The organism is Bradyrhizobium australafricanum (assembly GCF_020329495.1).
In the GTDB taxonomy this organism is placed as follows: domain Bacteria; phylum Pseudomonadota; class Alphaproteobacteria; order Rhizobiales; family Xanthobacteraceae; genus Bradyrhizobium; species Bradyrhizobium australafricanum.
In genome coordinates this window covers 57,201-112,219 of record NZ_JAGKJL010000012.1, presented here as the reverse complement: position 1 = coordinate 112,219, position 55,019 = coordinate 57,201, and the positions used below count along the sequence as shown (strand labels likewise).

The window sequence follows — 55,019 nt, the reverse complement described above, 5'->3', positions numbered from 1 at the left end:
AGACGCGACTGAGGGATAGGCTCGCCGACGCGAAATGCGTCCTACAGTTTATGCCAATGGTGTTGTTGCAATGGCGCCCTTAAAGCCCCCCGTCTGGCTCGATACCAACATTCTTATAGACATACAGAACGGGCAAAGAGCTGCGGCGAGCGCCGCCGAGAAAGCGCTCAGCCGACGCTTTGAGAATGAAATTCTCAATCTGGCCAAGGACGGTCACGAGGTTCTGATCTCACCACGGGTCAAGTTTGAATTTCTAAAGGGAGCGCGCGCTCAGTCCGGCGAAAAATTGCTCACTGATTTGCGGATCGTCGAAGACAAGATGATGACCCAGGTGCCCCGCGCGCAAGTTTGGAAGTGGGGCAATGAGGGTTTGAATCACGGGCTTTCCGCGTTCGATTCCGATGTTGTTGCCCAGGTCAGGGCGGGCGGAGTGGCTCGCGGCATCAAGAATCCGGTGTTGCTGACCAGGGACAGCGGAGGAACGCTCATTGCGATGCGCAGGAGAGGCGTTCAAGCGCTCGACTTCCGGGCACCGGAGGTGAGGCTGAAGGTCCCGCGGAACACACCGACCCCGCCAGAGGTCCCGCCGCCGCCGGCAGGCTCCGTCGCTGGCGAAGGATTTTGGAGCGCGGCCAAGTCCGGCTTCAAGGCGGGTTTAAAGGAGGCTTTCAAGGCAGAGAATATCGCTGCGATGATTCCTGATCTGGTCCTTATGGTGGCCGACAAGGTCGCGGCTCGGGAGGCGCTCAAGAACATTCAAGTCAAGTTCATCAAGGAAGGCTTCGCAAAGGGCGTTGCAGCGGGCGTCATGGGTTGGTCCGAGGAGGAGGTTGCATCAAATCTGATGAACCGCATCACCGCGTTCAGAGTTCAAGGTCTGGAAGACCCGGCTGGCATCCTGACGCGCGCGACCATTCTGCAAGTGGCCGAAGCGTACGAAAACTATGCGGTGGTGATTGGATTTCAGTTCAGCTCTGCCAAGGACCTGAAATGGAAGCGCGAGATGGTCGCCAAGGGCTCCAAGATTCTGCATCAGTATGGATATTATTTCGGAACCGATCCGCAGGCGCTATTTGAGTACGAGTTCATCGACAAGCTTGCGTGGACACTTCAGCCGACCACCAACGCGATAGTCGAGCCCGCAATCCGCCACTGAAACGATCATATTGCTGGTGATTGCTCATGCCGCAATTGAAAGACAAAGTCGGTCGGTTTGCCGCGACGGGTCGCAGCTGCCAGAACTGGAAGCAAGACCAGGAGCTGGTCATCTCGCTGCTCAACAAGATCGCCATTTCCGACGGAGGAGCCGAGACCATGCTCAAACCGCAAATGGTCGTGACGGGTCACGCCAGCGACAGCCTCTACAACTCGATCCTGTATTTCCAGCAGAAGAACTTCCCGGGCACGCCGGACGGCTATATCCGGCCCGGCGGGCCAACCTTCACTCGACTCGTCGACCTCGCGACAAAGGCAGCCGCCAAGCCTCCTCCTCCAAAGGGTCAATGGGACGAGATCGCGACGCCATCCGTCGATGCCGCACTTCGCAAGGGTCTGCTCGACGATTCCAGGCTGGACTACGCGGAAGTCGTTGACATCATCAGGGCGACCGTCGCGGACGGCATGGTCACCGCATTCGAGCTGGACGACCTGACCACCATTGCAAACACCTCCAGAACGCTTTCTCCGACTTCGAAGAAACTCATCACGCTGTTCGTCGGCGACGAAAAGAAGAAGTGGCTTGGGGTTGGACCGTACGACCTCAACTCGGATCAAAAGAAGCTTGCCGCGGAGATTGTCTGCGATTTCCTCAAGAACACGAGGACCACATTCTTTCCGAAGCTCGACCCGCACCGCGTCGGGATAGGTATTCTCCGGCGAATTGCGAAGCCGAGCCTCATAGATCAGGATCAAGCGAGCATGTGCGGTCCGTCCGCGCTGATGTTCAGCTACGCATCCGACAAGCCGGGGCAATATGCGCGGTTCGCCATCGATCTGTATCAGAAGGGGCAGGCAAACCTCGGCCGCCTGCTGATCAAGCCGGGAAAGGACGTGAAAAACTACACGCCGCCCTACTCGCTGGACCACGTCGATTGGCTGACTTGCGCCTCCATTCGCGACTCCGAAAATTGGTTCCTCGATTTTGACGACACCGGCAGAATAAGCGACGTCGCGGGGATCACCTTGCCGAGCGAAATGGAGCAATGGTTCCGCAAGGCCGGATACCAGGACGTGCGCGAGGAGACCAATCTGAAATTCAGCAAAGGCCTCGACAGCGTCAACGAAGCCAACGCCCTGCTCGCCAGTGGATACCGCGTATGCCTGTTCATAAGCGCCAACATGATCGAATATGACGACCAGTCGGATGAAGGCTCCGTGTTGACGCGGCACTGGGTCGTCTTGCGTGACAGGATACAAGTGTCGAATGGAAACGTGACGACAACGATCTTCACGTGGGGCAAGGGAGACTACGCGATCCCGCATCCGGGCAAGGGTGGCGCTCAGAAGCCCCTCTCGATTGGGGACTTCCTTATGAATTACTACGGGTACATTGCCGCCAAAGCGTGAGCGGAGAACAAGCGCTCTCACCACGCGTTGAGGTCGGTGACGAGTTGCTTGTCCAGGGACAAGCTTTCCATGCCGCTGGAAAGCAAAATGCCGCTTCGATTATGGTGCCCACTGCCGGGAATGTTCCGCTTGTGGTGCAGGAAGTGACCGACCTCGTGCGCCATGACGCCAATGAACGCCTCGCCATAGTCGAACACGGGTGGATTGCCCTGATCGACAACCACGAAGACCTGCTCGTCGGGCAGATACTCTCCAGCCGCCTCGTTATCCATTGCGTCATAGTCGCCGACGAGAAAGCACGTGAGATCGGCGCCGCGCACCTTGAACGGGACGATTTCCTTGCGGAAAATGTCCCGCGAGATTTTCGGCCCCAGGGCTTTCTGGACCGTCATCCAAGTCGCCTCTGCTGGGGTGAAGAAGATATTTGCCTGAGCCCCGAACGTCCAGTTTAGCTTGGTGAGGAACCAGGGCACGTCGTCCGGCGTCCATTTCGTGGCGTTGATCAGATTGCCGGATTGATCGAGGTGCCTGAGGAATTTGAACGCGATCGTGAAATCCTTGCGCGGCAGAATGGCGACATCCAACTTGATGCTTGTGCTGCCGCGTACGGCTTTAAGCTCGGGAATGCCTTTATCTTTGGGCGAGACCTTGAGGCCGCGCGCAGGGCCATCCGGCCGTGCGGTGGCATACAGCGCGGTACGCAGACGCAGCAACTGGTCGTCGCGCTCCTGGCCTTTTTGCTCCCTGAAGCGAGTCTTGATGTATTCCTGAGCGACACGTTCGACGTCATCGAGCCGCACATCCTCGACCAGCAGTCGATTGCGATCATACGACAGGCCAACGTCCTTGCTGTCGCGGAGGCAGACCAGGTTGAAGCCTCCCCGAGGAACGATCATGAAATTCTGCGCAGCGTACACACCCGAATTCTGCAGGAATTGAACGAAGCTCGGCATGGCTCCCCCCACCCCTCCTAATCCACGGACGGGATCTCGCCCGGTCCATCGCGCCGGGCATATCCATCCGGGACCGTGTCCGGTTGAGCGCGCAAGATAGCGGAAACTGGCCTTGCGAGGCAGTTGATTTCGCTTGGTGTCGTGGAGCAGCAAGGGCGAATGTCGACTCAAGCCGAGCGCATTTCGAAGAAGACCTTTCCGGCTGGGGGCTTGCGCCCTGAGCTGACCTTCACGTCGTTTGGCCGGCATGGCGGGACCACCGAGGCGAGCACGTCCGGCCCCACAAGAACGCAACTGATGAAGAACGGCCAATGGTCATCGACCAAAGCGATGGCGCACGACCTTCATCATGACGACGAGGCCAAGCAGCACGCACAGATCAAGCGCATCAAGCGGCGCAAGCAGGCGGCCAGAAAGTGAACGTTTGTCGGAATGGATTCGGCGCTTCTGTCGGAACGGAAATCAAATATTCCGATAAGTACCTGAAATTATTGGAGCGGGTGAAGGGAATCGAACCCTCGTATTCAGCTTGGAAGGCTGCTGCTCTACCATTGAGCTACACCCGCATCTCGGGTTCACCTAACACGGCCGGGCGGCGGCCTCAACTGCCCCGGCGTGCGTTCTGTTCTCCGGTAAACGAAACCATTTCGCCGCAATCCGGCCGGTTTCCTGGCGCGGCTGGGCTGGAGGCGGCCTTAACAGCGGCGGATTCGGCACCTATATTCGAAGTCCCATCAACAAAGAAAGGAGGTGATCTAGTGTCTTGTCTCAAGCGCTGTCACCTCGCTGGGATCGCCCGCTAGGCCCTGAGCAATCAGCCTGGCATCGGGGCGCTCTCAGCCCTGGACCAGCGAGACATCAAAATCGGGGGCGCGGCGGAAGCTCATCCGCCGCGCCTTTTTGCTGTTTTGGCCTGCGCGATTCGCCGCTGCCATGCCGGACGGCGGGATACCTTGTCGCAACCCAGAGACCGCCCGATCCGCTACAGATGAAATGTCGGCTCGGATCGCCGCGAGACGTCCTTGGGCCAGTCGCATCAGAAACAAGGAGCACATCAGATGCTTTATGCCATCCTGGCCTATCACGTCGAAGTCGAGGTCAAATCGTGGAACGCCGAGGAGGACGCTGCCGTGATGACGGGTCTGCGCGAGGTCCATCAACGGCTGAAGGGCAAGCTCGGCCCGGCTGCGCGGCTCGGCGATACCCGCAATGCCAGCACGCTGCGTGGGCCCGGCCACGGCATGGTGATCGACGGGCCGTTCTCCGAAACCAAGGAGCAATTGCTCGGCTTCTACGTGATCGATTGCGCCGATGAGGCGGAGGCGATCGCCGCGGCGCGCGACCTGCGCAGTGTCAACCCGTCGGCGGTCTACGAGATCCGCGCGCTGAAGCTCTACATCCCCGGCGCGCCGTTTCCGGAGACCGCGGGCCCGCGCGACGCGTAGCGCGTGATCCCCGCGCAAACGGCTTTGGCGTTTGTCGCGAGGGAAACCGCTTCGCACTTTTCCGGATCATGCCTTAGCGGCTGGAGCGTTTCGGCAGCTTCGGAAGCTTGCTGGGGTCGAACTTCGGCAGCGGCAGATCCGGCGGCGGCTCGGGTGCCACCTCCTGGCTCGGAATCAGCGTCACCTCGAAGGCGAGATCGGGCACGGCATCCGCCCTGCCCGTGCAGGTCGCGATCGCGCCGGTCCAGATGCCCTCGAGCCGCACCACGAGGTCGTCGGTGCCGAACACGGTCGTGCCATCTCTCGAGTGCCGCTGCGTGGTGAGCACGGCGGAGAAGCGCTCGCCGTCGACCTCATAGGTGCCGCTGTAGAGCATGACCGCGTCGCTGCCCCACAGCCTGCCATCGGCGACGTGCACGATGCCGGTGCCGTCCGCAAGCGACGTTCGAAACCACGCCGCGTAGGTGCCGTTCTTGAGCATGGAGCCGGTCTCCATCTGCTCCGTTTCACAGCGCACGATCTGGGCACCGTTGCGTTAACAGGCGATGAAGGAACTCGCGCCTGCGCTCATTGGCCGTCGATCTGTCGTCCCATGATGGCGATCGCCTTCTGGTAGACGCCTGCCGCGTTCCACGCCTCGATCGCGGCGAAGTTGGGTTCCCCGGGCTGATAGCCGGCACCGGCGCGCCAGCCATGGGCGCGCAGGAAGTTCGCCGTCGAGCTCAGCGCGTTGGCCGCGACGTCGAGATTGCCGGTGCCGTAGGCGAGGACGTTCTTCGGCATGAACTGGGTCTGGCCGATCTCGCCATGCATCGAGCCGCGCGTGCTCCCGGACAACGTGCCGCGGTCGACGAGCTTCAGCGCCGCATAGAGCTGGTCGGTGAAGAACTCCGGACGGCGGCAGTCATAGGCGAGCGTTGCGATCGAGGACAGCATGTTCTGGTTGCCGCGCTGGCTGCCAAAGCCGCTCTCCATGCCCCAGATCGCGATCAACGGTCCCGGCGGCACGCCATAGCGCTGCTGGATCGAGGCGAACAGCGCTGCTTGCGACTGCTTCAGCGATCGGCCGCGCGCCACGATGGTCGCAGATCCCCGCTTGGCCATGAACTGCTCGAGCGACAGGCCGAAGCTGCGCTGGCCGCGATCCGCTGCAATCGTCGCACTGGCGTAATGGGTCTGCATCAGCGCGGCGATCGCGGTGGCGCCGATCCCCTTGGCGCTCGCCTCGCCCGAGAACTGCTGCTTCCAGGCTTCGAACCCGCCGGGCCCGTTGCCGCACTGCGCCGCGTTCGCTTCAGCCCCCAGCGTTGCAACCATCACGACGATGGCGAGCGCCGACGTCGCAACTTGCCAGCCCCTGATCATCCGAAACTCCTCCGCAAATATGCCGCCGCCCTCGCGGGCGCGGCGCTGACGATGGCCGGATGGACATGACCCGGCGATGAACGGTCCGCCTCAGATTCGGCCTCGGACCGTCACGATATGTCGCCGGCAGCGGATTGGCCATCCCGCCCGCCTCAGGCAGGCCGGGACATTTGGCCCCTGCGCCCGGAAGGCGTCACGCGCCGGGCATAACGACGAACACGGCGTGCGTGACGATGCAGATCGCGCGTGAGACCCGCGAAATCCGGTGGTGAACGGCGTGCGATGTAGTAGGTTCTCCGCGGGGACGGCGGCCCCGCTGTCCTCCAACTTGGGAGGCGATGGCTATGATGAAGACCCTGTCACTTCTAGCGGTCCTGCCCTTTATCGGCGTCCTGTCGATGTCGACGGGCCACGCCGCATCCACATGCTCGACCAGCAATTTCGGCATCTCTGCAGTACCGTGCGGGAAGCGGTATGCGGTCAGCTACGAAGCCTGCCGGAAATACGTGATCGAGCATGGCGCATCGCCCGCCGAATCCTGGTGGTACTGCAGCAGTCAAGGCTACACGAAATAGTCGGCACTTCCTGAGAAAGGCTTTTCGCCGCCGCGGACAGCGCGTCGAGCTGCCGCGACGTCGAACACGCGTGCCTGCCGGTCAGCATGTTAAGGCACGTCGCCTCTTCTCACTGGACCGACGGTCTGCGGCCGGTTGAGGAAGAACTCGCGATTGCCGAGCGCGGCCTCGGCATACTGGTCGATCGCCACGATGATCGCCTGCACGTGGTGAAAGCACCAGCCTTCCCGCGTCGCCATGTGCCGGACCTCGGCCAGCGCCTTGATCCAGGGCGCGTGGTCATCGCTGTCATGGAAATACCGAAGCGGCTCTCTCATCTTTTCCTCCGGCACATCACGTCTTGCAGTTCGGCGCACAGCCGCCGCATCCCGGGCGCGACGTCATGCGCGCGCTTCGCCGGCGGCCAGTTCTCGCCTCGCCGGGCGAATGAAGGCTGGCGTCGCGGCGCGACGGCGCGGTGCAACGCTCGCATGCACGATGATCGGATCGCGGTCGCCCAGGACCTCCCGCTCCTCGACCAGGCGGCTCATGACCAGCCGCATCTTCAAGAGGTCCCCGGCGACGAAGGCGCAGTCCTCATCGCGGTTGATCTGCTGGCGCATGATAGCTTCGGCCTCGAGCATGCTGACGCGCAGCGCCCTGATCTGCCTGCGAATTTCGCTGATGCGGTTGTCCATGGCGTCCTCCAATTCCCGGTGGAGGGCAATTAGAACAAAACAAGAACATTGAGTCAAGCAGTGAAAGCTGCCCGCCATGGGTATCGTTATCACGACGCAACCGGGTGAGTTGCAGTCACCGGCCGTAACAGCTTTCACGAATTCAACGTGAGGTACCGGACATCAAGCGAGATCAAGGAAGCCACGGCCGATCGCGCGCAGCGAAGATCGCAGCCGTCAAAGACAAACAGCCGACATACGACTGTGGAACAATGTGGCATCGAACTTGTCTACACAAATAGACAAGTTAAAATGGGTCGATTCTATTTCGATCATTGCGCAGCAAATGCCCAAGTACTCCAATGCCCAAGTCCTCCAAGCTGGTAGCCGCGAAGCGCGGCAAGGTTCTTCTGGTTAGACGCCGATCTGACGGGCTGTGGATGTTCCCAGGCGGGCGCAGGCGCGCGCGCGAGACCGGGAAGGATTGCCTCAAGCGCGAAATCAAGGAGGAGCTGCCGAAGCTCAAGCTCGGCAGGCTTAGCCTGTGGAAGGAAGTGACGGCCAGGAACAAGCGTTCTGGCCGCAGGATGAGCGACGCGATCTTCATCGCCAAGAACGCCAAGGGCCGACTGGCGATCGGCGACAAGAAGGAGATCGACCGCGCCGCCTGGCAGAAGCCGCGGGGCCTTCGCCTGACACCGACCTCGCGCTACATCCGCGACCGGCTGTTTCCGAGAAAGCAGCGCCGCCGGAGATAGCGGCGGGGTCATCGCTGCTTGAAAGCGCCGCGCTTCCACCCCAAAGAAACGGCCCCAGCGAGGGGGTACAAGCTGGGGCCGCGAGTTTACCTTGATCGTCCAGGCGCTGCCGGCAGGGACAGCACCGAACCTGTGACAATCATGCTCCGCCGCGTCCGTTCCTCACCGGAGGGCCCTGGCTTTTTAGCTGGGCGACAACGCACGTTATTTATCTGCGCTCGCTGACCTGCAATTTGACGCGACGTAAGTTTGTTTAATCGTTGCGTGGAGTCATGGAACCGAAAACCGAGATTTGCCCGAAATGCGGGCGCAAACTGGAATTCGCATTGCCTCCGGGCGGCAAGGGCAACCAGCTCTATCGGTGCTTCAATTGCGGAGGCCCGGACCCTCTGAAGGATCACACGGCGGACGGCTATCTGCGCGGTCTGAAGTCCCCCGAAAATAACACAGGTTAGTCAGCAACCAATCCCCTCGGCGGTGCTTGTTGCGTATGCAGGCCGCCCTTGAGGTTCATTTGGTACGCGTGACCACCGATGACGGCGAGGTCTCTGGCTTGCCGCAACCTCGCGAGATCAAGCCCTCGATCTGGTGCTGGACGCGATCCCGGAAGGATGGGCCGTGAGCCTCATGCAGCGGCAGCTCACGGCCGAGCACATCTCGATGCTCGACATGATGCTTGGCGAAGCGCGGCGACATGAGATGTCCTGATTCCCCGCGGCGAATGTCCTGATGGGGGCGGCACCTTCTCCGGTGCGCCATCATTGATCGTCGGATACACATCCGCAGACCAAGAGTTCCACCGCAGGAACACCGTACTGATCCGGATTTCCGGAGAGATAGGACGGTCGTAATACCAACCCTGCCGGCGTTGCCGTTCTTTGCAAAGCATTTTTTCACGACTGAGTTTTTTGCAGACCTATTATGACCGGCAGAAAAGGGCCGCCGATGCGACGGCCCTTTTCGATTCAGTGCCCCATGTCATTCGCGCGGCAATGATCCCGGTAACGTACCCAACCGGTACCAGGCAAAGAATGAGGCCGCCAACCGGCGGCCTCCATGTTGAGTGGCCCCAGCAACCTATGGGGGCCTGGGAGGGCAGGCGCTGGGGCCGTCTACCGGCCCGGTTGGCGCGGTCGGGCCAGGTGAGCTACCATCAAATGAACAGAGCAACGGCAACCATTGCGATTGGGCAAAGTCCCAATACGACGATGCCCGCTCGAACAATCACTTCGGACATGACATGCGCCCTTCAATGGGGCAGTCAAAATACGCCGCGGCGGAAGCCGCGCAAAGTGCAGTTTGTGCCAGATTTTCCGCGTCCCTCAATCATGCGTCACGGCGGGAAAGTACGCGCCGTTGAGACACCAAAACTCACGCGCGAGCCTCCCGGAGATCGCCGAAGGGTGAGGCCCCGGCCGGTATCGCGAATTTCGGCCCTGGAGTTTGGCGGCTGCGCCGGCACACCGTGCTGATTTCTTCAGCTTCGCATACCGCCGACGCGTGCTAGGAATGACGTGATCCGCTGCGTATCGGACCACGACATGAGCCAGAACTCGTCAGAATGACCTTCCCCTCCAACCGCCAGAGGCGGCTGTTCAGACTGGTCTCCGCGCGTTGGCAGCGCCGCGCCCTGTTCTTGCTGGGCGGCATTGCGGTCGGCGCGGCGGCCGTCGCGCTGGCACAGCTCGCGGATCTGGCGCAGATCGCGTTTGGCGCGGTGGTATCCCGTTTCCATTATGCCTCGCTGGTGCTGACGCCAGCCGGGTTCGCGCTGTCGGTGTTTCTGACCAACCGCTTCTTTCAGAACGCGCAAGGCAGCGGAATCCCGCAGGCGATCGCCGCACGCCATCTGACCGATCAGACCGCGCGCGAAAGCCTGGTTTCGCTGCGCGTTGCTGCCGGCAAGATCCTGCTGACGCTGTTCGGCCTGTTGTGTGGCGCGTCGGTCGGGCGCGAGGGACCGACGGTGCAGATCGGCGCCTCGATCATGTTCGCGCTCGGCCGCTTCTCGCCGCGGCGCCAACCCGGCCTGATCCTTGCCGGCGCGGCCGCAGGTGTCGCGGCCGCCTTCAACACCCCGCTGGCCGGGATCGTGTTCGGCATCGAGGAAATGAGCCGTGCCTTCGAGACGAGAACCAGCAGCCTGATTATCGGCGCGGTGATCGCCGCCGGCCTGACCTCGCTCGCGCTGATGGGCAACTATACGTATTTCGGCACCAGCGCGACGGCCCTGCGCAACGGCACCGACTGGCTCGCGGTCCCGCTCTGCGGCGTTGCCGGAGGTCTTGCGGGCGGCCTGTTCAGTCGCATCCTGATCACAATGGCACGCGGGTTTGCCAATCCGGTCGGAAGCGCGATCAAGCGTTATCCAGTCGGTTTTGCCGCAATCTGCGGATTAGCGGCTGCGATTTGCGGGATTGCGTCCGACGGCGCGATCTATGGCACGGGATATCAGCAGGTCAAATCCGCGCTCGAAGCCGGCGCACAATTGCCGGCGAGCTTCAGCGTCTGGAAATTCCTCGCGACCACGTTCGCCTCGATCAGCGGCATGCCTGGCGGCATCTTTGCGCCCTCGCTCGCGGTCGGTGCCGGGCTCGGCTCCAACATCGCGCCGCTGTTTCACGGCGCGCCGCTGTCGGCCATCATGCTGCTCGGCATGGTCTCCTATTTCGCCGGCGTGGTTCAGGCACCGATCACTGCCTTCGTGATCGTCACCGAGATGACCGACAATCACGCGATGGTCGTGCCCTTGATGGCCGCGGCCCTGATTGCGCACGCGAGTTCGCGCCTGATCTGCAAGGAAGGCGTCTATCACGCCCTCGCCAAGGGCTTCGTCGAGCGCGCTGCGCCGGCGCAGAAGATCACCTCGACCTGAATTCCCGGCACCAAGGGAAAACGGCCCCGGCATCTCGCGTTGCCGGGGCCGTCCTATTCCCATGCTCATGCCGAACCGCCGGTGCCGATAATCAGGCGGACCCTCTGGGCCTTGAAGAATTTCCTTAATGAAAAAGCCTGCCCAGTGCCCGAATGATTCGCGCGATCCGGCTTTCCGGAAAATAACGCGTGTGAATCCGGCTTGAATAGATTTCATCTGGAACAAACGGAATGTTTCAGTGACTCTTCATGCGTGAACGGAGTTCCGGAGTTCCTCGGGGAGCGGACTTGTCGCGGCGACGTTGGTCTATGGGCAATCCCTGAGGAAGGGGGAAGCACCATGGTCGAGAACGTCATGACCAACGCCGGCTATTGGCGGGATCGAGCCGCCAAGACACGTGCCAAGGCGGAGTTGTTCAGATACCAAAACTCACGTGCGAATCTTCTGAAGATCGCCGAAGAGTACGATCGTCTGGCCAACTATGCCGAGCAGCAATTGTTGCGCGCGCCGACAGCAAACCTGTCCGGCCAATCTCCTTAACGGCAGGAGCCTTTGGACATTGGACCGTCTCAGTCGGTGCGTGCGCCGCACGTCACGCTGGCCAATCGAGCCTCAGCCCCGATAGGCAAACAGCTCGATCGGCTCGCTGAAACCGCGCACCGAATGCTCGCCGACATGCTCGAGCGCGAAATCGTGCGAGACCAGATCGGCGAAGGCGCGCGACAGCAGCACGTTTCGTCCCAACTGCTTGGTCAGAGCCTCGAGCCGCGAGGCCATGTTCACCGCGGGGCCGATCACCGTGAAGTCGAGCCGGCTGCGCGATCCGATATTGCCGTACATGACGTCGCCGACATGGACGCCGATGCCGTAGTTCATCGGCGCCCGGCCCATCATGCTGTTCTTTTCGCTGAGCGCCGCCATCGCCTGCCGCGCCTCGGACACCGCGTGTAGCAGGTTGGCGCAGGCCCTGGGATCGCTGAGCGGGAAAATCGCAAGCAGACCATCGCCGATGAATTTCAGGATTTCCCCGCCGTGCCGCGCAATCGGCTCCGACATCGCGTCGAAATAGTCGTTGAGGAGATCGATGACGTCGTCGCGCGGCCAGGAGTCCGAGATCCGGGTGAAGTCCCGGAGATCGCAGATCATGATCGCGGCGCGGACCGTGGTCCCGCTGCCCCGCCTCGTCGGACCCGCCAGGATCATCTCGCCGGCATGGGTGCCGACATAGGTCTCGAGCAGCGTCCGCGCCAGGCGGTTCTTCATCCGGATTTCGCTGACCAGCGCCAGCACCGGCAGCACCTTGCGCAGCTCGGCGATATCAGCGTCATCGAAACCGCCGGACCGGTCGGTCGCGAACGTCACGACATGCCGCTTGCCGAGCGTATGCAGCAGCGGCCACGCCACATAATCGGTCAGGCCCTGCGCCCGCATCTCGTCAAAGAGCGCATGCGTGCGGCCCGGCGCCCGTTCGAGCCGCTCGCGCACTTCGCCAGCGCCCTGGTGGATTTCGTAGACCGGGCTGCCGATATATTCCGAGCGCTCCCTGACCTCGTAGTCGACCCGCGTGATCTCGGCCTCGCGCTTGCCGTCGCCCCAGATGATCCGGGCGCCGAGCCATTGCGGGTGCTGGATCAGGAGATTCATCGTCGCCCGCTTGAGCGGGATGCCGGTTTGCTGCAGCCGGATGCAGAGCTCGGCGAAGATGTTGTCGATGAAGCGCTCGTCGCGGGTCTCGTTGGTCAGCCAGTCCACAACGTCGCCGCCAGACTGCGGCGTGACGGATTCGATGTTGGGGGCGTTCATGGCGTGCTCCGGAGCGGCGGGTGGGATCGGCACGCGATATGTCGTGCTTCTGCCCGGCAACGTCAACGCTGCCAGCGGTAACGTGATCGGGCGTGCCGGTGGTCAGGGGCTCTGAATGCCCGCCCTGCCCGGCAACCTTCACATCCGCTTCCGCACGCTATTGCGCCCGGCACGGACTCAACTGGTTAGCGATCGATTAATTGCAGCGCGCGGACGTTGCATCGCGGGCACACTGCTTCCTGTTTCGCTTGGGGAACACCAAGCTTCATTTGTTTGCTCACAGTGAGTCACATAGCGTGCTGCCCATCCGCTGCCGGCGAAGGTTTGTCGGAATGCAACCTGCCGGGCGGCGGCAAGAAAAAGGGCTGAGCGCCATGCGCCAATGCATCGGGGCTGCGACGATTGCACGACACGTTGGCGACAATCCACTCAATCCACGCCTGACCGCATCGCCGTCCCGCACGCGTGCGCAGTTCCACCGCCTGCTGCTGCTGACCGCCTCGGTGGCCGCGCTCTCGGCGCTGATGCCGGGCTCGGCGGCGGCGCAGACCTGGACCGGCGCCACCAGCAACGACTGGACGGTGGGCTCGAACTGGAACACCGGCACGGCCCCGGCCGGCGGTGCGGTCAATATTGTGCCCGGCTCAAACGTCGTCCTCGGCGTGAGCCCAGGGGCGACCGGCACGACCAGCACGCTGAATGTTCGCGATCTGGCCGGAGGCACGACCAATCTCACGATTCAAAACGGCAGCACGCTGACGAGCACCACTGCTTCGATCGGCGATGTCGCAGGTGGCACCGCCACGGTCACCGTGACAGGGGCCGGCTCCCGGTGGAACGCCAGCACGATCAACCTGTTCGCCGGCGCCACAAGCGTGCTCAACGTTACGGACGGCGCGACTGTCTCTGTCACGAGCAGGCTCATTGTCGGCAGCCCGGCCGGCACCAACACAGCCACCCTCAACATCAGCAACGCCACGCTGGAGAATCACGGCTTCGGCATCAGCATCAGCAACGCGGGCGGGCGGGTCAATTTTGACAACGCCGTTTTCCGCGCGCTCATCAATACCCCCACCGTCTCCGGCGGAACGGCCGCCCAGAATAACATCGCCGCGGGCGGACTGACCATCGATAGCAACGGGTTCACGGTCCTCCAAACGAACGGATTCAGCGGCGTTGGTGGATTGACCAAGGTTGGCGACGGATTGTTCCGGTTCGGTGGCGTCGGCAACAGCTACACCGGCGAAACGGTCATCCAGCAAGGCACCTTCCAACTCGGCCCCGTCAATGGCACCACGAATACCCTCGCCAGTTCAAGCCGGGTGGTTAATAACGCGATATTCGACATATCGATCATTCCCGACCCAAACGCGCACATCCAAAGCCTCGCCGGCAGCAGTGCCGGCAGCGTCACGCTGGGCACCAAGGACCTGATCATCACCAATGCGCACGATACGTTTGCAGGCGCGATCAGCGGCACCGGCGGAGTGCAACTCACCGGCGGCACGCAGGTGCTATCAGGCGTGCAGGCCTATAGCGGCGCGACCACGATTACCGGCGGCACCCTGGCGTTGACCGGCGGTGGCGACATTTCCGCCTCCAGCCAGGTGATCGCCGACGGCACGTTCAGCATCGCCGGGCTTTCCGGCGCAGGCACCAGCATCCAGCGGCTGTCGGGCTCAGGTGCCGTCGATCTCGGTGCCAAGACGCTGACGCTGACCGCCGCGAACGATACGTTCGCCGGCGTGGTCGGCGGCAGCGGCGGGTTGACGTTCGCCGGCGGCACGCAGGCGCTGTCCGGGGCCAATACCTATAGCGGCATCACCACGATCTCAGGCGGCACGCTGGCGCTGACGGGCACCGGGGCGATCAGCAATTCCAGCCATGTGGTGGCGAATTCGGCGTTCGACATCTCCGGCCTCACGGGTGCGGGCACCAGCATCCAGAGTCTCGCCGGCAGCGGCAATGTCGCGCTCGGCGCCAAGACGCTGACCATCACCAATGCCAGCGACAATTTCGCGGGCACGATCAGCGGCACCGGCGGGCTCGCGCTCACGGGCGGCACACAGACGCTATCCGGCACCAACAGCTACCGCGGCGCGACGACGGTGACCGGCGGCACGCTGCAAGCGGGCGCGGTCAATGCTTTCAGCGCCGCCTCCGCCATCACCGCCGGCGCCGGCGCCACGATCGACCTCAACGGTCTCAACCAGACCATCGGCGGATTCAGCAATGCCGGCACGGTGCGGTTCGGCGCGGCGCCCGGAACGACGCTGACGGTCGCCGGCAATTATGCCGGCAATGGCGGCACGCTGCTGTTCAACACCGTGCTCGGCGGCGACGGCTCGGCGACCGACCGTCTCGTCGCGGGCAGCACGTCGGGCACCTCGACCGTGCGGATCAACAATGCCGGCGGCGGCGGCGCGCAGACCGCCGACGGCATCAAGCTGATCGACGTCAGCGGCGCCTCCAACGGCGGCTTCACGCTGGCGGGCAATTATTCGCTGCTGGGGCAGCAGGCGATCGTCGCCGGCGCCTATGCCTACACCTTGCAGAAAAATGGCATCTCGACGCCGGCGGACGGCGACTGGTATCTGCGCTCCAGCCTGGTGCCGTCGAGCGACCCGGCCGCGCCCGCGGGACCGCTGTACCAGCCCGGCGTGCCGCTGTACGAGAACTACGCCCAGGTGCTGCTCGGCATGAACGCGCTGCCTTCGCTGCAGGAGCGCGTCGGCAACCGCTACTGGGCCGGCAGCGGCGGCCCGAGCGAGGCGATGGCGCGGATGGGCGTCTCGCCGGCGGCGACGGCCGACAGCTCATGGACGCAGTCGGCGTTCTGGGGCCGCGTCGAGGGCGGGCAAACCAGCCTGCGGCCGTCCAACACCACCGGCTCGACCTTGAATAGCGATGACTTCAAGGTGCAGGCCGGGCTCGACGGCCTCGCGCTCGAGAACAATTACGGCCGCGTGATCGTCGGGCTCACGCTCCAGTACGGCCTGACCACGGCTTACGTGAATTCGTTCTTCGGCAACGGCCGCATCCGCGCCGAGGGCACCGGCGTCGGCGCCACCGCGACCTGGTATGGCGACAACGGCGTCTACATCGACGGCCAGATGCAGACCATGTTCTATCGCGGCGACCTCACCTCCGACCTCGTCAGCAGCATGAGCCATGGCAATGAAGGCCTCGGTTACGCGTTCAGCGTCGAAGGCGGCAAGCGGTTCAATGTCGGCAACGGTTTCTCGCTGACGCCGCAGGCGCAGCTCGCCTATTCGAAAGTCGACTTCGACGGCTTCACCGACCGCTTCGGCGCGCTGGTCTCGCTCGGCAATGCCGACAGCCTGCTCGGCCGCGTCGGGTTGTCGCTCAATCACCGGAAGAGCTGGAGCGACGGCGCCCGCTCCGACCTCTACGCGATCGGCAATCTGCACTACGAATTCCTCGACGGCACCAACGTCGACGTCGCGGGCACCGGCTTCGCCAGCACCAACGACCGGCTCTGGGGCTCGATCGGCGGCGGCGGCAGCTACAGCTGGGCGGGCGGACGTTACACCGTGTTCGGCGAAGCCACCTACCGCGCCAGCCTGCAGGATGCCGGCGACAACCACAGCTTCAAGGGCACCGCGGGTCTGCGCGTAGTGTGGTGAGGACGCTTCACCTCGCCCCGCGCGCAGGGTCGAGACGAGCGAAGCCGCATGATTTCTGTATAATGGAATAATGCCGCTGATTTGCCCGACGAGTCAAGCTGGCGTGTTCGCCGGCAGGCGCCGGCTACTTTGCATGGGGTTGTTTTCGATATTTTGGCCGTGCGCCCCTGCGGCGGCAGGCCAGCATACCCTACCCGCCCAGCCGATCGACCTCGGCCTTGCCGGCCTTCATCACCAACGGAATGTGCTCGCCCTGGCCGAACAGGCACGCCACGTCGCGCAGCGGATTACCCTCGACCACCAGCAGGTCGGCGAACGCCTCCGGCGCGATGCGGCCGAGCTTGCCTTCCATGCCGAGCACCTCGGCGCCAATGATGGTCGCGCTGGCGATCACCGCCTGGGGGCCGAGCAGTTCGGCGCGGATCCGGAACTCGTCGCTCTGCAGCCGCTGCGACGGTCCGAGCAGATCGGTGCCAAATCCCATCTTGACCCCGGCCTCGCGGTAGATCGCGAGCGAGCGCAGGCCGGCGTCGCGCACATCGGCGATCTTGGCAACGCTCGCCGCAGGCAGGCCGTATTTCGCGCCCTCATTGGCGAGCGCCTCGTAGGTGACCAGGGTCGGCACCACATAGGCGCCCTGCTCGGCCATCAGCCGCGCGGTCGGCAGATCGACCAGATTTCCGTGCTCGATGGTGCGCACGCCGCAGCGTATTGCCCGCTCGATCGCCTCCGCCGTGTAGGCGTGGGCCAGCACATAGGTGTGCCGCGCCCTCGCCTCCGCGACGATGGCGCGGATCTCGTCCTCGGAGTAGCCATAGGCGCCGATCGGATCGGTCGGCGACGCGACGCCGCCGGACGCCATGATCTTGATCTGGTCGGCGCCCATCTGCAGCTCCTCGCGCACCGCCTTGCGCACCGCGTCGACGCCGTCGACGACGCGCGCGATGGCGCCGACCCGCACGCAGCAGGAGCAGGTCGGGTCGGCCAGATAGTCCGAACGCGCCCGCCCGTCGCCGTGACCGCCGGTCTGGCTCAGCGCGCGGCCGGAGACGAACAGCCGCGGGCCGTCGGTGAGACCGGTGTCGATCGCCTGCTTCAGCGCATAGCCGGCGCCGCCGGCATCGCGCACCGTGGTGAAGCCGCGCTTCAGCATCCCGCGCAACAGCATGGTCGACCGCAGCGTCACCAGCACGTTGGCCATCCGCGCCTGCTGCGACAAATCGAGCTCGACCGCGACCGCATGGACATGCAGGTCGATCAGGCCGGGCATCAGCGTCTTGCCCTTGAGGTCGATGACCCGATCAGCGGAAGCCTCGATCGGCCGGTCCGACACCTCCTTGATCAGGCGGTCCTCCACCAACACGTGGTGGCCTTCGAGCAGATCGGACCGCAGCGGATCGAGCAGCGCGGCATTCTTGAAGAGGATGGTGGACATGAAGGGTCTCCTGTCAGCGCGTAGCTCGTATGATCACGCGGCTTCGCTTGCGATGTCTTCCAGCGAGCGGCCGCGCGTCGGCACGCCCATCAGCACGACGGTCAGCGCGCCAATCAGGAGGACGGACGTGGTGACGCCGAACACGCCGGCAAAGCCGAAATTCGGATAGAGGTAGCCGACCAGGATCGGCGCTGCGATCGCGCCGATGCGGCCGATCGCGGATGCGAGCCCGGCCCCCGTGGTCCGGATCGATGTCGGAAACACTTCGGCCGTGTAGGCATAGACGCCGGCATAGGTGCCGTTCATGAAGAACGACAGCAGCAGGCCGGCCGTCATGATCTCCGCATCGCTCTTGGCAAAGGCGAGCCCGAGCGCGCTGACGCCGCCGAGCAGCATATAGGTCGCAATCGTCGCCTGCCGTCCGATCCGCTCATTGAAAAAGGCGGCGGTGAAATAGCCCGGCACCTGCGCGCAATACATCGCGAGCGAATAGCCGAAACTCTTGGTGATGCTCATGCCGTTCTGCACCAAGAGGCCGGGAATCCAGACGAAGAAGGAATAGTAGCTGAAGGTGATCGACAGCCACATGATCCAGGTCATGGTGGTGATGCGCGCCTGCCGGCCGGCGAGCAGCGCGGCAAAATTGCTCAACAGCGTTCCCGACGAGGCGACTGGCGCGGCCGGCTCGGCGACCGCAGGCGGCAGCGCGCGGCCCTCGCGCGCGAAGCTCGCCTCGATCCGGTCGAGCACCGCTTCGGCCTCCTTCGCCCTGCCCCGGCTTTCCAACCAGCGCGGCGATTCCGGCAGCGATCTCCGCCACCACAGCAGCATCACGACAGGCACGGCCGTGATGACCAGCACGATGCGCCAGCCGTTCTCGTAGGCGGGCACGATGAAATAGCCGAGCAAGGCGGCGGCGACGAAGCCGAACGAGAAGAAGCCCGCCAGCGCGCCGGTGAAGGCGCCGCGGTAACGCCGCGCCACGAACTCCGCGAGGTACGGCGCGATGATCGCGCTCTCCGCGCCGGTGCCCATGCCGGCGACGACGCGCGCGGCAAAGAACGCCGGCCAGCTATCCACCGCCGCGCTGACCAGCGAGGCCGCGCTGTAGAGCGCCAGCGCCGACATCATCACCGCGCGGCGGCCGATCAGGTCACCCAGCGTCCCCGCGAGCAGCGCGCCGAACAAATAACCGACGAAGGTGCTGCTGCCGAGCACGCCGGTCTCGACATTGGTCAGCCCCCAGGCGGTGCGCAGCACCGGCAGGATGAACGCCAGCACCGCGGCATCCATCGCGTCAAAGAGATAGCCGAGGCCGCCCATCAGCAGCAGGTACACGTGGAACCGCGCGAACGGCAGGCGCTCGATGCGCGCCGAGATCATCGACATGAAAGTCCCCCCTCGCCCCGCGGCGGCACGCGCCACAGGGTCAGCCGGGGAATGATAGACAAACCAATATTATCCGAATAATTTATAATCGTTATCTGGCACATCACCCCCGTGAATATTGCTCGTGTCCTTCCGCACGCTCGACCTCAACCTCCTGAAAGTCTTCGAGGCGCTGATGACCGAGGGCAGCGTCACGCGCGCCGCCAGCGCGCTGACCATGACGCAGCCCGCGGTCAGCAACGCGCTCGCGCGGCTGCGCGACGCGCTGGGCGATCCCCTGTTCGTGCGCACCGCGAGCGGGATCCGCCCGACGCAGCGCGCCGTGGCGCTGTGGCAGCCGATTGGCGATGCTCTCGAACATGTCCGCCACGCGCTCGACGAGGACGCCTTCGATCCGCGACAGACCCAGGCCGAATTCATCCTGTCGATGTCCGACTACGTTGCGTCGCTGGTGATGCCGCGGCTGCTCAACCGCTTCAGCGAAGTGGCGCCGTCCGCGCGCATCCACACCGTGCCCAACACCATCCTGGAGATCGGCGATCGGCTCGAGGACAACCGGGTCGATTGCGTGCTGAGCGTCTATGTCAACGAGGCGCAGCAGCCGCCGGCCGTGATCCGCTCCCGCTCGCTGTGGACCGTCGAATATGCCTGCATGATGCGGCGGGACCATCCGCTGGCCAGGCAGAAGCGGCTCAACACGCGGAGCTTCCTTGCCGCCAAGCATGTCGATGTCAGCCTCGCCGGCAAGACGCTGCCGACCTACGACCAGTTTCTCGCCTCGCGCGGGCTGTCGCGCAATCTGGTCGCGACCGTCAACCACTACAACGCCGCCTACGAGATCGTGCGCCAGTCCGACCTGATCGCCGTGCTGCCGCGCGATCTCAGCGCGCAGTCCCGCCACGCGCCCCATCTGCATGCCATGCCGGTGCCGCTGCCGGCGCCGCCGCGCATCGTCAGCCTGTTCTGGCACCAGCGCAACGACACTGTTCCCGCGCAACGCTGGCTGCGCGAGACGCTGGTGGAGATGTTCGCAAGGATGGAGTGAGGCGGTGGGATTGGGGCATGCGGACGAACCCGGCTCCCGGACACCGGTGATCCCCGTAGCGGCACGGGGATGCTGATTAACGCTCCCACAACCCGGGTTTCGTTTCCGATTGACGCCATCGGGGACCGGGGTGGTAGGCTGTCGCCATTTTACGCGGCCATTTGAATGCGCGAGTTTTTGGAACAATATCAGCTTTTGCTGGCGCCCTTGATCTTCGTGCCGTTCGAGCAACTCTTTGCAGCGCGGCAGCAGAAGATCTTCAGGCGCGGTCTGCTGACCGATATGGCCTTCCTGTTTCTCAACGGCTGGCTGGTGTTCGTCGGCGTGACCGCGATCATCGCGGTGGCGACGCTGGTCAATCAATCGATCCTGCCCTCGGCCGTCAAGCAGGCGGTCGGCGATCTCCCGTATTGGGCTCAGGCGCCGATCGCGATCGTGATCGGGGACCTCGGCGTCTACTGGACCCACCGCATCCTGCATGTCGTGCCCGCCATGTGGCGCATCCATGCCGTTCATCACGCCGTCGAAGATCTGGACTGGCTCGCCGCGATCCACCAGCACCCGCTTGACGTGACCTTCATGAAGGTTGGTTCGCTGTTTCCGCTGTTCGCGCTCGGTTTCTCCGCTGAGGCGATCGGGACCTATCTTGCGATCTACTACTGGCAGTCCTGGCTCGCGCACGCCAACGTGCGCCTGGGCTACGGCCCGCTGCGCCATGTCCTGGTGTCGCCGGAGTTTCATCACTGGCACCACAGCAGCCAGCGGGAAGCCAGGGACAAGAACTACGCCGGGCTGTTCTCGTTCTACGATGTGCTGTTCGGCAGCCTCTATCTTCCGGAAAGGCAGAAGCCGACCGCATTCGGCGTCGATCATCCGATGCCCACGAGATACCTGGCGCTCTTGGCCTATCCATTTTTCGCCTGGGCCTCGATGCTCAAGCGCGACGATCCGTCGGGCACCAGGCGCCCGGTTGGCGCGGAGGCTGCGCCCGGCGCGGCAACGCCGCCGGCGCGCCAAGACGGCTGATCCTCATGATCTTCGCAGACTGTTCTGTGATCATGAGACTAGCCTCCGATGGTCGCAGATTTTTGCAACCGCTCGCCTGGAACTGTCTCGCCGGCCTCTCGCCGGTATCTCATCCAGATCAGCGCGATCACGGTTGCGCACATCATCGGGCCGAGAGGCGTGCGCACGAACGGGAAAGCGTATCCCAATACGAAGATGACGCTGACCGCGATCCGAAAGGCGCTTCGACCCGAACGCGACGCGAGGCGGCCCGCGGTGTCGTTCATGAGGAAGAGCAGCGCGACCACCAGGATCGGCATATCGTAGATCGCGAAGTAAGGAGAAATCAGCGGCGTTGCCGCCAGCAGGCTTGCGGCCTTTACGGCGAAGCTGACATGGCCGCGCCACAGGATCAGCACCCCGATCGCAACCACCGATGCGATCGCGATGTGGAACGCCATCGCCGAACCGTAGCCAAGGCCGGCGTCTCGCAAGAGCCCATAGATACTCTGAAGTTTGTACCATGGCAGCGCGCCACTGAGGTGGAATTGCGTCGTGGCGAAGGTGGCGGCCGCGCGGAAGCCATCGAAGGTATCCCAACCGAAGATCAGTCCGGCGAGCAGCAGCAGGACCGGAATCGCCAGGGCGGCGGTGATGACGACGCGCCAACGCCCGGTCGCGATCAGCACGAAGGGAAGCAGCACGCCATATTGAGGTTTGAAGATGAGCAGCGCAATCAGGATTCCACTGAGAAGCGGACGCCTGTCCAATGTCAGCAGGATGCCGCCGAGCAACGATGCGGCGAGCAGTGCGCTTTGGCCGGAAATGAAGTCGTAGAATACGGGCGGAGCAGCGAGTGCCAGCAGCAGCGCGGCGGAGCGTGGCCGGATGGCATGAACGACAAGCAGCCAGCAAGACAGCTTCGCCGCGCTCCAGACCCAGAACGCAATCGGAAACGGCAACAGCGCCAGCGGCGCCACAACCAGGAAAAACACCGGCGGATAAAAGAACGGAACCGGTACCTGACCGTAAGGATACGGAGCGTGATTGAGGGATTGCAGCCGGAGAACAAGTTGCTGATGCAGCTGCTCCCAATCGTAGGCCGCCGCCGCGTGGCCTTCGAGCGCCATCGCGCCCGCGCCCCAGAAACACGAAAAATCGATTCCGGCCTGGCCGCCACCACCGAAAAATGCCGGTATCGAAACCAGGATCGAGACCCCGAGCAAGACGGCGCAGGCAACCATCAGCGCCGGGTCATCTCCTGCAGAAGCGTCCCAGTGCAAAATTTTCTTCATATCCTCTGAAACGGCTCAATCATGAAATGGCGCAATCTACCATTGCCCTCGCGGGCCGAGCAATGGAACGCCGGCGGCGGCTGGAGCTGTTTGCGCGGATAGGGTGAAGAAGCGGGTGTCGAATGGACGAGCGAGTCATGGCCCGCCTTCGCTCGCTTCGCTGCGATGGAGTTTTGCGGGCTTGCCGAGCCGTGAGTCGCGGATGTCAGTCCGTCTACGCTTTCGCTGGCGCTCAAGCTACGCCGGACACGCTTCGCCCTGACGGGCCCCGGCGTGGCTGCGCCACGCGTAGCCCGTCAGGGCGAAGCGTGGTGGGGGAGGCAGGACTCGAACCTGCGAAGCCATGAGGCGGCTGATTTACAGTCAGCTCCCTTTGCCACTCGGGACACTCCCCCGTCCAACAGCATCAGACCGGCCGCGCGAGTGGCGGCGGACCGGGTCATCGAAATGACGCTGATAACCGGCCGACCCGAAGCGGGTGCGCGGTCGGGCGCGTTTATGGGGGAAGGCGGTCCCCAAAGTCAACCAAGCCAGCCATCTAATTGGGATACTTTTGCAGGCTCGGGCGATCTCTGCTCCAAAGTAGTGTGTCTTGCGGCTAGATTCTTGTTTTGTCGCGTTTTCTTCACGCGAACCGGCCCCCACTTCGCTCGAAAACGCTGTGTAAAATTGCCAATATTCGGGAGCCGTGACACAAGCCTCACATGAGCGATCGCGACCGCAAACCCAATTTCCGAGGCAAGGGCGGTAAACCCTTCCAAAAAGGGCCAAAATTCGGCCGCCCGCCGACCCGGCGGGAACGCGAATCCGGTTCCGACGGGCCGGTGATTCTGTACGGCTGGCATACGGTGTCGGCCGCGCTTGCCAACCCCGACCGCCATATCCGCAAGCTTTACCTCACCGAGAACGCTGCGAAGCGCCTTGCCGACGAAAACATCGCGACCCGCGTCGCCCCCGAGATCGTCCGGCCCAGCGAGATCGACCGACGCCTCACCCCCGATGCGGTGCATCAGGGCCTCCTGGCGGAGGCCGATCCCCTGCCCTCGCCCGGCATCGACACGCTGGCGCTGGAGGGCATCGTGCTGGTGCTCGACCAGATCACCGATCCGCACAATGTCGGCGCCATCCTGCGCTCGGCCGCGGCGTTCGCGGTGAAGGCGATCGTCACCACCGCCCGTCACAGCCCGGAGGCGACCGGTGTGCTGGCGAAGTCCGCCTCCGGCGCGCTCGAGCTGGTGCCAATGGTCACCGTGCAGAACCTGGCGCGCGCGCTGAACGAGTTGAACGAGCGCGGCTTCCAGACCGTCGGCCTCGACAGCGAGGGCAGCGAGGATCTCGGCAAGGCCGCGCTGCAAGCGCCGCTCGCGCTGGTGCTCGGCGCCGAAGGCAAGGGCTTGCGGCAATTGACGCGCGAGACCTGCCGCCTCGTCGCCCGCCTCGACATGCCCGGCGAGATCAAAAGCCTCAACGTGTCGAACGCCTGTGTGCTCGCGCTCTATATCGGCGCCAGCCGGCTCGGGCTGATGTGAACGACAAACGCCCGCTCGCGTGACGCGAACGGGCGCTGATGTCCCGAACTGACGATCGGATCAGTAGTAGCGGCGCAGCACCGGATGGCCGTAGCGGCCGTAGCGATAGCCGTAGTGCGAACGATAGCCGTAGTGATGGCGGTAGCCGTAGTGACGGTAGCCATAGCGGCGATAGCCGTAATACGGGCGGCCGTAGCCTTCGCGGTAGTACGGGCGCGGTGCCCAGTTGCCCGGACCGGTGTAGGTCGGTCCCTGGTTGACGTAATAGTACTGTTGCGCCGCGCTGGGATAAGCGGCATCCGGGTCGGGCAGACGTTCGACTGCGCCGTAACCGTAGCCGTAGCCGTAGCCACCGCAACCACCGCAGCCGTAATTCACGACGGGCGCGGAATAGCCGCAAGGGTTGAAACCGCACGCCATTGCGGGCGCGCTCAGCATGACGGCCACCGCCGCAATCAGTCCTTTGATCATTTGACGCATTACTCTCTCCTGTAGGTCTCTCTGTTCGTCGCGTAGCTCTTGATGGCTATTCAGGATCCCCGTTTCGCGGGGCTCTTGATTTCGGGCAGTCGATTTCAGAATCCTCGGGGTCGCGGTGGCCGCGGGAACGGGCGCGGCAGCGGCCGCGGCCCGTTGAACTCCGGCGCGTAGATCACCGGCGGCGGATCGACCGGCACGTTGGACTGTGCCGGCAGCGGAGCCGATTCCGCGCCCCACGATTGATGGTAGCTCTCGGCCGGCTTGGGCAGGCGGCGGTTGGTCGGCGGCTCGATCTCGAGGCGGCCGTAACCCGGCATGCGGCCGAGGCTCGGATAATAGTGGCCGACATTCGGCTGGGGATCGATCGGGCGGCCGCCATAGACGGTCGGCACCATCGACTCGTTGCGAGCGAGCCCCATCGCGCTTTCGACCACGGCGTAGGAGGCGTCGACGCCGTTAATGATGATCGGCACGCCGGGCCGCACCGGCACGACAATGTCGAAGCCGCCGCCGGCCAGCGCCGTCGAGCTCATCGCAGCCAATATCGCCAGCGCAAGACTTGCGCGCATGTTCACCCAGCGTCCCGAATTGTTCCACCACAACCTAATCCACCGGCTTGGCGGAAGGGTTAAGGACGCCGGCCAAACTGCCGGTAAGCCTAACGCGTAAGCATCGGCATCCGGTCAATGCGGCCGTGCGGAATCAGAAATCGTTAACGGGCGCCGAAGTGCCCCCTCTCCCCGTTCTTACGGGGAGAGGGTTGGGGTGAGGGGCTCAGCGGATACGGTGATAGCTACGTTTGCGGAGAGTCCCCCTCACCCGGAACGCATCTGACGATGCGTTCCGACCTCTCCCCGCACGCGGGGCGAGGTGACGCAGACTCTGTCGCTCAAATCGACGCAACGTCATCTTGCTTCGGGAAGCCGCCTACCCGTCAGGTGAAGGCGTTCTCGACGATCGCGTGGACGCCGATCGCGATCGTGACCGCGCCGACCGCCATTTGCAGGCCGCGATTGGCCCAGGTCAGCCAGCGCGCCGAGGCTGCGAGCGGCACCGCGATCACGCTGGACAGCACGCCCATGCCGATCATCGAGCCGATGCCGAACAGCGCGACATAGCCGAGCCCGATCACCGGACTTGGGGCCTGCGACACCGTCAGCACCAGGAGCGCCGCCGAGCCGGCCATGCCGTGCATCAGGCCGACCAGGAGTGTGCGCCAGCGGAAGCCGTGCGCATGGCTGTGCGCGGCGCGGACGTGCGGCACGGTGGACGCACGCGCCACGGTGGACGCAAGCGCCACGGTGGACGCGGCTTCATCGGCATGGCTGTGGGCGTGGAAGTGCGTGGTGCCGTCGCCATGCGAATGGGTGTGGAAGTGCACGCGGTCGCGCCACAGCCGCCACCACACATGCGCACCGAGGCCGACCAGCATGACGCCGACCGCGGTCTCGATCGGCTGCGATACCGTCTCGGGAATCGCGCGCCCGAGCAGGATCGCGGCGCCGGCAAAGATGAACAAGGTGAGCGTGTGGCCAAGTCCCCAGGTCAGCCCGTGCTTGACGATGTCACCGACATGGGTGCGGCGGGCCGCGATGCTCGATACCGCCGCGATATGATCCGGCTCCAGCGCATGCTGCATGCCGAGCAGAAAGCCAAGACTCAAGATTCCGAACATCAATCCCCCGCGTCGGCACCGACATCAGTCCGTTCACCGCTGTACACGCAATTCTCGTCAAAGGCAGCATGCTCCGGAACGCATCATGCGCACGAACCTGCAGAACTTCACACTGCTTTGAACACGGGGCAAGGCCGCGCTGGAACAGGCACGGCACCGCGAAATTAGCTCTCGACGACGAGAGGAGATTTCGCATGACACAATTCAAAATCCTCGGCGCAGCAGCCCTGCTCGCCTCGGCGCTGGCGAGCCCGGCGATGGCGCAACAGACGATCGGTACCCCCGCGCGCTGCTCGAACGCCTGGCCGGACGCCCGATGCCAGGCGATGGCACCGGCCACCACCCGCACCGCCTATCACCAGCGCATCGATCGGCGGGACCGCGGCTGGCAGAGCAGCTACAACCGCTATGACCCCGGCCCGTTCGCGCCTGTCGACGCCGCGGCCCGCGTGGCCGGTGGCGTCGTCGGCGGCGCGGTCGGCACGGCGGCTGCGGTCGCCACCGCTCCGTTCGGCGGCCCCGACTATGCCCGCGCCCCGATCGGCGGCGCCGAATATGCGCGGCAGAACGGCTTTGTCTGCACCCCCGGCACCTGGTTCCGCGGCAGCGACGGCCGCCAGCATCCCTGCCAGTAGCTCAGCTGATTAGGCCGACGGCGCAAAAGGCGGCCCGCGGGCCGCCTTTTGCTGTCGGGCCGACACGGGGGCGCGATCGCTTCTCGCCTGCTCGGTTCAAGCCTTGGTTCTGGCTCTGGCGCGCCAAGTCTGCTATGCGAGCGCGCAAATCATTCCCAATTCGCCGGCTTAGCTCAGCGGTAGAGCAGCAGTTTTGTAAACTGAAGGTCGGGGGTTCAATCCCCTCAGCCGGCACCAATTGGCTTGGATTTCCGGTGCTGTCTTGGCCATGGCGACATGGCTTCAGTCCGCCGAGATCGACCGTCGACCGCAGCAGCCCCGCCAGCTTGCAGGCGAATACGGCAGTTCCGCGGATGGGGAAGCCTGCTTCGATGCTGCGGAGCTGTCCGGAGCATGCTTCTTCGATGCCGACGCCAAAGCGGTCCGCTGCTGCAAATCCCTCGATGATCCCGTGAACGCCGACCGTCCTGCGGCCGATGCTGCCTTCAAACCGAAGTGCCTGGGCATCGCGTCCTCCATCAGATATGCGCGGCCTACGCCGCGTCGTTCCCGGTGCGATTCGAACACGTCGTCGCGATTCAATCAAAGCGCATCGCCTGATTGCCCACAATGTACAGAGCGAGCCGTAGTATTCCGGTCGCCGGGAGTGCCACGTCGTCGACCGCGGAAAGCCGCTGCGACACCTCTTGGCAGGAATCGTGGGATCCTTCCCGTAGGATCACCATCCCTCGCCTTGCTTCTGTTCTTGCGGCCCCAAACGGGGTATGCAGAATGCGGGGTGGGATTCAGCCAATGACCTATTTGATCCTTGCCCGAGATGGCACCAGCCGAATCGTGCTGAAGCGCGACAGCGAAGACGCGGCCGAGAAGAAGGCACGCGAGCTGAAGGAAATGGGCTGGTTCGAAGTCGAGGTCCGCGAGGACAAGACGGCGCCCGGCACGTCGGCTCCCCCGGCGGATCGTCCACCGACGCTGCAATGACGCTTTGATGAACCTTTGCCGGGTGGCCCTTACAGATATGTGAGGAGCCGCCACCATGTCCGACACAGCACATTACCGCTTCCAATCCGATCAGGCGCGACGGCTGGCCCGGCAGGTGACCGACGCCGCGGTGCGCGAGAAGCTGCTCGAAATGGCCGAGGAATATGGCCGCTACGCCGACCTGATCGAGGCGCGCAGCATCGAGCAGGTGCCCGCCGCGATGGCGGCTCATTAGGCTGGCTCCCGCCCCGTTCCGGCCGGCTCACCGGTTCGTCCTCTCCTGATGCTCGTCTTTAGGGTGAGGCCAAGTCCGCTCGAGAACGCCCTGAGGATTTGTTCGGAACAGTATGCCCTTTCACGCAATTTTCCTCGCATGAGGGTCCGAGAATCCGACCGCAATTTGCTGCTTCTGGGCACGTTCACGCTGCTCAGCGTGGCCGCTGCCGGCCTCGTCGCCCTGTTCGATCCGGCGCCCGCGCCGGCGAGTGCCGCACTGCGGCCGGCCGCGAATCAAGCATCGGCGGGCGGTCAGCCTCCGGTCCGGATCGTCGGTACCCCGTTCGTCCCGAACACCAATCCCCGTCAGCGCTGACCGTCCACACCCGCGGGGCGTGTCACAATTATGTCACCGCGCCTACCAAACAGGCGTCTTCGTCAACCATCATGATGGCGAGCGCTTGATTCCGCACGGTTGCTTTGCTGGAATCCGCGCGCTCAGGGTGCGCCATGAAGTGGATGAAAGAACGCGATCTCTTGATCGCGCAGACAATGGCCTTCGTACAGTCGGTGAAGGGCAAGCTGCCCGACGCCGAGCCGCCGGCGCCTGCCCGGCAGGCGGCGGCGCCCGCGGCCCAGCCGACCGCCACGCCACCTGCTGCTACACCTGCACCCGCCGCGTTGCCGATCGCCGCTGAACAGGCCTTGGCCGAGGCGGTCGCCACGCTCAGCGTCAAGGCTGAGGTGCGGGCTGCGGTCGTGCCGCCTCCGCTTCCGGCGCAGACCGTGATCGAGGGCCTGCCTCCCGCTCCGTCGCCTTTGGCGGTGACGGTCGTCGAAGTCCCGCCTCAACCGGCGCAGCTGCCGCACTTTGCCCGGCTCGACATCAGCGGCGACTTCGGATCCGAGGTGCGGGAGCGGGTTGCCAATTTCCGCGCACAGCAGCAGCGCTTCCTGAAGGAGCGCGAGGAATACTGCACCACGACCATGGCCAAGGTCCGCGCCGCGATCAACGAGCTGCCGCGCTCGGGCAAGTAACGCAGCCCCATTAGACCCCGGACCGTGCGTTGGGCATCAGTCGCGCGCGCCCGGTTTCACCGGCTCGGTCAGGAAGCGTCCGCTCGATCGCGTCAACGCCGGCTCCTCCACTGCACCGAGGGCGGGCTGCTCCCCTTCCAGCATGGATCGCAAGCCGGCGATCGCCTTGGTCATCCGTTCGGCGTATTTCACCGCGGCGCCGTCGACGAACTCTCGATCCTTTGGCTTAGGTTTGGCGACCCGCAGCTCCAGATGCGTCATTCCGTTTGGACCGTCCAGAACGGCGCGAGTCATTACGATCCGCGGCGCGCCGGGAATCGGAAGCGTGATGCCCACCGTGAAATAATCGGTCGGGCGCCAATCGAGCATCTCCTCAATGACGGTATGGTTGCCGTGCATACAGTGGTTCTTCGTGCCGGGACCGCGTCGTCCCTTGCCGGAATCCTCGACGATGGTGTCGGCGTCCCACCATTTCTGCCATTGCCCGGGCACGGTGAAAAACTCCCAAACCGTCTGCCGCGGCGCGGCGATGTCGAATTCCAGCATGACGTAGGCATCGTCGCGCGTCACCTGCATCCGGGTTTGCGCGTCTTCCTGCCGCCACGCCGCTTCGAGATCGCGCGCCCACAGCGTCACGTCGCCGATGACGTCGATGGTTTCGCGATGGGCGATGAGACCCTGGGCGACCGGATCGACACCCATCGCGCGGATGGCCGCGTCGCTGTAGAGCGCGTAGGCGCGTCCGCCAACCTTCTCGCTCACCGTGTTCTTGAGCAGCCGGTGGACCAGAATGACGTCGCGCCCGGCGAGTTCCTCCCTGCCGCCCATCTTCTGCTTCACCATCTCGCCATGATGGGCCACGAACTTGAAATCGAGATCGCCCATCGCGACGCAGGCCTGACACTCGCAAGTCGAGGCCTGGCGCACGTTGCGCAGGCGCCGGCGGAATTTGAAATAGGCGCCCTCGATCGCGTCCTGCAGCAGCGAGCCGTCGATTGCTTCGGCGGTGGTGTAGACGAATGCGGCGTCGCCTTCGAACTTGGCGAGGCGGAACGGCGGGCGCAGCGCCTTCACCACCGTATCCATGAAATCGGCGATGATATCCTGCGCATGGTCGAGCTCGACCGCCGCGAGGAAGTTGGTATAGCCGGAGATGTCGGCAATCGCGAAATAGGCCGCTTCAGCCTTCGGAAGCATGGGGACCTCCTGCGCAACCGGTTCACGCCCAATCGTGCGGACGCGCAGTCTGTCATATCGCGCCGCCCGAGGTCGAGGACCAAAGCAACCCCAGGCGTGCGCTAGCGGCCGCCGATCTTCTCCAGCACCGGCAGCAGGTGCGTGAGAAACTCGCCCGGATTCTCGCTCATCGGGAAATGGCCGAGGCCCTTCATGATGGTGGCCTCGGCTCCGGCAATGCTGTTCGCCACCGCCAGCGTCTCTTCCGGCGTGCAGGAATAGTCGTATTCGCCCGACAGCAGAAACAGCGGGCAGCGGCTCGTATCGATCTCGGCGACACGGGCGCGGATGTCGCCGTCGACCTTGTAGAAATAGAGGTCGCCCTTGAACACGCCGGGCCCGCTCTGCATGTAGTGCCACAGCGTCTCCCACCGCTCCTTGTCGGGCGCGTCGGGGCCGACGAGGCCCGAGACGATGGCGGCGGCGACCTCGCCGCCATGCACGTCCGGCCGGTGCAGGAAGTTCAGGTCGTAATAGGGATCGACATGTGCGCCGGCCTGCAGGCCGATGATGGCGCGGAAGCGCTCGGGATGCTCGAGCGCGAGATGCAGCGCGATCCGGCCGCCGATCGAGCAGCCGATCACGATCGGTCTGTCGAGGTCGAGCGCGTCCATCACCGCCAGGATCATGGTCGTGTATTGCGCGGAGGTGAGCTGGTACTCCTCGTCGTGCCAGCCCTGCGGCGGCGACGACTTGCCGTGCCAGGGCATGTCGAAGGCGATGACGCGATGGTTGCGCGTCACGCGCGCATCGTTCATCAGGCCGCGATATTGCCGCCCGTCGGCGCCCGCGGTGTGCAGGCAGAGCAGCGGCGTGCCCTCGCCCGCCTCCTCGACATAGACGCGGTGGGCCCGGCCGAACAGCTCCAGATGCATGTAACGGCCGACGATCGGTTCGAACCTGGCGCTCATGCGGCCACTCCCTCGCGGCGCAGCTTGCCGAGCGCCTCCTTGAAGTAGCGCAGGTTCGCCATGAAGATCTGCAGCTCGCCCTCGGCCTTCAGCACCCGGCGCTTGATCAGCGCCATCAGGTCGTTCGAGCCCGGCGGCGGCCGCTTTTCGCAGAACCGGTCCCACTCCGCCTGCGAGGTGCGCAGCGCAAACGACGACGAGGGCATCACGAACGGGCCCTTCGTCACCGCGACGATCCGGCCCTCATGGATCGCGATCAGCCAGGCGGCCGCGCCGATCTCGAGCAGGAATGTCGTGGTGAGGTAGCGGCCGCGCCGCACCAGGCCGGCGTCGCCGTTGACCCGTTCCTTCAGCGTGTCGATCATATCAGCTCCCCCCGATCGCGGCCCGTCCGCGCAGGGCGCGGCGGGCGCTTGTTCTGCCGGCAATGATGGGAGGAATGCCGGTGCCGTCAATCGCCAGCGGCGCCGCGCGGCCCCGGCGATTTCGGGTGGCCGCCACATACAGATTTCGGCGAGAGCCGGGAGATCTAAAGCCAGGATATCTAAAGCCACGACCAGACCAGCGCCACGTTGGCGGCGCAGGCCGCGAGCAGCGCAACCGCCAGCGCGAGTTGCACGCGTTCGTAAGGGGGCTGGTGGATCGCTCTCATGGGCCGGAGCATCCGGCGATTCTACCCGGAGAGTCCCGGGGATTCTTTTTTCGGGGGTTTACCACCCGTTAAGGACTCAAGGCCCTTCCGCGAAGGGGCCGAAATGACTCATATTTTCAGATGCTTGCCGCGGATGCTCGCTCACGGTTCCGTGACCGGAGCGGCGATATTGCCTGAAACCCAAAACGGGTGCTGGCGTTGTCGGTTGTTTGGGGAACGACGAATGCCGTACGCGCTGTTTTATCAGGACGCCAAGCTGAGCAAGGCCTACCCGACCGAGGCGGATGTCTGGACGCTGGCCAGGAAATCCGGCCTGGTGGTGGATGCCATCTCCGAGGAGAAGTCCGCGCCGCGCCCGGTGCTGGATAACGACTACGAAATCCGGCCCTGTCAGCTCGAGCCAAACGAGGATCCGGCCAAGAACAAGGCCGATGCCGATCGCGAAGCGCGCCTGGAGCCGCGGTTGAACTAATCAGACGTTAGGCTGGCCGGCGCGCAGCGGCGGGCCGGGAATACAATGGGTGCGGTCGCCCCGCGCCTACGGCGTTGCCGTCGCCAGCGAGGCCTGTTCGGCGGCGAGCGAAACGCAAATCTTCCGCCGATGCAGACCCCGGATCGCGCCGGTCACCTTGAGCACCTTGCCAGCCGAGCAGGACGCATCCTGCACGAACACGACCTCGTAAGGCGCGAGCGCCAGGGGTTCGGATTTGAGGATAGTCTGGGCAAGGCACGGCACGGAGACCGCAGAGAGGATCAGCCCTAACGCAAAACTACGCATGTTCGTTTGTCCACCAGCCCGGCGATCGCATAATAGCGCAGCACGATGAAAGTTCCGTGCAATGCAGGAATTATTTTTTGCATTGCACGATCAGGCCTGAACATCAGGTGAATGTGGGGTCGTAGCCCGGATGGAGCGGAGCGAAATCCGGGACTTCGTTCGTCGGATCGGCTGCCCCGGATTACGCTGCGCTCCATCCGGGCTACGGGTTCACCGCATCCGCCGTCATTCCGGGGCGAGCGGCTGGCCAACAAAAAAGGCCGACCCGAAGGCCGGCCTTTTCATTGATGCGATGAAGCCGCGATCAGTAGCGGGAGCCGACCGGGCCACCCCAGCCGAAGCGGTAGTTGACCCCGAGCTTGACGGTGTGCTCGTCGTTCCGGAAGCTCGTGCCGACGAGGTCGGCCGGGCCGCTGGTGAAGTTGGTCTTGCCGAAATTGTAGTACTGGTACTCGGCCTTCGCCGACCAGTTCGGGGCGAACATGTATTCGAGGCCCGCGCCGACCGTGTAGCCGTCTTTGTGGCCGCCATCGGTGGTGAAGGACGCCGGCACGCCGCCGACCGACGCAGTGATGTTGTTGTTGTCGCGCCAGGCATAACCGCCCTTGGCGTAGAGCAGCGCCGGACCCCAGGTGTAGCCGAGGCGGCCGGTCACCGAACCGATCTGGTCGGTGTTGCCGGTCACCAGCGTTCCGCCCGGGAGCAGCACGCCATTGTTCGAGGAGCTGGGCAGCCAGGAATACTGCGCCTCGGCGCCCATCACCCAGTTCGGGGCGAACTGATAGTCGAAGCCGCCCTGCACGCCACCCATGAAGCGCGCATCGCTGCCCATCAGGTTGTTGCCGTCGGTGAACGCGCCGCCGACATGGCCGCCGATATAGAAACCGGTCCAGTTGTAGACGACGGCGGGGGCGGTATAGGGCGGCGGTGCCTTGGTATAGGTGCGGGCCGGCATATCAGCCGCAAACGCAGGGCCCGCAAGGGCGGCCAGCGCGACTGTGCCGAGCAAAAACTTCTTCATTTCTGATCCCCGTTACTAACGCTGCGCTGTTAAGCCAAACAACGTGACCTCAATTAGGTTGCTTTGGGGCAATGCCGCACCCGTGATGTTTCCGAGCTGTGACAGGGTCGCAACAACGCCCGTTTGTTCCCTGGCACAGAAGGTTTTTTCACCGGTTAAGCAGCCGCATCTCGGCTGGATGTAAGTCGCAGACGGCTAAAGTGAAGTTCAACGCTCCCCGAAAAGTGATCGGAGTTCGCTCACGTTTCGATCAGGCTTGCGACAAGCCGCCGCGCAGAAGCGCGATCAGATCGCGCTACTGCCTCTTGTTCGGGCATGATCTTTTCGGAAAAACCGCTTCACACTTTTCCGGATCATGCCTTAGCGCGGCATCTTTTCCAGTTCCGGAAATGCCGCGTAGGACGCGCCGGCGCAAGGCTCGGCGGGGTTGTCGAGGATGCGGTCGAGCCGGCCGTCGACAAACAGGACACCGCGCTCCCGGGCGGGGCGGTAATTGCCGTCGGTATCCTTCGCGCTGTAGCGCAGGCACACGACGTAGCGCAGCCGGCCGCCCACCGTGCGCTGCGCCGGCTCGGCGATAGCAGCCTCGCGGACCCCGACCGGATTGTTCAGGTAGGTCCGCATGAAGGCTACGATCTGGTCGCGGTAACGGTCCGGGAACGGCTGGTTGGCGACGCCCCGGTCATCGGTGAAGGTGGTCGGCCCGCCGCCGTCGTCGCTGGTGAGGCAGCCGGCGAGCGGAAGCGAGAGCAGCAGGATGGCTGCCAGTTGTGATGAAATCCGCAAACGACGCTGTTCCCTGTGTCCCCGGAGGCGTCTCATAAACTGCCGGGCGGCCGAAGGGAATTCGCAACTCGGTTATTCCTCGCCCGGGTTCACAACCGGAGCCGGACGCACTCCGGCCCGTCGCCATTGGGGAAGCAATGGACGGACGGGCCGGTTCTGCATCCAAAAGGCGCAGCGGGGCAATGTGGATCGAAACTACGCCCCTCGGATCAGATTCAACCGCGCTTGGGTCAGCCGCGTTTGGCCGGCACGACGTGCTTGGTCGCGACCTTCGCGTGGACGTGCTTGGTCGCATGCTTCGGCGACTTCACCTTCAGCATGCCCATGTGCTTGTGGTGGCGGTGATGGCGATAGTGCTTGTGGTGCATTTTGGCGTTGGCGTTGCGCACCTTCGACGGCAGCTGCTCGCTCTTGATCACGGGAGCGGCCTTGGTTGCCGGGGCAGTCGTGGTCGCCGGCGCGGGCGTTGCGGCCTTGCCGGTCTCGACGGCGAGCGCGGGCGCTGCGATCACGGACATGGCGAGCAGCGCGGCGGAAATCGTCTTCAGCATGATGGTCCTCCTCGTCGGGATCGAGAGGTCTCCGGCCGGATGGTCGGCCTCACCGATCAATGCACGTGACCTTATGGGCCGCGCACTGAACCCGTTCTGAAGGACCCTGACGGACTTCATTCATGTGCATGACATCTCTGTCATGTTCTCCTCTACCGCCGGAAAAGCAGGATCACGCAATCGTGGGATCGGCCGGGAATGTTCTGCACCCCTGGGTGTTCAAGTCATCAGGCTTCGGTGTAGGATTACCGAGCACGATCAGGAACGATCAGGAGCAACCAGGAATGAGCAGGAAGACGAAGTTTTTGGGCCTCGCAGTGCTCTCGATGACGCTCGCCTCCGGGCCGGTCATCTCGGCCTACGCCGCGGGCAGCGACAATCCCTCGCCGCCGGCTTCCGACAGCGGCAGCAGCAAGGGCAAGAAGGCGAAGAAGGACAAGAGCTCCGCGATCGACGATCAGAAGTTCCTGGCCGGCTATCGCGCCGCCTACACCACGATCTACGACAAGCACGACTATACCGCCGCGATCGAGCAGCTGAAGGCGCTCAGCCAGGATGATCGCGCCGACGTCGCCAACCTGATCGGCTACTCCTATCGCAAGCTCGGCGACTACAAGGTCTCGCAGATCTGGTACGAGCGCGCGCTGAAGGCCGACCCGGCCCATGTCCGCACCTGGCAGTATTACGGCCTCTGGCAGGTCGAACAGGGCAACCGCGATCAGGCGCAATATCACCTGAACCGCATCGCCCAGCTCGCCGGCACCAACAGCGACGAATATCGCTCGCTCGCCGCAGCGCTGGAGAAGCCCCCGGGCACCGGCCTGGTTTACTGAGCGAGGCAAATTCCACCAATCGAGCCGGCGCCGTCACGACGACGGCGCCGGCTTTTTGCTGCGCGTAGGACGGGTAGAGCCAACGGGTCCGCGCAAGGCGCGGCCCGACGATAAACTCCGCGAAACCCATCGTCTGTCACCGTGGCACGAAGTCGATGGGTTTCGCTTCGCTCTACCCATCTACGAATTTACGAATCGCGAGAGAGATCGGCCATCCGTGCCGCATACGCATCGAGCACGTCATCGGCGCTGTAGGCCTGGCGCGCCGCGAAATCATCGCGCAGGCCGAGCCGTGCCGATGTCCTGAGCCGTGCGGCGGTCGCTTCCGTCATGATCGGTTGCAGGCCGATCTCGCGCAGCCCCTCCGCTACGCCATCCATCTCGACGGCGCGGCGCTCGGCGTGCAGCACATCGGTGCGCACGCACATGTCGACGAATTTGCTGTAGCGCGTCGCGTCCATCGGTTCGCAAATGCCGCGCAGCGCTTCGCTGCGCACCCCCGCGAGCGAGGCGGCGGTCAGCGCCTCCACGATCAGCGCCTCCATGCCCTTGGTCACCACGCTGCGCAGCATCTTCACCGCCGCCGCCGTGCCGGCGCCGGGGCCGGCGAGTTCGATCGTGAAGCCCAACGGCGCAAACAACTCGGCGAAGCGCGCGGCGCCGTCACCGGAGCAGTACAGCGGCACCGCCGCACCATAGATGCTGACCGCCCCCATCAGGTTGGCATCGACGAAGGCACCACCGTTCGCCTTCACGGCGTCGCCCACCAGCCGCTTGGCCTTGGGCGTAGAGGCGTTGACGTCGACAATCAGCATCCCCGGCCGAACCAGGCTGGCGATCGATTGTCCAACCGGCACGGCCGTTGCCACCACGACAGCGGAGAACACGATGTCGGCGCGCGCCATCAGCGCTGGCAGGCTGTCCACCAGTTCCACCCCGCACGCGGACGCCATATCCCGAAACGCATCCGAATAAGGCGGACGATTGGTCTTGCCCTCGCAGAACACCAGCGGTGCAGGACCGCCCTTGCCTGCGAGATGTGTCGCGAAACATTGCGCCGCCTCTCCGAAGCCGACAAAGCCGATCACCTGCTGGGTCATGCCAATGCCCCGTGCCATGTCTCGAGCGCGCGATCACGCCTAACGCATCACAATCAAAAGCAAGCAAAAGTTGTGCCTGGCCTCACGGATTGTGCAAAGCGGACAGATGAGTGGACCGACCTGTCCGGATCATTGTGACGTCACGGCGTGGCGATGGTCCCGACCTCACGCCTTCGTCGGCTGAGAATGGCAAGCATCACCAGCGCGCCGACCGAACAGGCGAATGCTAACTCGAGCACCGCGTTGCTTCCGACCCGCGTCAGCAGACTGGCCAGAATGGGCGGCGATGCCGCCGAGATCAGGTTGAGCGGCAACGCGATATGCGACGTCGCCTTGGCGAACGGCGTGACGATATCATGACTGATCCGGCCGAACCGGCTCGGACCCGGCGAGGTCCCCAGGATTACGAGGGTGATCTACGGATAATGCTCGAGGCGACGATCGGGCTTTTGTGGGCGGCTCGCCCCCACCGTGTTGCCCGCAGCGCCGGCATCCGGCTTGGCCGGACGCGCGGCCTTCTCCACCGGCGGCCCGCTGTTGCCGGTCTTCTTGGCGCTGTTCAGCGCCTCGCCGGTGGTGGTCACGTTGGCGGCCTGCCCGGCCCCCGCCGAGCCGGCCGAAGGGCCGGAGCTTTGCGCCAACACGGTTCCCGATAGCACCAATGCCGCCATCAGTATTGCCGCGTTGATTGTCATGGAGGGGGCCTTCTGTGCGCGCGAATGATGCACAGCAACGCGCCGCTGCCACGGACGTTCCCCCGGAGCCATCATTTAAGGTAAATGCGCGGCAAATTTCCGCCCTGGCGCGGCCTGTCGTAGGAAGCACCGCGCGCTTGCGGCCTCCTCAGCCATGCGCCGCTGACGGGCTGCGTAGCGCCGCCTCGCGATATTCGGCCCATGCCTGCCGCAGGGTTTGCACCGACGAGGTGAGGAATATCGTCGCCATCACGGTGGCGACGGCAAGGTCAGGCCAGGCCGAGACCGATCCCCACACGCCGAGAGCGGCCGCCATCACGATGAGGTTTCCGATCGCGTCGTTGCGCGAGCAGAGCCAGACCGAGCGGACATTGGCATCGCCGTCCTTGTACGGCAGCAGAAGCAGGACCGAGCCTAGATTGGCCGCGAGCGCCAACGCGCCGATGGCGCCCATTACCTCGGCCTTCGGCACGCCGAGCACGAACGTCTGGTAGACGGTCGAGCCGAACACCCACAGCGCCATCAAGCTCAGCGACGCGCCCTTCAATAGCGCGGCAGAGGCGCGCACGCGCAGGCCGGCACCGATCACCGCAAGGCTCAGTCCATAGGTGACCGTATCGGCAAGGAAGTCGAGCGCATCGGCCTTGAGCGCCTGCGATCCGGCAAGCTGACCCGCGATCATCTCGGTCAGGAACATCGCGCCATTGATGCCGATCACCGTCCAGAGCACGCGCTTGTAGCGCGGATCGAGACCGTCAAAGACCGGAACGCCGCCCGAGCAGCCGCACGAATCGGTCGCGCGACCGCGGTCCCCTGCCCGCACGCCGGCCTTGACCGGCAGCGTCAGCGGCGGTGGTGCGCAGCATTCGGTCGTGTTCTGCCCGCAGCAATCGTTCATGGCTCGTCCTTCCAGACGACAGGATAAGGCCAGCCACGCAACGCATTCAAGCCGATCCATCCGGAACAGCTCCGGCGATCATGCGTCGCGGGTTCAAGGGCTGCCGGCTGCGTTTAGCCGACAGCCCAACCTGCTGATGCGGACCCTCACTTCGCCTTCTGGATCGCGGTGACGGTGTAGCCGCCGTCGCCCTCCTGGGCCTCGAACCGGACCTTGTCGCCGACCTTGACCTGCTTCAGCAGCGCCGGATCCTTGACCCGGTAAACCATCGTCATCGGCTCGTCCATGCCAAGGCTCTTGGCCGGACCGTGCTTGAGCGTGATCTTGCCCGCACCCTCGTCGATCTTCTTGACCTCGCCGTTGATCGCGGCGGCCTGCGCGAGCGCCGCGCCCAGGGTCAGAGCCAGCGCGAACGCGCCGGCGCCGGCAAGTTGGATCATCCTGTTCATCATTGTTGTGCTTTCTTTCATTGCTGGTTTCATTTCACGATGACGCGGCCGGTCATCCCGTAGTCGCGGTGATCCGGGATCAGGCAGGAATATTCAAACGTTCCGGCCTTGGTGAACTTCCAGACGATCTCCGCACTTTTCTTCGGTGCGAGGCGAACGCCGTTCGGATCGTCATGCTCCATGTGCGGATGCTTCTTCATCACTTCGGCATGCTTCAGATTCTCTTCGGTGGTCGCGAGCAGGAATTCATGATCCTCGGTGCCGGCGTTGCGGATCACGAAGCGGATCTGCTCGCCGCGCTTGACCTCGATGCGGAACGGCGTGAACTCCATCTCCTTCATCTCGACCTCGACCGTACGCGAGGGCTTGCTCGGATCGCCGGGCTCGCCGGCCGAATAGGATTCATGGCCGTTCTTCTCGTGGCCGCGCGACGGCGCGGCGGTGACCGACAGTGCAATCAGCACGATGCCGATGCTGGTGAGTTGCTTCACTGGATTCTCCATTCTGTGTTTGATGCTTGTCGTTGGTGAGTGAGCTGGATCCGCTACATCTTCATTTCCTTCATCGATGGCTTGGCCTTCCGCCTGGGCGCCGCCGGCGGTTGGCGCGCGGGCTCGGCGGCGGGCGCCTCGACCTCATAGGCAACCGTGCCCGGCGGATATTTGTACGGTCCGGGGTCGGCGTAATCGTCGCGGCCGAGCCCCTCGCGGATCTTCATCACCGTAAACATGCCGCCCATCTCGATCGGCCCGAATTGTCCGGTGCCGGTCATCATCGGCAGCGTGTTGTCGGGCGCGGGCATCTCCATGTTGCCCATCGCCATGCCGGTCGATCCCATCACCATCGCATCGGGTGCGAGCTTGCCGACCGCCTTCGCCAGATCCTGGCGCGACACGCCGATGAAGTTTCTGACGTCGTGGCCCATCGCGTTCATGGTGTGGTGCGACTTGTGGCAGTGGAACGCCCAGTCGCCCGGATTGTCGGCGAGCATGTCGAACGCCCTGACGGCGCCGACCGGCACGTCGGTCGTGGTTTCCGGATACTGCGCGCTCTCCGGCACCCAGCCGCCGTCGGTGCAGGTCACCGCGAAATTATGCCCGTGCACATGGATCGGATGGTTGGTCATGGTCAGGTTGCCGATCCGCACGCGGATCCTGTCGCCGAGCCGGATCGGCATCGGATCGATGCCGGGATAGACGCGGCTGTTCCAGGTCCACATGTTGAAGTCGGTCATCTCATTGACCTTCGGCAGATAGGTGCCGGGGTCGATGAGGTAGCTGCTCATGATGAAGACGAAGTCGCGGTCGACAGGCCGGAACGCCGGATCGCGCGGGTGCACGATGAACATGCCCATCATGCCCATCGCCATCTGCACCATCTCGTCGGAATGCGGGTGGTACATGAAGGTCCCGCTGTGCTTCATCTCGAACTCGTAGACGAAGGTCTTGCCGGGCTTGATGTGCGGCTGGTTGAGCCCGCCGACGCCATCCATGCCTGACGGCACGATCATGCCGTGCCAGTGCACCGTGGTGTGCTCCGGTAGTTTGTTGGTGACGAAGATGCGGACCTTGTCGCCCTCGACCGCCTCGATGGTCGGTCCCGGCGCCTGGCCGTTATAGCCCCAGAGGTTGGCCTTCATGCCGTCGGCGAATTCGCGCACCACGGGCTCGGCGACGAGGTGGAATTCCTTCCAGTCGCCGTTCATCCGCCACGGCAGCGACCAGCCGTTGAGCGTGACCACCGGCCGGTAGTCCGGCCCGCTGGCGGGATGCAGCGGCGGCTGCATCACCACCTTGTCCATGGTCGGCGCTTCGGGAATGGCGGCGGCCTGGACGCGGCCGCTGACCGCGCTTGCCGTGACCACCGCCGCGCTGCCCAGAAATCCTCGTCGTGAAAACATGTGCTGCTCCATTCAATGACCGCCACCGGCCGCGGGCTGCGCGGCCGAGGCGATGGAAGACGGTGTCGATGCTGCGCCGGCCGAGCCGCCGCCGTTGATCGCGGTCTGCAGCTCGGATTGCGCCAGCAGGAAGTCGCGCCTGGCGTCGATCGCCGCGCGCAGCGAGGCGAGCCGCTGCCGCGCTTCGGTCAACAGCGCGAACACGTCGACCTGCATGCTGGAGAAGCGCAGCTGCATCTCCTCGGTGATGATCTGCCGCAGCGGCAGCACCTCGCGCTGGTAGTGACGCGCGATGTCGTAGGTCGAGCGGTAGACGCGGTAGGCGTCGCGCGCCTCGGAGCGGACGTTGATCGCCTTCTCGGTCAGGCGGTTCATCGCCTGGCGGTAGGTCTCCGCCGCCTGGCGTACCCTCACCTCGCCGCCGTCGAAGATCGGAATCTGGAACTGGACGTCGAAGCCGCGCTCCCTGAACGGCGGGGCTTCGGGATCGTGCGTCCGCTTGTCGATGCCGGCGACGTCGAGCAGCGTGACGAAGCGCGTCGCCTCGGTGAGATCGAGCGCCTTGGCGAGCGCGACGATTTCCATCCGCGCGATCTGCAGGTCGACGCGGTGACCGACCGCGGCGATCTCGATCGACGGCTGTTGCAGCGGCCGCTTCGGCAGCGGCGGCAGCCGGTCCGGAATCCGGAAGCCGAGATCGCCGTCCCACAATCCGAGCAGGCGCGCCAGCCGCTCGCGCGAACTCGCCGCATTCTGCCGCGCGCTGGCGAGGTCGGCGGTGATCTCGGCGTAGAACACCTGCTCGCGGGCCTGGTCGAGCTTGTTCATGCCGCCGGTCTCGCCGAGCTTTTTTGCGAGCTGCGCGGTGGACTCCGCAGTCGCCTTCGCATCCGTCAGCAGCGCGACCGTCTCGTTCGCGGCCACCGCCGCGACATGGCTGCGCCGCACCTCGGCGGCAAGCCGCAAGGTGGCGAGCGCGGCCTTGAGCTGCGCCTGGCGGAAGCGCTCGCGCGCGATCTCGGAGCGGGCCGGAAGGGTCGCGAGCGCCAGGATGTCGCCGACCACCTGCCGCTCGACCTCGCTGGCGCCGTTGCCGCTGATGCGGGAGACCGAGAAGGTCGGGTTCGGCGGCAGGCTGTCGGCGACGTAATCGGTCTCCGCCAGCGCCAGTTCGTTATAGGCGGCCTGCAGCCCCTTGTTGTTCAAGAGCGCAACCTGCACGGCGGCATCCGCCGTCAAATTGCGCGCGAGCAGCCGCTTCACTGCGGCGTCGACGGTCGCGGCCTCATCCGCCGACCGCACGAAGGCGACGTCCTTGCCGATCGCCTCTTCGGTCACCTCGGAGACAACGCCCATGCCGGTGTCGGGCGAGAACGACGCGCATCCCGCAAGCGCGGATGACGCAAGCAGCAGGATCGGCACGATGATCCGATGTTGCATGGCGCCTCCTACTGTTCCGGCTTGGCCGGCGGCGTCACGCCGTCATTGCGCTCGCGCCAGGGCTGCGGCGTCGACGGACGCAGGCTGCTGTAGGGCGCGATCGTCGAGCGGTAGCCGACAGCGGCCGTCCCCGCCGCCGGGTTTGCCGGATCACCTGCGACGGCGACCGGCCGGCCGTCGGCCATGCAGCCGGCGAGCGACGCAGATGTGAGGATGGCGGCGGCCATCCGCGACAGGAATATCGATGGCGCGCGCCGGCCAAGCCTGGTGGCCACGGCGGCGAGCCTCGCCCCGAGATGCGAATACATGGATCTGTCCCGATCATCAGATGAGCAACAGGCATGCGCACGCGAGCGCGCGGCGCAGCCACGATGTCAGCGAGGATCAGGCGATGGGAGGACGATAGCGCCGCGCCGGCGCCTCGCTGCGCAGGCCCTGACAGGCCTCGGCGAGACGGGTCGCGATCGGATGCAAGGGACCGGCGACGAACGGCAGGTCGGCCGGCAGCGCCGACACGCACATCAGCGCGCAGCACGGCCCCGGCGAACTCTTGCCGTCGTGGCTATGCTTGGCAGGCGCAGCAGCGTTGTCGGCCGTGTGGTGCCCATGCATGCCGCCATGATCGTGCACAACACCTTCGGTATGCACCATCGGCATTGACGCCGCGTGAACATGCGCCGCGGCGGCGGGCTGCACCTCATCGGTCAGGCACGGAAACGGCGCCCCGAATGCGAGTGCGAAGGACGGCGCGAGCACGCAAAACAGATAGGCCAGGATGATGGAACATCCCGCCCGCACCCGCCCCGACCTCGTCAACCGCACCAACACCCGCCTCGCGTCTCCAACCACCCGCAAGCTGACCGCAAATCAGCCCGCCGCAAATCACCATCAGCTATATACCCCCTCGGGGTATCATTCAATCTGGTTTGGATCCGTGAACGGACCCCTATTAGTCGCGCGGTGACAGAACTGGCCGCCCGAAACGCGACGCCCTTCACGACAGCAAAGATCGCGGGAATCATGATCAGCGTCAGCAGCGTCGACGAGATCATGCCACCGGAACTGCGCAAGTCCTGGCCCCGCGTTCACCGCGATGGTCCGGAGATCAGCACCGTGCTTCGACAGTCCTGCTGATCTCCTCCGGAGCCGCGAAGATCACGTCCGCACGGTCGCCCAACATTCCGGCGGGGACAATTGCTGGTGCTCCGCTCTGCGGACCTTCTTGGCTGGAATCCGTCTTCAGACGCAGGTTGCGCTCCCAGAACTGGCGCCTCTTACCGTCGGCGGTGATCACGCGATAAGTGTCCCGGCAGTGCGTGATGCTCGTGACGCGCTGCCCGGGCTCCAGGGCCTTCAGATTGGGAGCGCGATCGCCGCCCATCATACCTCCCATCCCCTTCATGCGATTTTCGGCAGCTCGCTCCGGGGCGCCTCCCGGTTTGGTAGCCTCCTTGAGGAACGCCAACAGGTCCGAGCGAACGCGTGAATCCTTGATCCCTTCGAACGGCATCTCATTGTCCGGCACCATGCGTTGCGGATCGGCCAACCAGGCATCCAGCGAGCGGTCGTCCCAAATGATCCCCGAGGCTTTTAGCGTGTCGGAGTAACGGTCGAAACTCGGCAGGCTTCCGGCCTTGCGCCCCCAGAGGTTTGCGAGGCTCGGCCCGGTCGTGTTGCGGTCAGGTTCAAGCGAGTGACACGGCACGCAAGCCCGAAAATCCCGTTGCCCACGTGAGGGATCGCCGCTCTGGGCCAACACCGGCGACACGAAGGCGAGCGTCGCGAGTACCGCAATTCGACAGGGCTTCATTTGTGGCCTCCTCGTCTTCAGGAACGAAGATACTTGACCAAAGCCGCGGCCGCCAGAATCAGGAGCACGACGACGAGTACACCAATCAGGCCCATGCCCGACATCATTCCCGGCATCATGTCGTGCATCATAGATCACCTCATCCGGTTGGCTCTGGCTCTCGCACTTTCGTTACGATCGATTTCGTCCTTGCGGGCAGTCGCAATTTGCCCGCGGGAGGCAAACGGAACCCTTTGACCAACCCAAAGACCGCCGGAATCACGATCAGCGTCAGCAGCGTCGACGAGATCATGCCGCCGATCATCGGCACCGCGATGCGCTGCATGATCTCGGAGCCGGTGCCGGTGCTCCACATGATCGGCAACAGCCCGGCCATGATCGCGACCACCGTCATCATCTTTGGACGGACGCGCTCGACCGCGCCCGTGATGATCGCGCGATTGAGGTCGTCACGATCGATCGTGCGTCCCTCGGCGGCGCGGCGCGCCGCGACCTCGCCCAGCGCCTGGTTGAGATATATCAGCATCACGACGCCGGTCTCGGCGGCAACGCCGGCGAGCGCGATGAAGCCGACCGCGACCGCAACCGACAGGTTGAAGCCGAGCGCCCACATCAGCCAGAAGCCGCCGACCAGCGCGAACGGCAGCGACAGCATCACGATCATCGTCTCCGCCACCGAGCGGAAATTGAGGTAGAGCAGCAGGAAGATGATCAACAGCGTCACCGGCACCACGATCCTGAGCCGCGCGGCGGCGCGTTCGAGATATTCGTACTGCCCGCTCCAGACCACGTAGGTTCCGGGCGGAAACTGCACGCCGGCCTGCACCGCGCGCTGCGCGTCCGCGACATAGCCGCCGAGATCGCGATCGCGGATGTCGACATAGATGTAGGTCGCGAGTTGCCCGTTCTCGGTCCGGATCGTGGTCGGCCCGCGCGCCGGCGCGATGTCGGCGACCTCGCCGAGCGGCACCGCGCCGCCCGCCGGCATCGGAACCAGGATGTCGCTGGCAATCGCGCCCGGATTGTCGCGCAAATCGCGCGGATAGCGCATGTTGACGGTGAAGCGCTGGCGTCCCTCGACCGTCGTGGTCACGCTCTGGCCGCCGAGCGCGGTCGCGATGGTGTCCTGCACGTCCTGCACCGCGATCCCGTAGCGCGACAAGGCCTCACGCTTCGGCGTGATCTCGAGATAGTAGCCGCCGAGGCTGCGCTCCGCATAGGCCGACGAGGTGCCGGGCACGCCCCTCACCACCTGCTCGACCTGGCGGGCGAGCTTGTCGATCACGGCAAGGTCGGGACCGATCACCTTGACGCCGACCGGCGTCCGGATCCCGGTCGAGAGCATGTCGATGCGCGCTTTGATCGGCATGGTCCAGGCGTTGGAGACACCGGGGAATTGCAGCGCCTTGTCCATCTCGGCGATCAGGCGGTCGAGCGTGAGGCCGGCACGCCATTGCGCTTTCGGCTTCAGATTGATGACGGTCTCGAACATCTCCGACGGCGCCGGATCGGTTGCGGTCGCGGCGCGGCCGGCCTTGCCGTAGACCGAAGCGACCTCCGGAAAGCTGCGGATGATGCGGTCCTGCATCTGCAAGAGCTCGGCCGCCTTGGTCACCGAAATCCCCGGCAGCGTGGTCGGCATATAGAGCAGCGTGCCCTCATTGAGGTCGGGCATGAACTCGGTGCCGAGCTGCCGGGCCGGCCAGATCGAGACGGCGACGGCACCGAGCGCCAGCAGGATCACCAGCGTCTTCGCCCGCAACACGCCGTTGATGACCGGACGGTAGATCCAGATCAGAAAGCGATTGATCGGATTTCTGTGCTCGGGGACGATCCTGCCGCGGACGAAGATCACCATCAGCGCCGGCACCAGCGTCACCGACAACAGCGCCGCCGCCGCCATCGCGAACGTCTTGGTGAAAGCGAGCGGCGAGAACAGCCGCCCCTCCTGCGATTCCAGCGTGAAGATCGGCATGAAGGACACGGTGATGATCAGCAGGCTGAAGAACAGCGCCGGCCCCACCTCCGCCGCGGCCTCGATCAAAATCGCGACCCGCGACCGGCCGGGCTCGGCGCGCTCAAGGTGCTTGTGCGCGTTCTCGATCATCACGATCGCCGCATCGATCATGGCGCCGATCGCGATCGCGATGCCGCCGAGGCTCATGATGTTGGAGCCGATGCCGAGCAGCTTCATCGCGCCGAATGCCATCAAGACGCCGACCGGCAGCATCAGGATCGCGACCAGCGCGCTGCGGACATGCAGCAGGAACACGATGCAGACCAGCGCGACCACCACGCTCTCCTCCAGCAACGTCCGCTTCAGCGTGTCGATCGCCGCATAGATCAGATTGGAGCGGTCATAGACCGGCACGATCTCGACCGATTTCGGCAGGCTGGTCGCGATCTCCCTGAAACGTTTCTTGACGTTCTCGATCACGTCGAGCGCGTTGACGCCGAAGCGTTGCAGCACGATGCCGCTCGCGACCTCGCCCTCGCCGTTCAGTTCAGTGATGCCGCGCCGCTCGTCGGGGCCGAGCTCGACGCGGGCGACGTCGCGCAGCAGCACCGGCGTGCCGCTATCGGTCTTCAGCACGATGTTGCCGAGATCGTTGATGTCCTTCAGATAGCCCTTGCCGCGGATGACATATTCGAACTCGGAGAGCTCCACGGTGCGGCCGCCGACATCGGCGTTGCTGGCACGAATCGCGTCGCGCATCCGCTGCATGGTGATGCCGCGATCGCGCATCCGCTGCGGATCGAGGATCACATTGTACTGCTTGACGAAGCCGCCGACGCTGGCGACCTCGGCCACGCCTTCGGCCCTGGCAAGCGCGAATTTCAGGTTCCAGTCCTGGATCGTGCGGGTGTCCGCAAGGTTCAGCTCTTTCGACATCACGGCATACTGGTAGACCCAGCCGACCCCGGTCGCATCGGGCCCGATGGTCGGCGAGACACCGGCCGGCAGCCGCGACGCCGCGCCGTTGAGGAATTCGAGCACCCGCGAGCGCGCCCAGTAGATGTCCGTGCCGTCCTCGAAGATGACATAGACGAAGGAGACGCCGAAGAACGAGAAGCCGCGCACGACCTTGGACTTCGGCACCGTCAGCATCGCCGTGGTCAGGGGATAGGTGACCTGGTCCTCGATCACCTGCGGCGCCTGGCCGGGATATTCAGTGTAGACGATGACCTGGGTGTCGGAGAGATCGGGGATCGCATCGAGCGGCAGATGCAGCAACGCGTAGAGGCCCGCAGCTGCCGCAAAGCCGGTGCCGAACAGCACCAGCAGCAGGTTGCGCGCCGACCAGGCGATGACACGGGCAATCATTGGCGGTCCCCCGTTTTGTCGCCCTCGCCCGCCTGCGCAGCACCGGCCTCGGCAAAGCCCTTGATCGCCGCTTTCAGATTGCTCTCGGCGTCGATCAGGAAGGTGGCTGAGGTCACCACCGCGTCGCCCTCGGCGAGGCCGTCGCGGATTTCGACATAGCCCTCGCCGCGCCGCCCGAGCTTGACCTCGCGCGGCTCGAACCGCCCGTTGCCGCGGTCGATCAGCACGCTCTGGCGGCTCCCGGTATCGAGGATGGAGTTCTCCGCCACCGCGAGCACCGGCGCCGGGCTGCCGGTGTCGATCTCCGCGTCGACATACATGTCCGGAAGCAGCGCGAGGTCGGCATTCTGCAATTCGATCCGCACCCGCGCCGTGCGCGTCTCCTTGTTGACCTGCGGATAGATCACGCTGATCCGGCCGACGAAACTGCGGCCGGGATAGCTGCGCGCCCGCACGGTCACGTTCTGCCCGACCACGATGTTGCCGAGATCGCGCTCGGCAACATCGACCAATGCCCACACGACAGAGACGTCGGCAATCCGAAACAGCACGTCGCCGGGCTGCGCGCGCATGCCCTCGATGGCGGCGCGCTGCAGCACGATGCCGTCGCGGGGCGACAGCCACTGGATCGCGATCGGAACCGTCCGGCTCTTCTCCATCTCGGCGATGACGGGCTCGGGAACGTCGAGATTGGTCAGCCGCTGCTTGGAGCCGCGCCCGTAGGGCTCGATGTTCGCAGTCGCCTTCGACGTGATGGTCGCGACATATTCGGCCGCAGCGGACGATATTGCCGGACTGTAGATTTCCATCAACGGCTGGCCCTTCGTCACGCGACTGCCGGTCGTGACGTCGGCGACTTTCTGCACATAGCTCTCGGCCCGCATCGCGATGACGGAGACGCGACGCTCGTCGAGCTGGATCGTGCCGGGAGCACGGACCAGCGTGCGGATGCGGCGCATCTGCGCGGGCTCGGACTTGACGCCGCTGCGCTGGATCCTGCCGGGCGACAGCGTGATCGAACCGTCGTCGCTGTCCTCGCCGTCATAGACGGCGATGTAATCCATCCCCATGGAGTCCTTCTTCGGCACCGGCGAGGTGTCGGGAAGTCCCATGGGATTGCGATAATATTTGACCTTGCGCTCGCCTTTCGCGGCGGGCGCGCTCACGTCTGCCGATTGCCCGGGCCCGCCGGCACCGCCCTGGTCATCGGCAAACACCGGCAGATAGTCGCGCCCGTCAGGCGTCTTCTTCGGTGTCGCCGAATAGAGCGACTTGCCGTCGGGATCGCGGTAGTAGATCGGCGCAGCAGTCTCCGCCGCCCGCGCGACGGAGACGATCGCAGCGGTCGCCGGCCGTGGCGGCAGGCCGTGGCCGATCCATGCGGCGCCTGCCGCTGCCGCGATCGCAGCGGCAGCGCCGGCCCATGTTAAGGCGCCCATTGCTCGGCGGCTCATTGCTCGGCCGTGACGACGAGCTTGTTCTCGACCGCGCCGGTCTCGCCCTGCACCTTGGCGCCGAGCGACAATTGCCAACGGCCGGCCATGCCGAAGGTCGCCTTGAACCGGTAGGTGCCGGGCTCGGTGCCCGGCATCGGCGTCACCTTAGTGGCCATCTCCTGCATGCCGTCGGGCGCCATGTCGAGCCGGGTCGAGAAGATGACCGCATCGGGCACGGCTTTCCCGCTCGTCTTGTCGACCAGCCGCACCGTGACGATGCGGTCGGCACCCGCCTTGACCGTCGGCTGCACCAGCTGGAATTCGTAGTTCTTGATCTCGGCGTGGGCAGACATGCCCGTCACGGCAACGCCGATCAGCGCGGCGGCGGTGGCGCGCGCCAGGTGGAAAGACTTCATGGTGATGATCCTCGATACGTCTGATAGCCGCGTGAGCGGCATGCAAAGGCGCGCGCGCCATTAGCGCACGCGTCAGCGATCAGGCGCTGGCGCGCCCGTCAGACGTGGGTTCGAGGCGGATGATCGGGAGGTTTGGCGCCAAGGCCGTCGAGCAGACGGTCGTCATGGGCGGCGATCCGGCTGCTCAGCGGATCGCGCTCGATCAGCGACATGGCGCCGGCGGGCACAGGCAGCGAAACGCTCAACATGCAGAGCGCGAGGAACGGACAGTCGTCGCAGCCCTTGCTCTTGCCCTGGTCCGGACAGCACGGCATGTCGTCGGCCAGCGCCTGCTCGGACATCGCCTGTCCAGACATGGCGTGATCGTCCGGCATCGCCTGCATCGCAGCGGCCGAGGCATCCGGCATCATCCGGGCAAATGCCGGCGCCCCGGGCGCGAGCAACAGCCCGGCCGCGACGAGCAGCAGAATCCAGAGATTGGCGAGCCGCCTCAGATGCATGCCCGCTTCTCGCACGGATCAGTGCACGGCGCAAATCCGTCCGGCTTCACGATCGCGCCAGCACCCGGGGGAGCTCTCACTCGCCCCTAGGTCTGCTTCAACAGCGCCGGATCGACCGGCATCTTGCGCAGCCGCTTGCCGGTCGCCGCGAAGATCGCGTTGCTGATCGCCGGCACGATGCCCGAGGTTCCGGTCTCGCCCATGCCGCCGGGCGGCTCGGTGCTCGGCACGATATGGACCTCGATCGCCGGGGCCTGATCGATGCGCAGCATCTGGTAGCTGTCGAAATTGCTCTGCTCGACGCGACCGTCCTTGAGCGTGATCTCGCCGTAGAGCGCGGCGGTGACGCCGAAATTGATGCCACTCTGGAGCTGCGCCTGCACCGTGTCGGGATTGACCACGGTGCCGCAATCCATCGCACAGACGACGCGGTGGACACGGACCGAGCCGTCCTTGGCGACCTCGACCTCGGCGACCTGCGCGAGGTAGCTGCCGAACACGAATTGCAGCGACACGCCGCGTCCGCGCCCGGCCGGCAGCTTGCCGCCCCAGCCCGCCTTGGCCGCCGCGAGCTCGAGCGCCGCCTTGGCGCGCGGCGACTTGCCGAGCAGCCCGCGGCGGTAGTCCACCGGATCCTGCTTCGCCGCCGCCGCCAGCTCGTCGATCACGCTTTCGGTGACGAACACGTTGTGCGAGGGCCCGACGCTGCGCCAGAACGCGGTCGGAATACCCGGCGGTTCGACCCGGACATATTCGACATGGAAGTTCGGGATGTCGTAGACGAGATCGATAGCGCCCTCGGTCGTGTCGGGGTCGAGCCCGTTGCGGAACGCCGGCGGCGCCCATCGCGCCAGCACCGACGAGCCGGCGAAGCGGTTGTTCCAGGCGACCGGCTTGCCGGATGCATCGAGGCCGACCGCAATCCGGTCGCACCAGTACGGCCGGTACATGTCGTGCTGGATGTCCTCCTCGCGGGTCCACACCACCTTGACCGGCGCATCGACCTGCTTGGCGATCTGCACGGCGCGAATGACACCGTCGACCTCGAGCCTGCGGCCGAAGCCGCCGCCGAGCAGATGATTGTGCACCACCACCTTCTCCGGCGGCATGTTCAGCACCTTTGCGGCCACCGCCTGGGCACGCGAAAGCGCCTGGCTGCCGACCCAGATCTCGCAACCGTCGGAACGCACATGCACGGTGCAGTTCATCGGCTCCATCGTGGCATGGGCGAGGAACGGCAGTTGATAGGTCGCCTCGACTTTCGTCGCTGCCCCCCCCATCGCCTTGTCGGCGTCGCCGATATTTTGCGCGACCGTGCCCGGCTTCGTGGTGGCGGCTTCGAGCTCGCGCGCGATATCCGATGTGGCGAGCTTGGCGTGAGGGCCCTCGTCCCACTCGATCGTGAGCGCCGCGAGACCTTTCTTCGCCGCCCCCATGTGGTCGGCCACCACCGCAACTGCGTCGTCGAGCGTCACGATCTGGCGCACGCCCTTGACGGCTTTTGCCGCCGCATCATCGACGCGCTTCACCCGCCCGCCGAACGCCGGCGACTGCGCCAGCGTCGCGACCTTCACCCCGGGCGGCCTTGCGTCGATGCCGTAGACCGCCGTGCCGTTGATCTTGGAGGGCGTATCGAGCCGCTTGGCCGGCGTGCCGATCAGCTTGAACTCGGCCGGGCTCTTCAGCGTGACATTCTCCGGCACCGGCATCTGCGCCGCGTCAGTCGCGAGTTCACCGTAACCCAGCTTGCGTCCGGAGGCCGCGTGATGCACCTCGCCGTTCTCGGCGCGGCATGTCCCCGGCTCGACGTTCCAGCGCTTCGCCGCGGCCGCGACCAGCATCGCCTTCGCGGTGGCGCCGGCTTTGCGCATCGGCTGCCAGGCGCCGCGCATTGCGTTCGAATTGCCGGTGGCCTGCACGCCGAGCAGCGGGTTGGCGTAGAGCTTGTCGCTCGGCGGCGCGTGTTCGAGCCGGACCTGCGTCAGGCCGATCTCGAGCTCCTCGGCGATCAACATCGGGATCGAGGTGTAGGTGCCCTGCCCCATCTCGACATAGGGCATGGTCAGCACGACCTTGCCGTCGCCGCCAATCCGGACGAAGGCGTTCGGCGCGAAGCCGTCGGAGGCCGCCGCCTCGCTCTCGCGGCCCGCGAACGGCAGGCTCACGCTGAGCAGCAGACCGCCGCCCGCGATCGCGCCGGCGCGGAGGAAATTGCGCCGCGACAGGTCGGCAGCGCGCTCGGACAGATTGTCGATCAGCGTCATGGCTCAACCTCCCGACTGCGCGGCTTGCTTGATGGCTTCGCGAATGCGCACATAGGTGCCGCAGCGGCAGATATTGCCTGACATCGCTTCGTCGATATCGGCATCGGTCGGCTTCGGCTTGCCCGCGAGCAGCGCGGAGGCCGACATGATCTGCCCCGACTGGCAGTAGCCGCATTGCGGCACCTCATGCGCGAGCCAGGCGTCCTGGATCTTCTTGCCCGCCGGCGTCATGCCGACCGCCTCGATGGTCGTGATCCTGGAGTCGCCGATGCTGTCGATGGTCGTGATGCAGGAGCGCACCGCCGTGTCGTCGAGATGCACCGTGCAGGCGCCGCACAGCGCCATGCCGCAGCCGAACTTGGTGCCGGTCATGCCGAGCACGTCGCGCAGCACCCAGAGCAGCGGCGTGTCGCCATCGGCATCGACCGAATGACTGGTCCCATTGATCGTGATCTGGAAGGGCATCGTGACACTCCTGTCTGGTTCAGGCTCCGGCGGGATTGCGTCCCTCCGCGCGAAATCGGCAGCATTTCGAAGCAATCGGACGCATCATCACGCCGATTGCTCACTTGTGGTAATAAATACGGTTCCAGCGCGCCCCCATAAGTAGCACCTTGATGTGCAGTGAAATAACCATTGGTTTATAATCATGGATCGACTGACCAGCATGTCCGTGTTCGCCCGCGTCGCCGATCTCGGCTCCTTCACCGCGGCCGCCAAGGAGTTGCGGATGTCGCCGACCATGATCGGCAAGCATATCCGCTTTCTCGAGGACCGGCTCGGCTCGCAATTGATCAACCGGTCGACACGGCGGCAGGGCCTCACCGAACTCGGCCGCAGCTATCTCGATCACTGCAAGCAATTGCTTGAACAGGCCGAGGCCGGCGATGCGCTGGTCGAGGAGGCCCTGAGCGCGCCGCGCGGCAAGCTCCGCATTGCGACCTCGGTCGCCTTCGGGTCGTACAGCCTTGCGCCCGCGCTGGTGCGCTTCATGAAGAAATATCCGGAAGTCTCGGTCGACCTCATCCTCAGCGACAGGATGGTCGATCTGCTCGAGGAAGGGCTGGATGCGGCGATCCGGGTCGGCACGCTGACCGACTCCACCATGATGTCGCGCTCGCTGTCGCCCTATACCGGCGTGGTTTGCGCAGCGCCGAGCTATCTCGCCGAACGCGGCACGCCGACCCATCCGGCAGATCTCGCCCGCCATGAATGCCTGCGCTATCCCGGCTGGTCGGACGGGCAGCGATGGACCTTCTCCGGGCCGGAGGGCGAAGTGCATGTCGATGTCGCGAGCCGCCTCTTCATCAACAGCGCGTTCGGAATCCGCTATGCGGCGCTCGCGGGCGCCGGCATCGTGCTGATGCGCGACGAGCTGCTGGCCGAAGATATCGCCGCGGGACGGCTGCAGGTCCTGCTGCCGGACTACACGACGCAGACCCGCGCGCGCCAGATCCTGTGGCCGAAGCATCGCAAGATGACGCCGAAGCTCCGCGCGCTGATCGACTTCATCGTGGAGACCTATGGCTGAGACAGATCGCCGCGGCCAAACCGCTCAACGCGACTGGCCAAGGTTGTGACATCGCGACGGAGCGCGTAGGATGAGAATGTGCAATGAGGCCGTCGCGCCGATGCCGGGCGGCTTCCGTTCAAGTGAGGCGCGACATGCTGCCTGCCGAGGTTTGGACGCGCCTTCCCATCTCGAGAATTGAATATCTGAGCGACGCCGTTCGCGGCGCGGGCCTTGACGCGACCCAGATGTCCAGCGGTCATCTGTCGGGCAGTCTCGTCTTTTCGAACTCGGACGGTCGCGTGCAGCAGCGGGCTGATCGACGGAGGACGTGCCGCGCCCACCGGATCGATCGGTGGACGTAGCCGAATTTAACAGGAGATACATCGATGCTTGACTTGATGCGTACAACGAGGCTTGCAGCGTCCATCCTCACCGCCTCGATCATTGCGGCGGTACCGCTTGAATCGGCGTCCGCAGCGCTGCTCGGCGCGATGCCGATCGGTAATCACGTCGCGCAATCATCCGACGTCGTTGCAGTCCGCGCGGCCGGTCGCCGTGGCGGCGCAGCGGTCGGTCCCCGCGGAGGTGCCGTCGTTCACCGTGGCGGCGCAGCCGTTGGGCCGCGCGGTGGCGCCTATCGCGGCCGCACCGCCGTCGTCGGGCCGCGCGGCAACGTCGCGGTTCGCGGCCGGACCGTGGTGGGAGGCGGCGGATGGGCGCGTCCCGGCCGGTATTACTGGCCGCGGGGCGGCGCAATCGCAGCCGGCGCAGCCATCGGGGTCGTGACGGCGGCAACGGCCGCGGCGTGGGCCGGTGCCGCGCCGGCGCCCGGCATGTGCTGGTACTATACCGATCCGTCCCGCACGCAAGGATTCTGGGACTACTGCCAGTAATCGCCGCAGCGGGCGAACCGATATGGCGCCAGTGATGTCTCGCGCCTGCCCTGGCGGGGGCACCACTGGTGTTCCTCGCTAGTTCGTGCCTGCGATGATGAGAAGATTGTTGAGTACGGGCGCGGAGCAAAACGCCGCCACGATCGCGATATTGTAAGGGTTGTTGCTGCGCCAAAGCAGCCACATCATGAAATAGGTCAGACCGAGCTTCGGGATAAGCCACCAGGGGCCGAGCCATGTCTGAGCG

Annotated in this window: 59 protein-coding genes and 3 tRNA genes (1 of these 62 only partly in view); 22 read left to right on the top strand and 40 right to left on the bottom strand. The window is 64.8% G+C overall.

The genetic code is table 11. The features are described 5' to 3' along the window. Positions 1-34 precede the first annotated feature (34 nt). Positions 35-1,156, top strand: a complete 1,122-nt coding sequence (locus tag J6525_RS13555; RefSeq protein ID WP_225644985.1) for a hypothetical protein — start codon at positions 35-37, stop codon at positions 1,154-1,156. A 26-nt stretch (positions 1,157-1,182) separates the two neighbouring features. Then, positions 1,183-2,565, top strand: coding sequence for a hypothetical protein (locus J6525_RS13550; protein WP_225644983.1), 1,383 nt, complete (start codon positions 1,183-1,185; stop codon positions 2,563-2,565). Between the two features lie 17 nt (positions 2,566-2,582). Here J6525_RS13550 and J6525_RS13545 read toward each other — a convergent pair whose 3' ends face one another. Further along, positions 2,583-3,518 carry a hypothetical protein gene (locus tag J6525_RS13545; RefSeq protein WP_225644981.1) on the bottom strand — a complete coding sequence of 312 codons (936 nt, stop codon included), beginning with the start codon at positions 3,516-3,518 and terminating at the stop codon, positions 2,583-2,585. Positions 3,519-3,641: 123 nt separating this feature from the next. Here J6525_RS13545 and J6525_RS13540 point away from each other — a divergent pair, with 123 nt between their 5' ends. Further along, a complete protein-coding gene (locus J6525_RS13540; protein ID WP_225644979.1) occupies positions 3,642-3,938 on the top strand; it encodes a hypothetical protein in 297 nt (98 codons plus the stop codon). 72 nt (positions 3,939-4,010) lie between these two features. Here the strand turns inward: J6525_RS13540 and J6525_RS13535 are convergent. Next, positions 4,011-4,084, bottom strand: a tRNA-Gly gene (locus J6525_RS13535). A gap of 492 nt (positions 4,085-4,576) precedes the next feature. Here J6525_RS13535 and J6525_RS13530 point away from each other — a divergent pair. Then, positions 4,577-4,963: a YciI family protein gene (locus J6525_RS13530; protein WP_225644977.1), complete on the top strand. Its 387-nt coding sequence runs from the start codon at positions 4,577-4,579 to the stop codon at positions 4,961-4,963. Positions 4,964-5,036: 73 nt separating this feature from the next. On the opposite strand, the gene J6525_RS13525 is transcribed toward J6525_RS13530, so the two are convergent. Together J6525_RS13525 and J6525_RS13520 are read right to left on the bottom strand one after the other, a co-directional pair. Next, positions 5,037-5,444, bottom strand: a complete 408-nt coding sequence (locus J6525_RS13525) for a hypothetical protein (RefSeq protein ID WP_026192921.1) — start codon at positions 5,442-5,444, stop codon at positions 5,037-5,039. Between the two features lie 86 nt (positions 5,445-5,530). Further along, entirely contained in the window at positions 5,531-6,328 is a 798-nt protein-coding gene (locus J6525_RS13520; protein ID WP_038383190.1) for a lytic murein transglycosylase, read from the bottom strand. Between the two features lie 344 nt (positions 6,329-6,672). Here J6525_RS13520 and J6525_RS13515 point away from each other — a divergent pair, with 344 nt between their 5' ends. Then, complete coding sequence (locus tag J6525_RS13515) at positions 6,673-6,903, top strand: hypothetical protein (RefSeq protein ID WP_225160192.1); 231 nt, start codon at positions 6,673-6,675, stop codon at positions 6,901-6,903. An 89-nt stretch (positions 6,904-6,992) separates the two neighbouring features. Here J6525_RS13515 and J6525_RS13510 read toward each other — a convergent pair whose 3' ends face one another. Further along, a complete protein-coding gene (locus J6525_RS13510; RefSeq protein WP_016843397.1) occupies positions 6,993-7,220 on the bottom strand; it encodes a hypothetical protein in 228 nt (75 codons plus the stop codon). Positions 7,221-7,283: 63 nt separating this feature from the next. Then, positions 7,284-7,580, bottom strand: coding sequence for a hypothetical protein (locus tag J6525_RS13505; RefSeq protein ID WP_092082318.1), 297 nt, complete (start codon positions 7,578-7,580; stop codon positions 7,284-7,286). Between the two features lie 341 nt (positions 7,581-7,921). Here J6525_RS13505 and J6525_RS13500 point away from each other — a divergent pair, with 341 nt between their 5' ends. Beyond that, complete coding sequence (locus J6525_RS13500; protein ID WP_026192922.1) at positions 7,922-8,317, top strand: NUDIX hydrolase; 396 nt, start codon at positions 7,922-7,924, stop codon at positions 8,315-8,317. Positions 8,318-8,827: 510 nt separating this feature from the next. Here the strand turns inward: J6525_RS13500 and J6525_RS13495 are convergent. Continuing rightward, positions 8,828-9,013 (bottom strand): hypothetical protein, encoded by a 186-nt coding sequence (locus J6525_RS13495; RefSeq protein ID WP_225644974.1) that lies wholly within the window; start codon positions 9,011-9,013, stop codon positions 8,828-8,830. An 865-nt stretch (positions 9,014-9,878) separates the two neighbouring features. On the opposite strand from J6525_RS13495, the gene J6525_RS13490 reads away from it, so the two are divergent. Both J6525_RS13490 and J6525_RS13485 read left to right on the top strand, forming a co-directional pair. Beyond that, positions 9,879-11,192, top strand: coding sequence for a chloride channel protein (locus tag J6525_RS13490; RefSeq protein ID WP_225644973.1), 1,314 nt, complete (start codon positions 9,879-9,881; stop codon positions 11,190-11,192). 339 nt (positions 11,193-11,531) lie between these two features. After that, a complete protein-coding gene (locus J6525_RS13485) occupies positions 11,532-11,732 on the top strand; it encodes a hypothetical protein (RefSeq protein ID WP_225644971.1) in 201 nt (66 codons plus the stop codon). A gap of 72 nt (positions 11,733-11,804) precedes the next feature. Here the strand turns inward: J6525_RS13485 and J6525_RS13480 are convergent, their stop codons facing one another. Next, complete coding sequence (locus J6525_RS13480) at positions 11,805-12,995, bottom strand: adenylate/guanylate cyclase domain-containing protein (RefSeq protein WP_225644969.1); 1,191 nt, start codon at positions 12,993-12,995, stop codon at positions 11,805-11,807. A 374-nt stretch (positions 12,996-13,369) separates the two neighbouring features. Here J6525_RS13480 and J6525_RS13475 point away from each other — a divergent pair, with 374 nt between their 5' ends. Further along, complete coding sequence (locus J6525_RS13475; protein WP_225644967.1) at positions 13,370-16,642, top strand: autotransporter outer membrane beta-barrel domain-containing protein; 3,273 nt, start codon at positions 13,370-13,372, stop codon at positions 16,640-16,642. 190 nt (positions 16,643-16,832) lie between these two features. On the opposite strand, the gene J6525_RS13470 is transcribed toward J6525_RS13475, so the two are convergent. Together J6525_RS13470 and J6525_RS13465 are read right to left on the bottom strand one after the other, a co-directional pair. Beyond that, complete coding sequence (locus J6525_RS13470) at positions 16,833-18,077, bottom strand: metal-dependent hydrolase family protein (RefSeq protein WP_225644965.1); 1,245 nt, start codon at positions 18,075-18,077, stop codon at positions 16,833-16,835. Between the two features lie 33 nt (positions 18,078-18,110). Then, positions 18,111-19,466, bottom strand: coding sequence for an MFS transporter (locus J6525_RS13465; protein ID WP_225644963.1), 1,356 nt, complete (start codon positions 19,464-19,466; stop codon positions 18,111-18,113). Positions 19,467-19,584: 118 nt separating this feature from the next. Here J6525_RS13465 and J6525_RS13460 point away from each other — a divergent pair, with 118 nt between their 5' ends. Both J6525_RS13460 and J6525_RS13455 read left to right on the top strand, forming a co-directional pair. Then, positions 19,585-20,511: a LysR family transcriptional regulator gene (locus tag J6525_RS13460; protein WP_028335380.1), complete on the top strand. Its 927-nt coding sequence runs from the start codon at positions 19,585-19,587 to the stop codon at positions 20,509-20,511. A 165-nt stretch (positions 20,512-20,676) separates the two neighbouring features. Continuing rightward, positions 20,677-21,537 carry a sterol desaturase family protein gene (locus J6525_RS13455; RefSeq protein WP_225644959.1) on the top strand — a complete coding sequence of 287 codons (861 nt, stop codon included), beginning with the start codon at positions 20,677-20,679 and terminating at the stop codon, positions 21,535-21,537. Positions 21,538-21,575: 38 nt separating this feature from the next. On the opposite strand, the gene J6525_RS13450 is transcribed toward J6525_RS13455, so the two are convergent. Further along, positions 21,576-22,760, bottom strand: coding sequence for a glycosyltransferase family 87 protein (locus J6525_RS13450; protein WP_225644957.1), 1,185 nt, complete (start codon positions 22,758-22,760; stop codon positions 21,576-21,578). Positions 22,761-23,120: 360 nt separating this feature from the next. Continuing rightward, positions 23,121-23,206, bottom strand: a tRNA-Tyr gene (locus J6525_RS13445). 309 nt (positions 23,207-23,515) lie between these two features. Here J6525_RS13445 and rlmB point away from each other — a divergent pair. Continuing rightward, complete coding sequence (rlmB, locus tag J6525_RS13440) at positions 23,516-24,340, top strand: 23S rRNA (guanosine(2251)-2'-O)-methyltransferase RlmB (RefSeq protein ID WP_225644955.1); 825 nt, start codon at positions 23,516-23,518, stop codon at positions 24,338-24,340. 60 nt (positions 24,341-24,400) lie between these two features. Here the strand turns inward: rlmB and J6525_RS13435 are convergent, their stop codons facing one another. The 3 genes from J6525_RS13435 to J6525_RS13425 all read right to left on the bottom strand — a co-directional run bounded on the left by J6525_RS13435 (position 24,401) and on the right by J6525_RS13425 (position 26,495). Beyond that, entirely contained in the window at positions 24,401-24,820 is a 420-nt protein-coding gene (locus tag J6525_RS13435; protein ID WP_026192928.1) for a hypothetical protein, read from the bottom strand. Between the two features lie 95 nt (positions 24,821-24,915). After that, on the bottom strand, positions 24,916-25,389 hold the full coding sequence (locus J6525_RS13430; RefSeq protein WP_225644953.1) for a hypothetical protein: 474 nt from the start codon (positions 25,387-25,389) through the stop codon (positions 24,916-24,918). Between the two features lie 365 nt (positions 25,390-25,754). Then, positions 25,755-26,495, bottom strand: coding sequence for a sulfite exporter TauE/SafE family protein (locus tag J6525_RS13425; protein ID WP_092082298.1), 741 nt, complete (start codon positions 26,493-26,495; stop codon positions 25,755-25,757). A gap of 194 nt (positions 26,496-26,689) precedes the next feature. On the opposite strand from J6525_RS13425, the gene J6525_RS13420 reads away from it, so the two are divergent. The 6 genes from J6525_RS13420 to J6525_RS13395 all read left to right on the top strand — a co-directional run bounded on the left by J6525_RS13420 (position 26,690) and on the right by J6525_RS13395 (position 29,365). Continuing rightward, on the top strand, positions 26,690-27,130 hold the full coding sequence (locus tag J6525_RS13420; protein ID WP_092082296.1) for a hypothetical protein: 441 nt from the start codon (positions 26,690-26,692) through the stop codon (positions 27,128-27,130). A gap of 162 nt (positions 27,131-27,292) precedes the next feature. Further along, positions 27,293-27,367 (top strand) — tRNA-Thr (locus J6525_RS13415). A 555-nt stretch (positions 27,368-27,922) separates the two neighbouring features. Then, positions 27,923-28,111 carry a hypothetical protein gene (locus J6525_RS13410; RefSeq protein ID WP_225644951.1) on the top strand — a complete coding sequence of 63 codons (189 nt, stop codon included), beginning with the start codon at positions 27,923-27,925 and terminating at the stop codon, positions 28,109-28,111. Between the two features lie 55 nt (positions 28,112-28,166). Continuing rightward, on the top strand, positions 28,167-28,346 hold the full coding sequence (locus J6525_RS13405; RefSeq protein ID WP_092082289.1) for a hypothetical protein: 180 nt from the start codon (positions 28,167-28,169) through the stop codon (positions 28,344-28,346). A gap of 165 nt (positions 28,347-28,511) precedes the next feature. Then, the gene (locus J6525_RS13400; protein ID WP_225644948.1) at positions 28,512-28,703 is read left to right on the top strand and encodes a hypothetical protein; all 192 of its coding nucleotides are present in this window, start codon (positions 28,512-28,514) and stop codon (positions 28,701-28,703) included. A gap of 134 nt (positions 28,704-28,837) precedes the next feature. Continuing rightward, a complete protein-coding gene (locus J6525_RS13395) occupies positions 28,838-29,365 on the top strand; it encodes a hypothetical protein (RefSeq protein ID WP_225644947.1) in 528 nt (175 codons plus the stop codon). A 36-nt stretch (positions 29,366-29,401) separates the two neighbouring features. On the opposite strand, the gene J6525_RS13390 is transcribed toward J6525_RS13395, so the two are convergent. The 3 genes from J6525_RS13390 to J6525_RS13380 form a co-directional block, all read right to left on the bottom strand. Continuing rightward, the gene (locus J6525_RS13390; RefSeq protein WP_225644945.1) at positions 29,402-30,562 is read right to left on the bottom strand and encodes a DUF2652 domain-containing protein; all 1,161 of its coding nucleotides are present in this window, start codon (positions 30,560-30,562) and stop codon (positions 29,402-29,404) included. A gap of 101 nt (positions 30,563-30,663) precedes the next feature. Beyond that, entirely contained in the window at positions 30,664-31,512 is an 849-nt protein-coding gene (locus J6525_RS13385) for an alpha/beta fold hydrolase (RefSeq protein ID WP_225644943.1), read from the bottom strand. Continuing rightward, the gene (locus tag J6525_RS13380) at positions 31,509-31,877 is read right to left on the bottom strand and encodes a hypothetical protein (protein ID WP_063790153.1); all 369 of its coding nucleotides are present in this window, start codon (positions 31,875-31,877) and stop codon (positions 31,509-31,511) included. The genes J6525_RS13385 and J6525_RS13380 overlap by 4 nt, the downstream gene beginning before the upstream one ends. A 510-nt stretch (positions 31,878-32,387) precedes the next feature. Between J6525_RS13380 and J6525_RS13375 the strand changes: the two genes are divergently transcribed. Further along, entirely contained in the window at positions 32,388-32,636 is a 249-nt protein-coding gene (locus tag J6525_RS13375; RefSeq protein WP_016843366.1) for a hypothetical protein, read from the top strand. 66 nt (positions 32,637-32,702) lie between these two features. Here the strand turns inward: J6525_RS13375 and J6525_RS13370 are convergent, their stop codons facing one another. The 4 genes from J6525_RS13370 to J6525_RS13355 form a co-directional block, all read right to left on the bottom strand. After that, positions 32,703-32,942 carry a DUF6719 family protein gene (locus tag J6525_RS13370; RefSeq protein WP_026192929.1) on the bottom strand — a complete coding sequence of 80 codons (240 nt, stop codon included), beginning with the start codon at positions 32,940-32,942 and terminating at the stop codon, positions 32,703-32,705. Positions 32,943-33,246: 304 nt separating this feature from the next. Continuing rightward, the gene (locus tag J6525_RS13365) at positions 33,247-33,963 is read right to left on the bottom strand and encodes an outer membrane protein (RefSeq protein ID WP_057019633.1); all 717 of its coding nucleotides are present in this window, start codon (positions 33,961-33,963) and stop codon (positions 33,247-33,249) included. Positions 33,964-34,323: 360 nt separating this feature from the next. Then, entirely contained in the window at positions 34,324-34,749 is a 426-nt protein-coding gene (locus J6525_RS13360) for a hypothetical protein (RefSeq protein WP_225644941.1), read from the bottom strand. Positions 34,750-34,979: 230 nt separating this feature from the next. After that, positions 34,980-35,300 (bottom strand): His-rich protein BRANT, encoded by a 321-nt coding sequence (locus J6525_RS13355; protein ID WP_225644939.1) that lies wholly within the window; start codon positions 35,298-35,300, stop codon positions 34,980-34,982. 284 nt (positions 35,301-35,584) lie between these two features. Here J6525_RS13355 and J6525_RS13350 point away from each other — a divergent pair, with 284 nt between their 5' ends. Beyond that, positions 35,585-36,133: a tetratricopeptide repeat protein gene (locus J6525_RS13350; RefSeq protein ID WP_057019636.1), complete on the top strand. Its 549-nt coding sequence runs from the start codon at positions 35,585-35,587 to the stop codon at positions 36,131-36,133. A gap of 188 nt (positions 36,134-36,321) precedes the next feature. On the opposite strand, the gene J6525_RS13345 is transcribed toward J6525_RS13350, so the two are convergent. The 17 genes from J6525_RS13345 to J6525_RS13265 form a co-directional block, all read right to left on the bottom strand. Continuing rightward, positions 36,322-37,251 carry a DUF1932 domain-containing protein gene (locus J6525_RS13345; protein ID WP_225644937.1) on the bottom strand — a complete coding sequence of 310 codons (930 nt, stop codon included), beginning with the start codon at positions 37,249-37,251 and terminating at the stop codon, positions 36,322-36,324. Between the two features lie 122 nt (positions 37,252-37,373). Next, entirely contained in the window at positions 37,374-37,547 is a 174-nt protein-coding gene (locus tag J6525_RS13340; RefSeq protein ID WP_225644935.1) for a hypothetical protein, read from the bottom strand. Positions 37,548-37,649: 102 nt separating this feature from the next. Beyond that, positions 37,650-37,928, bottom strand: coding sequence for a hypothetical protein (locus J6525_RS13335; RefSeq protein WP_057019637.1), 279 nt, complete (start codon positions 37,926-37,928; stop codon positions 37,650-37,652). 148 nt (positions 37,929-38,076) lie between these two features. Further along, positions 38,077-38,826 carry a cation efflux transmembrane domain-containing protein gene (locus tag J6525_RS13330; protein ID WP_225644933.1) on the bottom strand — a complete coding sequence of 250 codons (750 nt, stop codon included), beginning with the start codon at positions 38,824-38,826 and terminating at the stop codon, positions 38,077-38,079. 146 nt (positions 38,827-38,972) lie between these two features. After that, entirely contained in the window at positions 38,973-39,275 is a 303-nt protein-coding gene (locus J6525_RS13325; RefSeq protein ID WP_057019685.1) for a copper-binding protein, read from the bottom strand. A 29-nt stretch (positions 39,276-39,304) separates the two neighbouring features. Beyond that, positions 39,305-39,778 (bottom strand): cupredoxin domain-containing protein, encoded by a 474-nt coding sequence (locus tag J6525_RS13320; protein WP_225644931.1) that lies wholly within the window; start codon positions 39,776-39,778, stop codon positions 39,305-39,307. A 41-nt stretch (positions 39,779-39,819) separates the two neighbouring features. Further along, a complete protein-coding gene (locus J6525_RS13315) occupies positions 39,820-41,175 on the bottom strand; it encodes a multicopper oxidase family protein (RefSeq protein WP_225644930.1) in 1,356 nt (451 codons plus the stop codon). Between the two features lie 12 nt (positions 41,176-41,187). Next, complete coding sequence (locus tag J6525_RS13310; protein WP_225644928.1) at positions 41,188-42,615, bottom strand: TolC family protein; 1,428 nt, start codon at positions 42,613-42,615, stop codon at positions 41,188-41,190. Between the two features lie 8 nt (positions 42,616-42,623). Further along, positions 42,624-42,923 carry a hypothetical protein gene (locus J6525_RS13305; protein WP_225644926.1) on the bottom strand — a complete coding sequence of 100 codons (300 nt, stop codon included), beginning with the start codon at positions 42,921-42,923 and terminating at the stop codon, positions 42,624-42,626. Positions 42,924-42,999: 76 nt separating this feature from the next. Then, positions 43,000-43,437 carry a hypothetical protein gene (locus J6525_RS13300; protein WP_376708499.1) on the bottom strand — a complete coding sequence of 146 codons (438 nt, stop codon included), beginning with the start codon at positions 43,435-43,437 and terminating at the stop codon, positions 43,000-43,002. A gap of 283 nt (positions 43,438-43,720) precedes the next feature. Continuing rightward, positions 43,721-44,425, bottom strand: a complete 705-nt coding sequence (locus J6525_RS13295) for a c-type cytochrome (RefSeq protein WP_225644924.1) — start codon at positions 44,423-44,425, stop codon at positions 43,721-43,723. Positions 44,426-44,564: 139 nt separating this feature from the next. Continuing rightward, positions 44,565-47,750, bottom strand: a complete 3,186-nt coding sequence (locus J6525_RS13290) for an efflux RND transporter permease subunit (RefSeq protein WP_225644922.1) — start codon at positions 47,748-47,750, stop codon at positions 44,565-44,567. Continuing rightward, positions 47,747-49,189 carry an efflux RND transporter periplasmic adaptor subunit gene (locus J6525_RS13285; protein WP_225644920.1) on the bottom strand — a complete coding sequence of 481 codons (1,443 nt, stop codon included), beginning with the start codon at positions 49,187-49,189 and terminating at the stop codon, positions 47,747-47,749. Before J6525_RS13285 ends, J6525_RS13290 begins: the two co-directional genes overlap by 4 nt. A gap of 11 nt (positions 49,190-49,200) precedes the next feature. Next, entirely contained in the window at positions 49,201-49,602 is a 402-nt protein-coding gene (locus J6525_RS13280; protein WP_168856722.1) for a FixH family protein, read from the bottom strand. Positions 49,603-49,700: 98 nt separating this feature from the next. Further along, the gene (locus J6525_RS13275; protein ID WP_225644918.1) at positions 49,701-50,102 is read right to left on the bottom strand and encodes a hypothetical protein; all 402 of its coding nucleotides are present in this window, start codon (positions 50,100-50,102) and stop codon (positions 49,701-49,703) included. A gap of 86 nt (positions 50,103-50,188) precedes the next feature. Next, positions 50,189-52,366, bottom strand: a complete 2,178-nt coding sequence (locus J6525_RS13270; RefSeq protein WP_225644916.1) for a xanthine dehydrogenase family protein molybdopterin-binding subunit — start codon at positions 52,364-52,366, stop codon at positions 50,189-50,191. A gap of 3 nt (positions 52,367-52,369) precedes the next feature. Continuing rightward, positions 52,370-52,831: a (2Fe-2S)-binding protein gene (locus tag J6525_RS13265; RefSeq protein ID WP_057019645.1), complete on the bottom strand. Its 462-nt coding sequence runs from the start codon at positions 52,829-52,831 to the stop codon at positions 52,370-52,372. A gap of 184 nt (positions 52,832-53,015) precedes the next feature. Between J6525_RS13265 and J6525_RS13260 the strand changes: the two genes are divergently transcribed. Further along, complete coding sequence (locus J6525_RS13260) at positions 53,016-53,897, top strand: LysR substrate-binding domain-containing protein (protein WP_225644914.1); 882 nt, start codon at positions 53,016-53,018, stop codon at positions 53,895-53,897. 368 nt (positions 53,898-54,265) lie between these two features. Next, positions 54,266-54,772: a hypothetical protein gene (locus J6525_RS13255; RefSeq protein ID WP_225644912.1), complete on the top strand. Its 507-nt coding sequence runs from the start codon at positions 54,266-54,268 to the stop codon at positions 54,770-54,772. A 78-nt stretch (positions 54,773-54,850) separates the two neighbouring features. Here J6525_RS13255 and J6525_RS13250 read toward each other — a convergent pair whose 3' ends face one another. Beyond that, positions 54,851-55,019: the end of a DUF5658 family protein gene (locus J6525_RS13250; RefSeq protein ID WP_225644910.1), read on the bottom strand. It continues 269 nt past the right edge of the window; only the last 169 of its 438 coding nucleotides appear in the window; the start codon falls outside the window, past its right edge — the gene reads right to left on this strand; it ends in the stop codon at positions 54,851-54,853.

Bases quoted from the DNA above. Each gene is read 5' to 3' on its own strand.
- J6525_RS13555 (WP_225644985.1), top strand. From the start codon at position 35: ATGCGTCCTACAGTTTATGCCAATGGTGTTGTTGCAATGGCGCCCTTA.
- J6525_RS13550 (WP_225644983.1), top strand. From the start codon at position 1,183: ATGCCGCAATTGAAAGACAAAGTCGGTCGGTTTGCCGCGACGGGTCGC.
- J6525_RS13545 (WP_225644981.1), bottom strand. From the start codon at position 3,518: ATGCCGAGCTTCGTTCAATTCCTGCAGAATTCGGGTGTGTACGCTGCG.
- J6525_RS13530 (WP_225644977.1), top strand. From the start codon at position 4,577: ATGCTTTATGCCATCCTGGCCTATCACGTCGAAGTCGAGGTCAAATCG.
- J6525_RS13525 (WP_026192921.1), bottom strand. From the start codon at position 5,444: ATGCTCAAGAACGGCACCTACGCGGCGTGGTTTCGAACGTCGCTTGCG.
- J6525_RS13520 (WP_038383190.1), bottom strand. From the start codon at position 6,328: ATGATCAGGGGCTGGCAAGTTGCGACGTCGGCGCTCGCCATCGTCGTG.
- J6525_RS13515 (WP_225160192.1), top strand. From the start codon at position 6,673: ATGATGAAGACCCTGTCACTTCTAGCGGTCCTGCCCTTTATCGGCGTC.
- J6525_RS13510 (WP_016843397.1), bottom strand. From the start codon at position 7,220: ATGAGAGAGCCGCTTCGGTATTTCCATGACAGCGATGACCACGCGCCC.
- J6525_RS13505 (WP_092082318.1), bottom strand. From the start codon at position 7,580: ATGGACAACCGCATCAGCGAAATTCGCAGGCAGATCAGGGCGCTGCGC.
- J6525_RS13500 (WP_026192922.1), top strand. From the start codon at position 7,922: ATGCCCAAGTCCTCCAAGCTGGTAGCCGCGAAGCGCGGCAAGGTTCTT.
- J6525_RS13495 (WP_225644974.1), bottom strand. From the start codon at position 9,013: ATGTCGCCGCGCTTCGCCAAGCATCATGTCGAGCATCGAGATGTGCTC.
- J6525_RS13490 (WP_225644973.1), top strand. From the start codon at position 9,879: ATGACCTTCCCCTCCAACCGCCAGAGGCGGCTGTTCAGACTGGTCTCC.
- J6525_RS13485 (WP_225644971.1), top strand. From the start codon at position 11,532: ATGGTCGAGAACGTCATGACCAACGCCGGCTATTGGCGGGATCGAGCC.
- J6525_RS13480 (WP_225644969.1), bottom strand. From the start codon at position 12,995: ATGAACGCCCCCAACATCGAATCCGTCACGCCGCAGTCTGGCGGCGAC.
- J6525_RS13475 (WP_225644967.1), top strand. From the start codon at position 13,370: ATGCGCCAATGCATCGGGGCTGCGACGATTGCACGACACGTTGGCGAC.
- J6525_RS13470 (WP_225644965.1), bottom strand. From the start codon at position 18,077: ATGTCCACCATCCTCTTCAAGAATGCCGCGCTGCTCGATCCGCTGCGG.
- J6525_RS13465 (WP_225644963.1), bottom strand. From the start codon at position 19,466: ATGTCGATGATCTCGGCGCGCATCGAGCGCCTGCCGTTCGCGCGGTTC.
- J6525_RS13455 (WP_225644959.1), top strand. From the start codon at position 20,677: ATGCGCGAGTTTTTGGAACAATATCAGCTTTTGCTGGCGCCCTTGATC.
- J6525_RS13450 (WP_225644957.1), bottom strand. From the start codon at position 22,760: ATGGTTGCCTGCGCCGTCTTGCTCGGGGTCTCGATCCTGGTTTCGATA.
- rlmB (WP_225644955.1), top strand. From the start codon at position 23,516: ATGAGCGATCGCGACCGCAAACCCAATTTCCGAGGCAAGGGCGGTAAA.
- J6525_RS13435 (WP_026192928.1), bottom strand. From the start codon at position 24,820: ATGCGTCAAATGATCAAAGGACTGATTGCGGCGGTGGCCGTCATGCTG.
- J6525_RS13430 (WP_225644953.1), bottom strand. From the start codon at position 25,389: ATGCGCGCAAGTCTTGCGCTGGCGATATTGGCTGCGATGAGCTCGACG.
- J6525_RS13425 (WP_092082298.1), bottom strand. From the start codon at position 26,495: ATGTTCGGAATCTTGAGTCTTGGCTTTCTGCTCGGCATGCAGCATGCG.
- J6525_RS13420 (WP_092082296.1), top strand. From the start codon at position 26,690: ATGACACAATTCAAAATCCTCGGCGCAGCAGCCCTGCTCGCCTCGGCG.
- J6525_RS13410 (WP_225644951.1), top strand. From the start codon at position 27,923: ATGACCTATTTGATCCTTGCCCGAGATGGCACCAGCCGAATCGTGCTG.
- J6525_RS13405 (WP_092082289.1), top strand. From the start codon at position 28,167: ATGTCCGACACAGCACATTACCGCTTCCAATCCGATCAGGCGCGACGG.
- J6525_RS13395 (WP_225644947.1), top strand. From the start codon at position 28,838: ATGAAGTGGATGAAAGAACGCGATCTCTTGATCGCGCAGACAATGGCC.
- J6525_RS13390 (WP_225644945.1), bottom strand. From the start codon at position 30,562: ATGCTTCCGAAGGCTGAAGCGGCCTATTTCGCGATTGCCGACATCTCC.
- J6525_RS13385 (WP_225644943.1), bottom strand. From the start codon at position 31,512: ATGAGCGCCAGGTTCGAACCGATCGTCGGCCGTTACATGCATCTGGAG.
- J6525_RS13380 (WP_063790153.1), bottom strand. From the start codon at position 31,877: ATGATCGACACGCTGAAGGAACGGGTCAACGGCGACGCCGGCCTGGTG.
- J6525_RS13375 (WP_016843366.1), top strand. From the start codon at position 32,388: ATGCCGTACGCGCTGTTTTATCAGGACGCCAAGCTGAGCAAGGCCTAC.
- J6525_RS13370 (WP_026192929.1), bottom strand. From the start codon at position 32,942: ATGCGTAGTTTTGCGTTAGGGCTGATCCTCTCTGCGGTCTCCGTGCCG.
- J6525_RS13365 (WP_057019633.1), bottom strand. From the start codon at position 33,963: ATGAAGAAGTTTTTGCTCGGCACAGTCGCGCTGGCCGCCCTTGCGGGC.
- J6525_RS13355 (WP_225644939.1), bottom strand. From the start codon at position 35,300: ATGCTGAAGACGATTTCCGCCGCGCTGCTCGCCATGTCCGTGATCGCA.
- J6525_RS13350 (WP_057019636.1), top strand. From the start codon at position 35,585: ATGAGCAGGAAGACGAAGTTTTTGGGCCTCGCAGTGCTCTCGATGACG.
- J6525_RS13345 (WP_225644937.1), bottom strand. From the start codon at position 37,251: ATGGCACGGGGCATTGGCATGACCCAGCAGGTGATCGGCTTTGTCGGC.
- J6525_RS13335 (WP_057019637.1), bottom strand. From the start codon at position 37,928: ATGACAATCAACGCGGCAATACTGATGGCGGCATTGGTGCTATCGGGA.
- J6525_RS13330 (WP_225644933.1), bottom strand. From the start codon at position 38,826: ATGAACGATTGCTGCGGGCAGAACACGACCGAATGCTGCGCACCACCG.
- J6525_RS13325 (WP_057019685.1), bottom strand. From the start codon at position 39,275: ATGAACAGGATGATCCAACTTGCCGGCGCCGGCGCGTTCGCGCTGGCT.
- J6525_RS13320 (WP_225644931.1), bottom strand. From the start codon at position 39,778: ATGGAGAATCCAGTGAAGCAACTCACCAGCATCGGCATCGTGCTGATT.
- J6525_RS13315 (WP_225644930.1), bottom strand. From the start codon at position 41,175: ATGTTTTCACGACGAGGATTTCTGGGCAGCGCGGCGGTGGTCACGGCA.
- J6525_RS13310 (WP_225644928.1), bottom strand. From the start codon at position 42,615: ATGCAACATCGGATCATCGTGCCGATCCTGCTGCTTGCGTCATCCGCG.
- J6525_RS13305 (WP_225644926.1), bottom strand. From the start codon at position 42,923: ATGTATTCGCATCTCGGGGCGAGGCTCGCCGCCGTGGCCACCAGGCTT.
- J6525_RS13295 (WP_225644924.1), bottom strand. From the start codon at position 44,425: ATGAAGCCCTGTCGAATTGCGGTACTCGCGACGCTCGCCTTCGTGTCG.
- J6525_RS13290 (WP_225644922.1), bottom strand. From the start codon at position 47,750: ATGATTGCCCGTGTCATCGCCTGGTCGGCGCGCAACCTGCTGCTGGTG.
- J6525_RS13285 (WP_225644920.1), bottom strand. From the start codon at position 49,189: ATGGGCGCCTTAACATGGGCCGGCGCTGCCGCTGCGATCGCGGCAGCG.
- J6525_RS13280 (WP_168856722.1), bottom strand. From the start codon at position 49,602: ATGAAGTCTTTCCACCTGGCGCGCGCCACCGCCGCCGCGCTGATCGGC.
- J6525_RS13275 (WP_225644918.1), bottom strand. From the start codon at position 50,102: ATGCATCTGAGGCGGCTCGCCAATCTCTGGATTCTGCTGCTCGTCGCG.
- J6525_RS13270 (WP_225644916.1), bottom strand. From the start codon at position 52,366: ATGACGCTGATCGACAATCTGTCCGAGCGCGCTGCCGACCTGTCGCGG.
- J6525_RS13265 (WP_057019645.1), bottom strand. From the start codon at position 52,831: ATGCCCTTCCAGATCACGATCAATGGGACCAGTCATTCGGTCGATGCC.
- J6525_RS13260 (WP_225644914.1), top strand. From the start codon at position 53,016: ATGGATCGACTGACCAGCATGTCCGTGTTCGCCCGCGTCGCCGATCTC.
- J6525_RS13255 (WP_225644912.1), top strand. From the start codon at position 54,266: ATGCTTGACTTGATGCGTACAACGAGGCTTGCAGCGTCCATCCTCACC.